At 62.1% G+C, this 56,820-nt stretch carries 51 protein-coding genes (2 of these 51 only partly in view); 38 read left to right on the forward strand and 13 right to left on the reverse strand.

The window, feature by feature from the left end:
• From ASE98_RS22170 to ASE98_RS22205, 8 genes are all read left to right on the forward strand, one after another.
• Positions 1-435 carry the final stretch of a DUF1302 domain-containing protein gene (locus ASE98_RS22170; protein ID WP_060543452.1) on the forward strand. The gene continues 1,233 nt to the left of window position 1, outside the view, so only the last 435 of its 1,668 coding nucleotides appear in the window; the start codon falls outside the window, past its left edge; it ends in the stop codon at positions 433-435.
• Positions 436-528: 93 nt separating this feature from the next.
• Positions 529-1,740, forward strand: a complete 1,212-nt coding sequence (locus ASE98_RS22175; protein ID WP_060543453.1) for a thiolase family protein — start codon at positions 529-531, stop codon at positions 1,738-1,740.
• Positions 1,741-1,744: 4 nt separating this feature from the next.
• A complete protein-coding gene (locus ASE98_RS22180) occupies positions 1,745-2,695 on the forward strand; it encodes a bifunctional OB-fold nucleic acid binding domain-containing protein/MaoC family dehydratase (RefSeq protein WP_060543454.1) in 951 nt (316 codons plus the stop codon).
• Between the two features lie 344 nt (positions 2,696-3,039).
• The gene (locus ASE98_RS22185; RefSeq protein WP_060543455.1) at positions 3,040-4,026 is read left to right on the forward strand and encodes a WD40/YVTN/BNR-like repeat-containing protein; all 987 of its coding nucleotides are present in this window, start codon (positions 3,040-3,042) and stop codon (positions 4,024-4,026) included.
• A 14-nt stretch (positions 4,027-4,040) separates the two neighbouring features.
• Positions 4,041-6,473, forward strand: a complete 2,433-nt coding sequence (locus tag ASE98_RS22190; RefSeq protein WP_060543456.1) for an efflux RND transporter permease subunit — start codon at positions 4,041-4,043, stop codon at positions 6,471-6,473.
• 148 nt (positions 6,474-6,621) lie between these two features.
• Complete coding sequence (locus ASE98_RS22195) at positions 6,622-7,857, forward strand: helix-turn-helix transcriptional regulator (protein ID WP_060543457.1); 1,236 nt, start codon at positions 6,622-6,624, stop codon at positions 7,855-7,857.
• A gap of 134 nt (positions 7,858-7,991) precedes the next feature.
• Positions 7,992-8,759 (forward strand): SDR family oxidoreductase, encoded by a 768-nt coding sequence (locus ASE98_RS22200; protein WP_060543458.1) that lies wholly within the window; start codon positions 7,992-7,994, stop codon positions 8,757-8,759.
• 12 nt (positions 8,760-8,771) lie between these two features.
• The gene (locus tag ASE98_RS22205; RefSeq protein ID WP_060543459.1) at positions 8,772-9,605 is read left to right on the forward strand and encodes an SDR family NAD(P)-dependent oxidoreductase; all 834 of its coding nucleotides are present in this window, start codon (positions 8,772-8,774) and stop codon (positions 9,603-9,605) included.
• 160 nt (positions 9,606-9,765) lie between these two features.
• Here ASE98_RS22205 and dmpG read toward each other — a convergent pair whose 3' ends face one another.
• The 4 genes from dmpG to ASE98_RS22225 form a co-directional block, all read right to left on the reverse strand.
• A complete protein-coding gene (gene dmpG, locus ASE98_RS22210; protein WP_060543460.1) occupies positions 9,766-10,794 on the reverse strand; it encodes a 4-hydroxy-2-oxovalerate aldolase in 1,029 nt (342 codons plus the stop codon).
• Positions 10,795-10,804: 10 nt separating this feature from the next.
• Positions 10,805-11,731, reverse strand: coding sequence for an acetaldehyde dehydrogenase (acetylating) (locus ASE98_RS22215; protein WP_060543461.1), 927 nt, complete (start codon positions 11,729-11,731; stop codon positions 10,805-10,807).
• 32 nt (positions 11,732-11,763) lie between these two features.
• The gene (locus ASE98_RS22220; protein WP_060543462.1) at positions 11,764-12,555 is read right to left on the reverse strand and encodes a fumarylacetoacetate hydrolase family protein; all 792 of its coding nucleotides are present in this window, start codon (positions 12,553-12,555) and stop codon (positions 11,764-11,766) included.
• A gap of 76 nt (positions 12,556-12,631) precedes the next feature.
• A complete protein-coding gene (locus tag ASE98_RS22225; RefSeq protein ID WP_060543463.1) occupies positions 12,632-13,405 on the reverse strand; it encodes a glucose 1-dehydrogenase in 774 nt (257 codons plus the stop codon).
• 438 nt (positions 13,406-13,843) lie between these two features.
• Here ASE98_RS22225 and ASE98_RS22230 point away from each other — a divergent pair, with 438 nt between their 5' ends.
• The 5 genes from ASE98_RS22230 to ASE98_RS22250 all read left to right on the forward strand — a co-directional run bounded on the left by ASE98_RS22230 (position 13,844) and on the right by ASE98_RS22250 (position 20,810).
• Positions 13,844-15,031 (forward strand): acyl-CoA dehydrogenase family protein, encoded by a 1,188-nt coding sequence (locus tag ASE98_RS22230; RefSeq protein ID WP_060543464.1) that lies wholly within the window; start codon positions 13,844-13,846, stop codon positions 15,029-15,031.
• Positions 15,032-15,109: 78 nt separating this feature from the next.
• The gene (locus ASE98_RS22235) at positions 15,110-16,132 is read left to right on the forward strand and encodes a ferredoxin--NADP reductase (RefSeq protein WP_060543465.1); all 1,023 of its coding nucleotides are present in this window, start codon (positions 15,110-15,112) and stop codon (positions 16,130-16,132) included.
• A 16-nt stretch (positions 16,133-16,148) separates the two neighbouring features.
• On the forward strand, positions 16,149-17,765 hold the full coding sequence (locus ASE98_RS22240; RefSeq protein ID WP_060543466.1) for a FadD3 family acyl-CoA ligase: 1,617 nt from the start codon (positions 16,149-16,151) through the stop codon (positions 17,763-17,765).
• A gap of 94 nt (positions 17,766-17,859) precedes the next feature.
• Positions 17,860-19,506: a DUF1302 domain-containing protein gene (locus tag ASE98_RS22245; protein ID WP_060543467.1), complete on the forward strand. Its 1,647-nt coding sequence runs from the start codon at positions 17,860-17,862 to the stop codon at positions 19,504-19,506.
• Between the two features lie 74 nt (positions 19,507-19,580).
• The gene (locus tag ASE98_RS22250) at positions 19,581-20,810 is read left to right on the forward strand and encodes an NADH:flavin oxidoreductase (protein WP_060543468.1); all 1,230 of its coding nucleotides are present in this window, start codon (positions 19,581-19,583) and stop codon (positions 20,808-20,810) included.
• A gap of 107 nt (positions 20,811-20,917) precedes the next feature.
• On the opposite strand, the gene ASE98_RS22255 is transcribed toward ASE98_RS22250, so the two are convergent.
• Positions 20,918-21,751 (reverse strand): alpha/beta fold hydrolase, encoded by an 834-nt coding sequence (locus ASE98_RS22255; RefSeq protein ID WP_060543469.1) that lies wholly within the window; start codon positions 21,749-21,751, stop codon positions 20,918-20,920.
• A 260-nt stretch (positions 21,752-22,011) separates the two neighbouring features.
• Between ASE98_RS22255 and ASE98_RS22260 the strand changes: the two genes are divergently transcribed.
• From ASE98_RS22260 to ASE98_RS22270, 3 genes are read left to right on the forward strand one after another with little or no spacing between them, the layout of a single operon-like run.
• Positions 22,012-22,746 (forward strand): SDR family NAD(P)-dependent oxidoreductase, encoded by a 735-nt coding sequence (locus ASE98_RS22260; RefSeq protein ID WP_060543470.1) that lies wholly within the window; start codon positions 22,012-22,014, stop codon positions 22,744-22,746.
• A gap of 14 nt (positions 22,747-22,760) precedes the next feature.
• The gene (locus ASE98_RS22265; RefSeq protein WP_060543471.1) at positions 22,761-23,534 is read left to right on the forward strand and encodes an SDR family NAD(P)-dependent oxidoreductase; all 774 of its coding nucleotides are present in this window, start codon (positions 22,761-22,763) and stop codon (positions 23,532-23,534) included.
• Between the two features lie 5 nt (positions 23,535-23,539).
• The gene (locus ASE98_RS22270; RefSeq protein WP_060543607.1) at positions 23,540-24,169 is read left to right on the forward strand and encodes a nuclear transport factor 2 family protein; all 630 of its coding nucleotides are present in this window, start codon (positions 23,540-23,542) and stop codon (positions 24,167-24,169) included.
• Positions 24,170-24,275: 106 nt separating this feature from the next.
• On the opposite strand, the gene ASE98_RS22275 is transcribed toward ASE98_RS22270, so the two are convergent.
• Together ASE98_RS22275 and ASE98_RS22280 are read right to left on the reverse strand one after the other, a co-directional pair.
• On the reverse strand, positions 24,276-25,469 hold the full coding sequence (locus tag ASE98_RS22275) for an acyl-CoA dehydrogenase family protein (RefSeq protein ID WP_060543472.1): 1,194 nt from the start codon (positions 25,467-25,469) through the stop codon (positions 24,276-24,278).
• A complete protein-coding gene (locus ASE98_RS22280) occupies positions 25,466-26,638 on the reverse strand; it encodes an acyl-CoA dehydrogenase family protein (RefSeq protein ID WP_060543473.1) in 1,173 nt (390 codons plus the stop codon). Before ASE98_RS22280 ends, ASE98_RS22275 begins: the two co-directional genes overlap by 4 nt.
• 194 nt (positions 26,639-26,832) lie before the next feature.
• Here ASE98_RS22280 and ASE98_RS22285 point away from each other — a divergent pair, with 194 nt between their 5' ends.
• From ASE98_RS22285 to ASE98_RS22360, 16 genes are all read left to right on the forward strand, one after another.
• Positions 26,833-27,723, forward strand: a complete 891-nt coding sequence (locus tag ASE98_RS22285) for a VOC family protein (protein ID WP_060543474.1) — start codon at positions 26,833-26,835, stop codon at positions 27,721-27,723.
• A 12-nt stretch (positions 27,724-27,735) separates the two neighbouring features.
• Entirely contained in the window at positions 27,736-28,611 is an 876-nt protein-coding gene (locus ASE98_RS22290; protein ID WP_060543475.1) for a CoA transferase subunit A, read from the forward strand.
• A 12-nt stretch (positions 28,612-28,623) separates the two neighbouring features.
• Complete coding sequence (locus ASE98_RS22295) at positions 28,624-29,421, forward strand: CoA-transferase subunit beta (RefSeq protein ID WP_060543476.1); 798 nt, start codon at positions 28,624-28,626, stop codon at positions 29,419-29,421.
• Between the two features lie 15 nt (positions 29,422-29,436).
• Positions 29,437-30,345, forward strand: coding sequence for an enoyl-CoA hydratase (locus ASE98_RS22300; protein WP_060543477.1), 909 nt, complete (start codon positions 29,437-29,439; stop codon positions 30,343-30,345).
• The gene (locus ASE98_RS22305; protein ID WP_060543478.1) at positions 30,342-31,454 is read left to right on the forward strand and encodes an NAD(P)H-dependent flavin oxidoreductase; all 1,113 of its coding nucleotides are present in this window, start codon (positions 30,342-30,344) and stop codon (positions 31,452-31,454) included. Before ASE98_RS22300 ends, ASE98_RS22305 begins: the two co-directional genes overlap by 4 nt.
• Positions 31,451-32,203 carry an enoyl-CoA hydratase family protein gene (locus ASE98_RS22310; RefSeq protein WP_060543479.1) on the forward strand — a complete coding sequence of 251 codons (753 nt, stop codon included), beginning with the start codon at positions 31,451-31,453 and terminating at the stop codon, positions 32,201-32,203. Before ASE98_RS22305 ends, ASE98_RS22310 begins: the two co-directional genes overlap by 4 nt.
• Before the next feature lie 9 nt (positions 32,204-32,212).
• Positions 32,213-33,376, forward strand: a complete 1,164-nt coding sequence (locus tag ASE98_RS22315) for an acyl-CoA dehydrogenase family protein (RefSeq protein ID WP_060543480.1) — start codon at positions 32,213-32,215, stop codon at positions 33,374-33,376.
• Between the two features lie 10 nt (positions 33,377-33,386).
• Positions 33,387-34,445 (forward strand): acyl-CoA dehydrogenase family protein, encoded by a 1,059-nt coding sequence (locus tag ASE98_RS22320; RefSeq protein ID WP_060543481.1) that lies wholly within the window; start codon positions 33,387-33,389, stop codon positions 34,443-34,445.
• Positions 34,446-34,448: 3 nt separating this feature from the next.
• Positions 34,449-35,600, forward strand: coding sequence for an acetyl-CoA C-acetyltransferase (locus tag ASE98_RS22325; protein ID WP_060543482.1), 1,152 nt, complete (start codon positions 34,449-34,451; stop codon positions 35,598-35,600).
• Between the two features lie 57 nt (positions 35,601-35,657).
• Complete coding sequence (locus ASE98_RS22330; RefSeq protein ID WP_060543483.1) at positions 35,658-36,536, forward strand: SDR family oxidoreductase; 879 nt, start codon at positions 35,658-35,660, stop codon at positions 36,534-36,536.
• Positions 36,537-36,756: 220 nt separating this feature from the next.
• Positions 36,757-37,542, forward strand: coding sequence for an SDR family oxidoreductase (locus tag ASE98_RS22335; RefSeq protein ID WP_060543484.1), 786 nt, complete (start codon positions 36,757-36,759; stop codon positions 37,540-37,542).
• 10 nt (positions 37,543-37,552) lie between these two features.
• Positions 37,553-38,023, forward strand: coding sequence for a MaoC family dehydratase (locus tag ASE98_RS22340; RefSeq protein WP_060543485.1), 471 nt, complete (start codon positions 37,553-37,555; stop codon positions 38,021-38,023).
• A 7-nt stretch (positions 38,024-38,030) separates the two neighbouring features.
• Positions 38,031-39,239, forward strand: coding sequence for an acetyl-CoA C-acyltransferase (locus tag ASE98_RS22345; RefSeq protein ID WP_060543486.1), 1,209 nt, complete (start codon positions 38,031-38,033; stop codon positions 39,237-39,239).
• 76 nt (positions 39,240-39,315) lie between these two features.
• A complete protein-coding gene (locus tag ASE98_RS22350; RefSeq protein WP_060543487.1) occupies positions 39,316-40,518 on the forward strand; it encodes a helix-turn-helix transcriptional regulator in 1,203 nt (400 codons plus the stop codon).
• Between the two features lie 101 nt (positions 40,519-40,619).
• Complete coding sequence (locus ASE98_RS22355) at positions 40,620-41,996, forward strand: DUF1329 domain-containing protein (protein ID WP_082457612.1); 1,377 nt, start codon at positions 40,620-40,622, stop codon at positions 41,994-41,996.
• 178 nt (positions 41,997-42,174) lie between these two features.
• Positions 42,175-43,215 carry a Rieske 2Fe-2S domain-containing protein gene (locus ASE98_RS22360; protein ID WP_060543488.1) on the forward strand — a complete coding sequence of 347 codons (1,041 nt, stop codon included), beginning with the start codon at positions 42,175-42,177 and terminating at the stop codon, positions 43,213-43,215.
• Positions 43,216-43,482: 267 nt separating this feature from the next.
• Here ASE98_RS22360 and ASE98_RS26210 read toward each other — a convergent pair whose 3' ends face one another.
• The gene (locus ASE98_RS26210) at positions 43,483-43,644 is read right to left on the reverse strand and encodes a DUF2986 domain-containing protein (RefSeq protein ID WP_082457613.1); all 162 of its coding nucleotides are present in this window, start codon (positions 43,642-43,644) and stop codon (positions 43,483-43,485) included.
• Positions 43,645-43,979: 335 nt separating this feature from the next.
• Between ASE98_RS26210 and ASE98_RS22365 the strand changes: the two genes are divergently transcribed.
• The 3 genes from ASE98_RS22365 to ASE98_RS22375 all read left to right on the forward strand — a co-directional run bounded on the left by ASE98_RS22365 (position 43,980) and on the right by ASE98_RS22375 (position 48,285).
• On the forward strand, positions 43,980-46,019 hold the full coding sequence (locus tag ASE98_RS22365) for an NADPH-dependent 2,4-dienoyl-CoA reductase (protein WP_060543489.1): 2,040 nt from the start codon (positions 43,980-43,982) through the stop codon (positions 46,017-46,019).
• A gap of 172 nt (positions 46,020-46,191) precedes the next feature.
• Positions 46,192-47,190, forward strand: a complete 999-nt coding sequence (locus tag ASE98_RS22370; RefSeq protein WP_060543490.1) for an acyltransferase family protein — start codon at positions 46,192-46,194, stop codon at positions 47,188-47,190.
• Between the two features lie 168 nt (positions 47,191-47,358).
• Positions 47,359-48,285: a 1-aminocyclopropane-1-carboxylate deaminase/D-cysteine desulfhydrase gene (locus tag ASE98_RS22375; RefSeq protein ID WP_060543491.1), complete on the forward strand. Its 927-nt coding sequence runs from the start codon at positions 47,359-47,361 to the stop codon at positions 48,283-48,285.
• Positions 48,286-48,412: 127 nt separating this feature from the next.
• On the opposite strand, the gene ASE98_RS22380 is transcribed toward ASE98_RS22375, so the two are convergent.
• From ASE98_RS22380 to ASE98_RS22390, 3 genes are all read right to left on the reverse strand, one after another.
• Positions 48,413-48,973: a cytochrome b gene (locus ASE98_RS22380; protein ID WP_060543492.1), complete on the reverse strand. Its 561-nt coding sequence runs from the start codon at positions 48,971-48,973 to the stop codon at positions 48,413-48,415.
• 262 nt (positions 48,974-49,235) lie between these two features.
• Positions 49,236-50,063: a phosphonoacetaldehyde hydrolase gene (gene phnX / locus ASE98_RS22385; protein WP_060543493.1), complete on the reverse strand. Its 828-nt coding sequence runs from the start codon at positions 50,061-50,063 to the stop codon at positions 49,236-49,238.
• A 151-nt stretch (positions 50,064-50,214) separates the two neighbouring features.
• Entirely contained in the window at positions 50,215-51,324 is a 1,110-nt protein-coding gene (locus ASE98_RS22390; RefSeq protein ID WP_060543494.1) for a 2-aminoethylphosphonate--pyruvate transaminase, read from the reverse strand.
• Positions 51,325-51,433: 109 nt separating this feature from the next.
• Here ASE98_RS22390 and ASE98_RS22395 point away from each other — a divergent pair, with 109 nt between their 5' ends.
• Positions 51,434-52,297, forward strand: a complete 864-nt coding sequence (locus tag ASE98_RS22395) for a LysR substrate-binding domain-containing protein (RefSeq protein ID WP_060543495.1) — start codon at positions 51,434-51,436, stop codon at positions 52,295-52,297.
• Between the two features lie 102 nt (positions 52,298-52,399).
• On the opposite strand, the gene ASE98_RS22400 is transcribed toward ASE98_RS22395, so the two are convergent.
• On the reverse strand, positions 52,400-53,272 hold the full coding sequence (locus ASE98_RS22400; protein ID WP_060543496.1) for a LysR family transcriptional regulator: 873 nt from the start codon (positions 53,270-53,272) through the stop codon (positions 52,400-52,402).
• Between the two features lie 266 nt (positions 53,273-53,538).
• Here ASE98_RS22400 and ASE98_RS22405 point away from each other — a divergent pair, with 266 nt between their 5' ends.
• Together ASE98_RS22405 and ASE98_RS22410 are read left to right on the forward strand one after the other, a co-directional pair.
• Positions 53,539-54,864 (forward strand): MFS transporter, encoded by a 1,326-nt coding sequence (locus ASE98_RS22405; protein ID WP_060543497.1) that lies wholly within the window; start codon positions 53,539-53,541, stop codon positions 54,862-54,864.
• Between the two features lie 70 nt (positions 54,865-54,934).
• The gene (locus ASE98_RS22410; protein WP_060543498.1) at positions 54,935-56,326 is read left to right on the forward strand and encodes an FAD-dependent oxidoreductase; all 1,392 of its coding nucleotides are present in this window, start codon (positions 54,935-54,937) and stop codon (positions 56,324-56,326) included.
• 3 nt (positions 56,327-56,329) lie between these two features.
• Here ASE98_RS22410 and ASE98_RS22415 read toward each other — a convergent pair whose 3' ends face one another.
• Positions 56,330-56,820: the 3' end of a type VI secretion system Vgr family protein gene (locus ASE98_RS22415; RefSeq protein WP_060543499.1), read on the reverse strand. It continues 931 nt past the right edge of the window; the window shows 491 of its 1,422 coding nt (coding positions 932-1,422); its start codon lies off the right edge, out of view; it ends in the stop codon at positions 56,330-56,332.

Genomic DNA, 56,820 nt, shown 5'->3' on the forward strand with positions numbered 1-56,820 from the left:
ATCCGCGTGCAGGTTGACAGCGTCGAGTCCACTTCGGCGGCGCCCAACCTGCAAGGCGTAAACCTGCTGCCTTCTCTGGCACCTCTAGTGGCCTCTTCCGATGACTACACCTACAGCACAGCCGCGGGTTACCGCACCAAGTCTTCCAGCGCCTACACCGTGGGCGCATCGTTCAGTTATCCGGGAGTTTTCCAAGGCTGGGATCTGGAAGTCCCCTTCAGCTTCTCCAACGTCTTCAGCGGCTCCACGCCCATGTCAGGAAGCATCTCCGGCGTCGCCGGTGACAGACGCCTGAGCATGGGCACGACCTTCAAGTACCTGGGCAACCTGGAACTCGGGTTGAAATACATCTCCTACCTGGGTGAAGCCGACCCGATCGATCGTCCGTTCGCCGACCGCGACTACGCCACGTTTTCGATGAAATACACCTTCTGATCGACCACTCAAGTTCCGGGTCGCTCTGCTGCGCCCGGACCTTCAACACAACCTTGAAAACGCCGCAGCGTAATGCTTCGGCATGGAGGCACTATGGGGCTCAAAGGGCATGCGGCCATTGTTGGCACCGCACAATACAAACCGGAGAAGTATTCGACCGCACCCAGGATGTTTCACCTTGAACAAGTTGCCGACCTCGCGGCCCAGGCGCTGCGCGATGCCGGGCTCAAGGCCTCGGACCTCGACGGGCTGGTGATCAACGGCCCGCATTTTCATGAAGCGTCGGTGTTCGTACCGGCGATGGCCGCCGAGTACCTGGGCCTGCGCCTGAACTTCGCCGAAGTCGTGGACTTGGGCGGCTGTACCTCGGTCGGCATGGTCTGGCGCGCCGCCGCCGCGATCGAACTGGGGCTGTGCCAGGCGGTCCTGTGCGTGATCCCTGCGCGAATGGCGCCGTTGGGACCTGACGAGGACGCCGGCTGGATGGCCCGCTCCATGCGATTCGGTGGACACAGCACGGCATTCGGCGCACCCGAGGCCGAGTTCGACCTGCCTTACGGGCACATGGGCCAGAACACCGGCTACGCAATGATCGCCCAGCGTTATGCCGCTCAGTACGACTACGACCAGCGGGCGATGGCCAAGATTGCCGTTGACCAGCGCACCAACGCCCTGGCCAACCCGCAAGCGATGTTCCATGGCCAACCGTTGACCATCGAACAGGTGCTGGCCAGCAGAATGGTTGCCGATCCGTTGCACGTCCTGGAAATCGTCATGCCGGTGGCCGGTGGCGCCGCGTTGATCATCGCCAACAAGGAGGTGGCGGCGCGGGCCCGCAAACGTCCGGCGTTCATTACCGGGTTTGGTGAACACCTGGCGTTCAAGTCGCCGTCCTATGCCGAGGACATGCTGCAAACACCCATTGGTCCGGCTTCCCAGCGAGCCTTTGCGATGGCCGGGCTCAAGCCCAAAGACGTCGATGCCGCGCAGATCTACGACTGCTACACCATCACCACCTTGTTGACCCTGGAGGATGCCGGTTTCTGCGGCAAGGGCGAGGGCATGGCCTTCGTTCGCGAACACGACCTGACCTGGCGTGGCGACTTCCCTATGAACACCCATGGCGGGCAATTGAGTTTCGGTCAGTCGGCCTCGGCCGGTGGCATGAGCCAGGTGATCGAGGCGGTGACGCAGATCGCCGGTACCGCCGGTGAACGCCAACTGGGCCGTTGCGACAGCGTCTACGTCTCCGGCACCGGCGGCGTGATGAGCGAGCAGGGCGCATTGATTCTTCAGGGAGCATAAGCACATGTCCAACAACAAACCGATGCCGGTCGCGACGCAAATTTCCGCACCCTTCTGGGAGGGCCTGAAGGCTCGCCGTCTGTTGATCCAGCAATGCAACGCCTGTGCACACTGGAATTTCTACCCACGCCGACATTGCACGGTGTGCCTGGAACATGACCTGGCCTGGCGCGAAGTCGACGGCGCCGCGAGGCTTTACAGCTACACCGTGACGCGTATTGCAACCTTGCCCGACTTCATTGATGAGATGCCGCAGAAACTGGCGGTGGTGGAGTTGGCCGAAGGGGTGCGCATCAATACCAACCTGGTAGGCCTTGAGGAAAACGAAATCCAGATCGGTATGTCCTTGCAGCCGGTGTTTGCCGAAGTCGACGCCAAGGGCAACCGCCTGCTGCGTTTCACCGGGATGGACAAGGATGCGCAGGGCCTTGAACCGCTGCCCGCGCAAGATAGCGAGCCGGCGCCGGCGGCATCGGAGCAACCGCCCGCGCACCAGATCGACCTTAACGATGGGCCGGCCTTGCAGGCACTGGTCAGTGAGCAGTTCAGCGACTGGAGCAACGTGGTGGTGGTCGACCAGGCCCTGATCGACGACTTCGCCCGGTTGTCGGGTGACGATTACTGGATCCATACCGATCCGGAGCGGGCACGCCTGCAGAGTCCGTTCGGCGGCACCATCGCACACGGTGCGCTGGTGCAGGTGCTGCAGTCGCGGATGAAACTGGCGCTGGGCTACGAGATCAGTGGTTTTACCACCCAAATCAACTACGGCTCCGATCGCCTGCGCTTCCCGGCTCCGGTGCCGGCCGGCTCGCGCATCCATTCGCGGGCGCGGGTGAAAAAAGTCGAAATCCTGGCCCGTGGCACCCAACTGACCCTGGAGCTCAACATTCATGTGGTGGGGCAGGATCGGCCGTCGGTGATCAACGACCTGGTGATCCTTTACATGGCCTGATCCCCGTTGAAGATCCCCCTGTAGGAGCCGGCTTGCTGGCGATGGCGTCCGTTCGGTCGACGCATCGGTGTCTGACCTGACGCCATCGCTGGCAAGCCAGTTCCTACAGGGAGGGCGAAGGCAGCCAGTTCGGTTTGCACATGAATACCCCCCACTCACGCCCCACGTCATTTGCGCCATTACATAAGCCATTTGGACGATGTGCCCCCCATCCCTTGCGCCGACTATTGCTCCAGAGGCAACGCCCATCTCGATTGCCTCGCATGCCTGGTGCGTGACAAAAACAAGAGGATTGGCCCTATGACTTGCCCTATCCACGTCAACCCCGAACAGGAGCGTTGCTCATGCGTTCGGTGATCGGCTACGCGGTTTGCCTGGTGGTCGCCTTGACCATTGGCTACACCTTTTCCCCCAAATCCCCACCGCAAGCGCAACTGTTGGCCACTCGCCCGGACCGGGTGCAGATCAACGGCCTGCTCAATCTTGGGGCGCGGGTGGTTGCGGTGGGCGAGCGTGGCAGTATCTTGCTCAGTGACGATCAGGGCGTCAGCTGGCAGCCGGCCAATGTCGCCGCGCAACGCAATGCGACCCTGACAGCCGTGGTGGCACTGGACGACAAGCGCTTGCTGGCCGTCGGGCATGACGGCTGGATCCTCCGTTCCCAGGACGCCGGCAGCAGTTGGCAGGAAATTCGTTACGACAGCGATCTGGGCGAACCGCTGCTGGGCATCTGGACCGGCGGTGGCGACAGCGTCATAGCGTTTGGCAGCTTCGGCAAGTTCTATCAATCCCTGGATGGCGGGCAGACCTGGACCCCGCAGTCCCTGGAGATCGACAACGCGCACCTCAACAGCATGGCCGGTGGCAATGATGGCCGCCGCATGCTGGTGGGCGAACAGGGGCTGGTGTTGCGTACCACCGACAGCGGCCGGCACTGGCAGACTTTGCCGGCGTTCTACAGCGGCTCGCTGTTCGGCATCGTGCGCCTGAGCGCAGATAACTGGGTGACCTACGGTATGCGCGGGCATGTGTTCGTCAGTCACGACTTCGGCGGCAGCTGGACTCAGATAAAAGTAGGCAACCAGTTACCGTTGTACGGCCATGTGGTGCTCCCCGATCACTCGGGCCTGGTGATCGTCGGTGCGGGTAGCTCGGTAGTACGCCTGGATGTGAAAGGTGAGTTGGTCGGTGTCGGACGTCTCGCCGGGCTTGGCACATTGACCTCGGCGACGATCGTTGGCTCACGCCTTCTGGTGGGTGGCGAGCGCGGGGTATTGCAGGGATCAGGTGGCAGCGTCGCTGCCCTAATGGCCACACAGGCCACCCAGTGAATGAGAGGCGGGCAATGAATCAAGGTAAACACTGGGTGACGCGTTGCGTCGAAACGTGCGCGGACCATCTGATGTCCTGGCGCAAGGGACTGCTGGCACTGTTTGTCCTGGTGACGCTGGGCCTGGGCTACAGCGCCACCCACACGCAACTGGATCCGGGTTTCAACAAACAGATCCCGGTGCGTCATGAATACATGATCAACTTTCTCAAGTTCAGTCGCTACTTCACCGGTGCCAACCGCTTCCTGGTCAGCGTGCGCTGGAAAGGCGAGGGTGACATCTATAACGCCGAGTACCTGGAGACCTTGCGCAAGGTCACCGACGACGTGTTTTTCATTTCCGGGGTAAGCCGCCCCAGCGTGACGTCGCTGTTCACCGCCAATGTGCGCTACATCGAAATTACCGAGGAAGGATTCTTTGGCGACGTGGTGGTGCCACCGCGCTTCAGCGGTACCACCGAAGACCTGGCGCAGGTGCGCAGCAACACGGCGGCCTCCGGTCAGGTCGGTCGCCTGGTGGCCAACGATCTGAAGTCGGCCATGGTCCGCGCCGACCTGCAGGATACTGACCCCAAGACCGGCCAGCCGGTGTCCTATGTCGAGATCGCCAAGCGCCTGGAAGAGATCCGCGGCAAGTACAACAGCCCCAATATCGAAATCAACATTGTCGGCTTCGCCAAGCTGGTCGGCGATGTGGTTGAAGGGTTGAATACTGTGATCGGTTTCTTTGTGGTGGCCTTCGTCATTACAGGGGTGCTGCTGTGGCTGTATTCGCGCTCCCTGCGCTTGACAGTGGTGGCGCTGGTGGTTGCGTTGCTGCCGGTGGTCTGGTTGCTCGGCCTGTTGCCGCTGCTGGGCCTGGGCATCGATCCGATGTCGATCCTGGTGCCGTTCCTGATTTTCTCTATCGGCGTGTCCCATGCGGTGCAGATGACCAACGCCTGGAAGCAAGACGTGCTGGCCGGTAGTACCTCGAAGGAAGCGGCACGCTCGGCGTTCTGCAAGATCTTCATCCCCGGTTCCCTGGCCTTGCTGATGAATGCCTTGGGGTTTGCGGTGATCATGCTGATCGACATTCCCATCGTTCACGAACTGGGGGTGACGGCCTGCATCGGCGTGATGTTGATGATCATCACCAACAAGCTGATGCTGCCGGTGATCATTTCCTATCTACGCCTGGAGCCTGCACTCTTGCTTGGGGCGCAATCGCGACCGACGGGCAAGCACCGCCTGTGGTGGCGTCTGTCGGCACTCGCCGAGCCGGGGCCTGCGCTCGGGGTGTTTGTTGTCAGCCTGTTGCTGCTGGCGGCCGGGGCCTACAAGGCTCGTGATCTGGCGGTGGGCGATATCGGCGCAGGCGCGCCGGAGCTGCGGGCCGATTCGCGCTATAACCAGGACAATGGCAAGATCATTGGCAGCTACTCCATCGGGCTCGATGTGATGTCGGTGTTCGTCCAGGTCAAGGGTGTCGAAGAGGGCTGCCTTTCGCCTGCGGTGATGCGTGCGGTGGAAGCCTTCGATTTCCGCATGCGCACGGTCACCGGTGTGCAGTCGATCCAGAGTGTTGCGGACATGGGCAAGCGGGTGATTGCCGGCAACAACGAAGGCAATCCGCGCTGGGCGGCGATACCGGGATCACCCCGTGGCTTGAGCCAGGGCGCGCGGGCCTATATGCCGGATGATGGCTTGGTCACCGACGGCTGCCAGCAGATGCAGATCCTGGTGTTCCTGACAGACCATGAAGGCAGCACTGTCAGCCATGCGATCGCCGAAGCCAGGCGGATCATCGCTGAAGTCAGCTCGCCGCAAGTCGAATTCCTTCTGGCCGGTGGCAACGTCGGCGTGATGGCGGCCTCCAACGAGGCGGTCAAGCGCGCCGAAGTGATCATGCTCGGGGCACTATTCGGATCGGTGGCATTGTTTTGCTGGCTGACTTTCTTGTCGATCCGCGCGGTGCTGTGCATTCTGGTACCGCTGGCAATTGTCGCGATCCTCTGTAACGCACTAATGACCATGCTCGGGATCGGCCTGAAGGTTGCGACCTTGCCGGTGATGGCGCTTGGGGTAGGGGTGGGCGTCGACTATGGCATTTACCTGTACGAACGTATTCAGCACGAGATGCTGCGCGGGTCCAATCTGCGCGAGGCGTTCTACCAGGCCATGTGCCAACGGGGGACGGCTGCGGTATTCACGGCCGTGACCATGTCCATTGGCGTCTGCACCTGGGCGTTCGCACCGCTTAAGTTTCAGGCCGACATGGGTGTGCTGCTGTCGTTCATGTTCCTGGTCAACGTGCTGGGGGCGATTTTCCTCCTGCCGGCGCTGGCCGCCTGGTTCAATCGCGGGCGACCGCTGGTTGGTGATCGGATACGAACGCCGGCACCAGCTCAAGGGCAGTTTCGCCTGAAAAACAGCCCGGCGGCACGTGATATCGGGAGCGAAAAATAAACCTGCCGGGCCTATTGTGGAGTCTGCGGGCGCTAGGGAAACTGGCAGGCAAGTAGCAGTCGAAAGGGGGGGAGCCCAGGGCTCCCCCAGCCGAAATTATAAAAATAACAAGGGAAGGACCCAGTCCTTACCCGAGCGAGATAAGACTATGCAAAATGGTGACTTGACCCATGAAGCCCTGGCCAGCCTTGGCCTCGACCTCACGCGCTACAACCAGTTGGTGGGCGAGATCTATGAAGGCGCCCTCGATCCGAAACTGATGGCTCACGCCCTCAGAAGCTTTCTAAAGCTCTACGATGCCAACTACGTCACCTTGATTTTGCGGGTGCCGGATCAACCTGATACCGGCGTCATGATCATCGTCGGCGACATCGAAGGTGCCGGTGATGTCTGCTACATGACCTACCCGCAAACCAATTCGCCTTTTTCCAACCAGCCGCTGGACCATGTGTTCACCGTGGACGACCTCATGAGCCCCACGCAATGGGAGCAGAACGGGTACTACAAGATGTTTTGCGAACCCTTTGACGTGTACCACCTGATGTGTGCCGATATTTCCACCCCGGACGGCGGAAAGCTGCGCTTTCGCATGACTCGCCCCAAACGGGGCTCCAACTTCTCTGCCCACGACCGGGCGGTGTGCGCCAGTTTCCTGCCTCACCTGCGACGTGCTTCGCAACTGCATAACCTGCGAGACCGCAGCGAATCGCTTAGCGAGTTGTACTCCCAGGCCATCAGCCGGTTATCGGTCGCGACCCTGGTGCTCGACGAAAGCGGCAGCGTGTTGCAAATCAATCCGGTGGCCCAGGAAATCCTCGCCCGTTCCGATGGCCTGAAACTGGTGGGTGGGCGCCTGGAGGCTACGTATCCCAGCGACAACCGTGAACTGCAACGCCTGATTCGTGGCGCGTTCTGCCCGGATGCGCCGAAAAGCGCCGAGGCCATGTCGGTGACGCGCCCCTCGGGACTGGTCAACCTTGGCGTGGTGGTCGAGTCGATTCCGTCTCTGGACTGGGCCGAGGAGAAGGGCCAGCCAGCGGCGCTGGTGTACATCCGCGATGCGTCGAGCAAGTCCCTGGCCAGCGAAGTGGTGACCAAGCAACTGTTCAACCTGACCAAGGCCGAAACCGCCCTGGCCATGGAACTGGCCAACGGCTTGTCCCTTGAGGAAGCTGCCGAGGTTTTGAGTATCCGGCGCAATACTGCGCGGGCGCACTTGCGCTCGATCTTCTCCAAGACCGGCGTGCGGCGCCAGACCGAACTGGTGCGCATCATGCTCAACAGCGTGGTGGCCCTGGGCAAGCCCCAACTGGCGTTGAAAATGACCGAGAAAATCAAGGTGCCGCCACTTCAACTGGCCGTGCCGATCTATCGTCAGGCCTGATCCTGCAAACCCGCCACCGGGCCATCCTGCCCTGTGGCGCGGTCATTGATGCAGCGCATTTTTTAGTCCGCACGGACGATGCCGTCCCGTGATCGCCCTGTCGATACTGGGCGGACCAATCACGGAGAACCACCATGCCAATTACAGCCATCACCGGCAGTGCCTCGGGAATCGGGGCCGCCGTATCCGCCGCCATGCGCGCTGCCGGGCATCAGGTTATCGGTATCGATCGCAGCAACGCCGAAGTGATCGCCGATCTGTCCACCCCCCAGGGGCGTGACGCGGCCATCTCGCAAGTGCTTGAACTCAGTGGCGGTGTCCTTGACGGGTTGATCTGCTGCGCTGGGGTCGGTGTCACCGCGCCAAGCAGCGGCCTGATCCTTGCGGTCAATTACTTTGGCGTCAGCCAGTTGCTCGACGGCCTGCAGGGGGCTTTGGTCAAGGGCCAGCAACCGGCGGCGCTTGTGATCGGTTCGGTGGCGGCCACTCATTCGGGGCCAGAGGGCCAAGCGCAGATCGAAGCGATGATCGCCGGCGATGAGGCCCGGGCGCTGCAATTGGCCAACAGCCTCGGCCAGCCGCACGTCGCCTATGCCGCTTCCAAATACGCCATCAGCCAACATACCCGCAGCCTGGCCGTGAGCTGGGGCAAGCAGGGCATGCGGGTGAACGTGGTTGCGCCGGGCGCGGTCGAAACTCCGTTGCACCAGGCTTCGCTGGACGATGCACGTTTTGGCAAGTCGACACGTGAGTTCGTTGCGCCACTGGGTCGCGCCGGGCAACCTGCGGAAATTGCAGCTGTGGTCGCTTTCCTGCAATCGCCGCAGGCTTCGTTTATCCACGGCAGCGTGTTGTTCGTCGATGGCGGCATGGATGCGATGGTCCGTGCCTCGCGCTTCTAAAAAGGAACTTCCATGAACAAAGTGGCATTCATCACCGGCGCCAGCCGGGGTATCGGCCGCGAGGCGGCGCTGGCGTTTGCCCGCGCCGGTTTCGACCTGGCGATCAGCGCCCGAACCCTCAACGAAGGTGAACAACATGAGCACGCCCTGCGCGACGCCGCCGGGGCGCCGCTGGCCGGCAGCCTCAACGGTACTGCTCAGTCTTTGCGCGAGCTTGGTTGCCGGGTACTCGTGGTGCCGATGGACCTGCTCGACAGCGCTTCGGCCCTGGCCGCCTGTCAGGCGGTACTGACCGAGTACGGACGCATCGACGTGCTGATCAACAACGCGATCTACCAAGGCAGCGACCTCAACTCCGGGTTCATGGACCTGCAAGCGCAGACCCTTGAGCGGATGTTCCAGGGTTACATCCTTACCCCGTTCCTGTTGACCCGTGCAGTGGCCGAACACATGGTGACGCGCGGCGGCGGGGTGGTGATCAACGTCACCTCCGGCGCCGGTGAGAGCGACCCGCCGGTGGCGGCGGGCAAGGGTGGCTGGGGATATGCCTATGGCGCGGGCAAGGCGGCAGTGTCGAGGTTGTCCGGGGTGCTGAGTACAGAGCTTGGCGAAGCTGGCGTGCGCGCTTACACCCTCAATCCAGGTGTAGTCACCACCGAAGCGCTCAAGGCTACCATCGGTGACAAAGGGCTGATTGCCCTGCGCGCCGGCAGTGCGCCACCCCATGTACCGGCGGCTGTAATGCTGTGGCTGGCCACCGCCGAACAAGCACCGGCGTTTCAACGCCGCACCATCGCTGCACAACCGTTTGCGCTGGAACACGGCATCGTCGCCGATTGGCGTTGACGAAAGCAGTGTGTCAGTCGCCATAGATGATGACTGGCATGGCCTCTTCGCGGGCAAGCCCGCTCCCACAGGTCCCGTGTTGTACACAGATTTTGTGTACGACGCGAAAACTGTGGGAGCGGGCAAGCCCGCGAAGGCGTCAGAACTGGCGACGAGATCTTTACGCCTGCCGCCGCTGCCGGGCCAGGGTCATGGCGGTGTCTTCGATCATGTCTTCCTGGCCGCCGACCATGCCGCGGCGCCCCATTTCAACGAGGATTTCCCGGGCCGACACGCCGTATTTCTTCTCGGCGCGCTTGGCGAACAGCAGGAACGAACCGTAGACCCCGGCGTAACCCATGGTCAGGGCATCGCGGTCGCTGCGGATCGGGAAGTCCATGATCGGCACCACCAGGTCTTCGGCCACGTCCTGGATACCGAACACGCTCACACCGGTGTCGATGCCCATGCGGTCACACACCGCCACCAGCACCTCCATCGGTGTGTTGCCCGCGCCGGCACCGAGGCCTGCGCAGGCGGCGTCTATGCGGTTGGCCCCGGCGGCAATCGCGGCGATGGAGTTGGAGACGCCCATCGACAGATTGTGGTGGCCATGGAAGCCGATCTCGGTCTCAGGCTTGAGGGCCGCGCGCATCGCCGCCACCCGGGCACTGACGTCATGGGGCAACAGGTAACCCGCCGAGTCGGTCAGGTAGATGCAGTTGGCGCCGTAGCTTTCCATCAGCAAACCTTGCTTGACCAGGCCTTCCGGGCTGTTCATATGGGCCATCATCAGGAAACCGACGGTGTCCATGCCCAAGCCGCGGGCGTGGGAAATGTGCTGTTCGCTGACGTCAGCCTCGGTGCAATGGGTAGCCACGCGAATGGTGTTGACCCCCAGCTCATAGGCCATTTTCAGATGATCGACGGTGCCGATACCCGGCAGCAACAGGGCCGAGACTTTGGCCTTTTTCATCAGCGGGATCACCGCCGACAGATACTCCTCGTCGGTGTGGGCCGGGAAACCGTAATTCACCGAACTGCCGCCCAGGCCGTCGCCGTGGGTCACTTCGATCAGCGGCACGCCCGCCGCGTCGAGGCCGCAGGCGATGTCTTTCATCTGTTGCAGGCTGATCTGGTGGCGCTTGGGGTGCATGCCGTCACGCAGGCACATGTCGTGAACGGTGATGCTTTTGCCGCGAAGATCCATGGTCGGCTCCTTATGCGTGGGCGGTTTGGGCGGTGGCTTGCAGCACCAGTTCGCCCTTGAGGATTTCCTCGGCGAACATCTCGGCGGTGCGCGCGGCGGCGGCAGTCATGATGTCGAGGTTGCCGGCGTACTTGGGCAGGTAGTCGCCCAGGCCTTCGACTTCCATGAAGATCGACACCCGATTGCCGTCGAACACCGGGCCGTTGACCAGCTTGTAGCCGGGCACGTAACGCTGCACTTGTTTGATCATTGCTTCGATGGCCGCGGTGATTGCCGGCTGGTCGGGCTCGCTTTCGGTCAGGCAATGCACGGTGTCGCGCATGATCAGCGGTGGTTCGGCCGGGTTGATGATAATGATCGCCTTGCCTTTCTTCGCGCCGCCGACTTTTTCCACCGCGCTGGAAGTGGTGCGGGTGAACTCGTCGATGTTTTTCCGCGTGCCGGGGCCAACCGATTTCGATGCGGCGGTGGCGATGATTTCGGCGTATTCCACCGGCTGCACGCTGGACACAGCGGCCACCAAAGGAATGGTGGCCTGGCCGCCGCAGGTGACCATGTTGACGTTCATCACGCCCAGGCCCAATTGTGCCTTAAGGTTGACCGGTGGCACGCAGTACGGGCCGATGGCCGCCGGGGTCAGGTCGATCATCAACACGCCCAGGGCATTGAGCTTGCGCGAGTTCTGCGCGTGCACATAGGCAGAGGTGGCGTCGAAGGCGATCTGGATCTGGTCTTCGACGACATGGGGCAGCAGGCCGTCGACGCCGTCGGCAGTGGTCTTCAGGCCCAGCTCGCGGGCCCGTGACAGGCCTTCGGAAGTGGCATCGATGCCGACCATCCACACCGGTTCCAACACCTCGCTGCGCATCAGTTTGTACAGCAGATCGGTGCCGATGTTGCCCGGCCCGATCAGCGCGCATTTGATCTTTTTGCTCATTGTTTTTTGGCTCCTGGGGAGGGAAGGGCGATTCACGGGACAAAGCGCAGGCTGGTTTCGCCCAGCCCGCTCATGGACAGGCTGATGCGGTCGCCGGCGACCACTGGCACCAGCGGTGCCAGGGCACCGGAAAGGATGATTTCGCCACGGCGGAACGGGATGCCCAGCTCGCCCAGGGTATTGGCCAGCCAGGCCACTGCCGCGCAGGGATGACCTTGCACCGCCGAGCCCAGGCCCGAGCCTGCCGGCTGGCCGTTTTTGAGCATTTGCATGTGCACGGCGGCCAGGTCCAGCGAGCGCGGGTCGATCCGCTTGCTGCCGAGGGCGAACACGCCGCAGGAGGCGTTGTCTGCCACGGTGTCCTGGATGCGGATCTGCCAGTCGTGGATCCGCGAATCGACAATCTCGAAGCACGGCACCACCCATTGGCTGGCGGCTAGCACGTCCTCGGCGCTGACGCCCGAGCCGTGCAAGTCTTCGCCGAGGATAAAGGCGATTTCGCCTTCGGCCCGTGGCTGGATCAGGTTGTAGCGGGCCAGGCTGACATCGCTGCCATCCTCGACCTGCATCGCGTCGGTGAGGAAACCGAAGTCCGGTTGGTGGACATCGAGCATTTCCTGCACGGCGCGGCTGGTGACTCCGATTTTCTTGCCGACCACCTGCTCGCCGAGGGCTTCGCGGCGTTGCAGAAAATGCAGGGAAATCCGGTAGGCCTGCTCCAGGGTGATCTGCGGATAGCGCCGGGTCAGGGGCGCCAGGGTCTGGCGGTTGCGCAGGGCGTTGAACAGTTCGTCACCGAGGGCGTTGATCAAATGGGCGTCCATGGCGAGGGCTCCAGATGGATGGGAGAAAAAAAGAGCCCGCCCCAACGTCATCAGGGGGCAGGCCCAAAGGAGTCTGTCAGCCGGGCCAGACCGACGAATCGGCACCGCCATCGACATCGATGATCTTGCCGGTCACCCAGGCCGAAGCGGGGCTTGCCAGGTACAGCGCAGCGGCAGCAATGTCTTGGGGGCTACCCAGGCATTTGAGCGGAGTGGTGTTTTCCATGATCTCGCGCATGGCAGCAGGCATCACGCCGCTCAGCGCTTCAGTAAGAGTGGGGCCTGGGGCGACGGCGTTAACCCGGATCTGCGGCGCAAAGTCCTGGGCCAGCAGGCGGGTCAGGTGGCTGAGGGCGGCCTTGGCCGAGCCGTAAGCGCTGAAATGGCGTTGGGCATAGCGTGCAGCCACCGAGCTGATGTTGATGATGTTGCCGCCACCGGCCTCGCGCATCAGCGGCACGCACAACTGGCAGAAGGCGTAGCTGGTGGCGACGTTGAAGGTCAGCACCTGGGCAAATTGCTCGGGTGTCATCGTCAGCGGATCGTTGGGCCCGCCGCCACCGACATTGTTGACCAGATGAGTGATCCGGCCCATTTGCTCAACGCTTTGACGCACCAGTGCGTGGCGTTGTTCGGCATCGTTGACGTCACAGGCGATGGCCAAGGCGCGCCGGCCCAAGCCACGCACCTCTTCGGCCACTGCCTCTACCTCGTCCAGCGAACGCGCCGAACACACCACATCGGCGCCTGCTTCTGCATACGCCAGGGCAATTGCCCGACCGATACCCCGACCGCTGCCGGTGACGATGGCGACGCTGCCATGCATCTGGAAACGCTGCAAAATACTCATGGCCCTTGCTCCGTGGGGTCGACTTTGGATGCGTTTACTATGGCTGCGGTGATCGAGTGGGGCATCGTCTCAACGGACTAGCGGGGTTGTGTGTACATATCCGTTTCTTCGGTAACGGCCACTTATGGTTCGCCCTTACGACGAGTCACTTGGAAGAGCCCGTAGGAGCGAGCCTGCTCGCGATGGACTTCCAGACAACGCGGTCATTCAGACAGGGCGCGTTATCGTTGGCGACCATCGCGAGCAAGCATCGCTCCTACAGGAGAACGTGTTCACCAGGAACAGGTCGGCTGTCAGGCCCCCTCGCTTTTTCCCAGATAAACACTAGCAGGATCGATAACCCCCCCTAGTCCGCTTTGACGATGAATGATTGTTCGCTCGATCCGATGATCCGTCCCAACTCGCGCAGTGGCGCAGTGAGATCGGGAGAATTGAGTGATGCACAGCATGCGAGAAAAGACCCAGGACGAACGTGATCTGCTGGAACGTGCACGTAGCCTGGTGCCGGCACTCAAGGCACGCACGGCACAGGCCGACAAGGACTTGAAAGTTCCGGTGGAGAGCGTCGTCCAATTACAGTCCGCCGGGCTGCTGCGGGCCCTGCAGCCTCGGGCGTTCGGTGGCTACGAAGTGGACCCGCGAACCTTTTTCGAAATCCAGACCATCCTCGCCGAGGGTTGCATGTCCACGGCCTGGATCTACGGAGTGATGGGGGTCCACCCCTGGCAGCTGGCGCGTTATCCGATCGAAGCGCAGCGCGAAGTCTGGGCTGACGATCATGACGCGCTGATCTGCTCGACCTACATGCCGGCAGCCAGGGTCATGGTAGTCGAAGGCGGTTACCGCATCAGCGGTCGCTGGGGTTTCTCCAGCGGCAGCGAGCACTGCCAGTGGGTGTTTCTGGGCGGCATCCTGCCAGCCGATGGCGAACTGGCCGCCGAGCACGGCACCTTCCTCTTGCCGCGCAGCGACTATCAGATCGAACGCAACTGGGACGTGCTGGGCCTGCGCGGCACCGGCAGCCACGACATCGTGGTCGAGGATATTTTCGTCCCGGCTCATCGCGTGCAACGCACCAATAACTGGACCCTCGAAGCGACCCCCGGGCGCCTGATCAACACCAACCCAATCTACGCGATCCCCTTTGCCCAGGTGTTCTCTCGCGCCGTGTCGACCTCGGCCATCGGCGCCCTGCAGGGTGCGATCAATGAGTTTCGCGATAACGCCGCCAAGCACATCGGCAAGCACGGCGCACGTACCGCTGACGATCCTGTGGCGCAAACCGCGGTTGCCGAAGCGATGGTCACCGTCGACAGCCTGCGTCTGGTACTGGAACGCAACTACGAGCATCTGATGAGTCTGGCCCGTGCCGGCGAATATCCGGATACCGAGACCCGTCTGTTGTATCGCTATCAGTCCGCCTACGTGACCAACATCTGTGCCGAACGGGCCAACGACCTGTTGCGCAGCATGGCCGCCTCGGGGTTGTACAACACCAACCCGGTGGCGCGATTGTTTCGCGACCTGCACCAGGCGCGCGGGCACATCGCCAACAACTACCTGGCCTACGGCCGCAGCTACGGCGCGGTGATGCTCGGCCTGCCCAACCCGGACCCTTACGTCTGAAGCCATGGCGCCTGTATCAAAACCCCTGGGTTACACCTGTCCGTGATGCACGGTCAGGTGGTCATGAGTACCTGACCTATGAATAATTATCTGGCCCTGCGCGTGGCGCGAGTGATCGAGGAAACCGCCGATGCGCGGTCCCTGGTCTTCGACGTGCCGGAGCATTTGGGCGAACGCTTCCACTATCAACCCGGCCAGTTCCTGACCTTGCGCGTGCCCTTCGAGGATGGGTGGCTGCCCCGTTGTTATTCACTGTCCAGCACGCCGTTACTGGACGAGCCGTTGCGGGTCACGGTCAAGCGTGTGCATGAAGGGCGCGCCTCGAACTGGCTGTGCGACGAGTTGCAGGCCGGCCAGAGCCTAGAGGTGTTGCCACCGGCCGGGGTGTTTGTGCCGCGCAGCCTCGAGGGTGACTTGCTGCTGTTCGGCGGTGGCAGTGGCGTGACCCCGGTGCTGTCGATACTGCGTTCGGCATTGCTTGCCGGAACTGGCCGGGTCCTTCTGATCTATGCCAACCGGGATGAGTCCTCGGTGATTTTCAAGGATGAACTCAAGACCTTGGCCAGCGCTCATCCGCAACGCCTGCAAATCGTGCATTGGCTCGACTCGGTGCAGGGCATCCCCAGCGTCGGGCAACTGGCGGAGCTTGCGCGGCCTTTTATCGATGCCCAGGCGTTCATATGTGGTCCGGGCCCGTTCATGGACGCGGCCGTCAGTGCGCTCAAGGGGCTGGGCATGCCGGATCGCCGGGTCCACGTCGAGCGCTTCGTCTCCTTGCCCGGTGAAGGCGAACTGCCTCCTGCGACCAGCAGCGAGGCGGCCGTGGCCGCGCAGTTGGCGGTGCGGCTGGATGGCGAGGACCACCAACTGGCCTGCGACAGCGGCGAGACCGTACTGGCTGCCATGGAGCGTGCTGGCCTGACCCCACCCAGCGCCTGCCGTGTCGGTGGCTGCGCCTCGTGCATGTGCACCCTGGAAAGCGGTGAGGTCGAGTTGCTGCACAACGATGCACTGGATGCGGGGGACTTGGCTGAAGGCTGGATCCTGGCCTGTCAGGCCGTGCCCACGAGCGCGCAACTGCGTATCCGCTTTCCCGATTGATGAGCCCGAGCCCACAATGAATCAGAGCCTGAACCTTGCCGCGCCCCTGAGCGCGACCCCCGCCACCCTGGCCCAGTTGGTCTTCAGCAGTGCCGAACGTTTTGCCGGGCGCACGGCCATCGAGGACAACGGCCAGCGCATCGACTACGCGCAGTTGCCCGAGCGCGTCATGGGCTTTGCCCGAGGCCTGATGGCCTTGGGAATCCAGGCCGGTGACCGGGTAGGCATCTGGGCGCCGAACAGTGCCGAATGGATTCTCGCCGCGCTGGGCATTCAGTGTGCCGGCGCGGTGCTGGTGCCGATCAACACGCGCATGAAGGGCCTTGAGGCCGCCGATGTGCTGGAACGCAGCGGCTGTCGGCTGTTGTTTGTCCAGCAGCGTTTTCTCGAAGTCGACTACCCGGCGCTGCTCGCGCCCCATCGGCCGGCTAGCCTTGAACACCTGGTGATACTTGATGGCAAAACGCCCGGAATGTCGTCGGACCTGCCCCTTGCCCAATTTCTGCTCGGCGCTGCGACCATCGATGCCGACAGTGCCAGGCGGCGGGCAATGGCGATCGGCCCCGAAGCCATGTGCGACCTTTTGTTCACCTCCGGTACTACCGGCAAACCAAAGGGCGTCATGAGCGGGCATGGCCAGAACCTGCGGGCCTTCAGCGAATACGTCAAGGTCATTGGCCTGATGCCGCAAGACCGTTACTTGATCGTCAACCCGTTCTTCCATGCCTTTGGCTACAAAGCCGGCTGGCTGACTTGCCTGATCGGCGGGGCGACTATCCTGCCCCATGCGGTGTTCGATGCCGAACAGGTATTCCAGCGCATCGCCCGCGAGCGCATCAGCGTCCTGCCCGGTGCGCCGACCCTTTACCTCTCTCTGCTGGCCCATCCGCTGCTCAAGCAAACTGACCTGTCGAGTCTGCGCATCGCGGTAACCGGTTCGGCGAGCATTCCGCCGAGCCTGATCGAGCGCATGCGTAGTGAGTTGGGATTTGCCGTGGTGACCACTGCCTACGGCCTGACCGAGTGCGGTGGGCTGGCGACGATCTGCGATCCACAAGACTCGGCGCAAGTGATTGCCGGTACCAGCGGGCGGCCGATCGCCGGCACCGAAGTGAGCATACGCGACCCGCACAACCAGGCGCTGGGCGCAGGGCAGACCGGCGAGATCTGCCTGCGCGGTTTCCACATCATGCAGGGCTATTTCCAGAACCCCGAAGCGACCCGCGAAGCCATCGACGCTGACGGCTGGCTGCACACAGGTGATGTCGGGCGGCTGGATCAGGAAGGCAACCTGATCATTACCGACCGCCTGAAGGACATGTTCATTGTCGGTGGTTTCAACTGCTACCCGGCGGAAATTGAAGCGGCGCTGATCAGACACCCGGCGATTGCTCAGGTGGCGGTGATCGGCATCGCTGATGAACGCATGGGCGAGGTCGGCTGTGCCTGCGTGGTACTGCGTGAAGGTAACGAGCTTGACCAGGCGCAACTGATCGCCTGGAGCCGAGAGCAGATGGCCAATTACAAGGTGCCGCGCCAGGTTCGTTTTTTTCGTGCTTTGCCACTCAACCCGTCGAGCAAGGTAGCGAAGAACGAACTGCGCGCGATGGTCACCAGCGGCGCTCCGACATGAGCTGCGCTCATCTCACCAAACGGACGATGTGCGCCACGGCGGTTTTTTTCATGCTGAGGCGGCACAAGTAAAAACAACAAAAAAGGAGAGGAGCATGTTTACCCGAAATCTGATTGCGCACCGCCCGGGGAGTCTGTTTGAGGGTCGCTGCCTGTTGGCAACGGTCATCACCTTCATCAGTGCCGCGGCCAGTGCTGCGCCGAGCATCGAACTGGGGGAAGACACCACCCTGGATTCGTCGCTGACGGTCAATTACACCGCGTCCATGCGTACCGCCAAACAGGCCAGTCAATACCTCAACGACCCGAACAACGACGACGGCACCCGCAACTTCAAGCGCGGCTCGTTGATCAACAACCGCCTGAGCCTGTTTGGCGAGTTGCAACTCAGGCACGACAACCTCGGTGCGGTGTTGCGCGGCAGTCAGTTCTACGACGACGTTTACAACCAGAAAAACGCCAATGACTCGCCGCAGACGGTGAACAAGACCGGCCACAACGACGGCTTCAGCGACGAAACCCGACGCCTTAGCGGCAGCATGGCGCGACTGCTCGATGCGTATGTGTATGGCAATTTCGATGTCGGCGAGACCCAGTACCTGTCGCTCAAGGCCGGCCGGCATCTGGTGGCCTGGGGCGAGAGCCTGTTCTGGGCCAACATCAGCCAGGGGCAGGCCCCGGTGGATGCCACCAAATTCAACGTGCCGGGTACGGAGGCCAAGGACTCGTATCTGCCGGTGGGGCAGGTGTCCGGGTCGTGGTCGCTCAATGAGGATCTTGCGCTGGTCGGCTACTACCAGTACGAGTGGGAAAAGACCGATCTCAACCCCGTGGGTGACTACTTCGGAAGCGACACCTTCGGTCCCGGTGCCGAGTTCTTTCGTCTGGGCGTCGGGCAGATCGGCAGTCTGCCCAACGGCCTGGCGGTCGGTTATGCCGGTGAAAAAGACGCCAGCGACAGTGGGCAATGGGGGCTGGGTGTGCGCTACCGGGTCACCGAGAACACGGAAGTGGGGCTGTTCCATTATCGCTATAACGAACGCGTCGGTTCGTTGTTCTTCGACTTCACCGGTACCACCCAATACTCGTCGCTCAAGGGCATCGGTCATGACGGCACCGCGCCGTCCTATCGCCTGGGCTACTTCGAAGACGTCGAGCTGACCGGGATCAGCTTCAGCTCCAAGGTTGGCGACTCGGTGCAGTACGCCGGTGACCTGAGCTATCGCGACGGTGCCTCGGTGTACCTGAACAATGGAGCGCCGACCACCGGGCAGATCTGGCAAGGCAACCTCAACGCCATGTACATCCTGGGGCCAAGCCTGCTCGCCCAGCAGACCACTTTCATGGGCGAAGTGGTGCATCAACACATCGACGGAGTCGACAGCCTGACCATCACCGGCGGCGGAGTCGGCGTGGACGGCACGTTCGACAAGTTCGAGTCGAAAACCCAGACCCGAGGCTCAAGCCTGCTTGGTGTTGGCGTCTACATGGACTACCCATCCATCGCCAACGGCCTGGACCTGAGCACCAAGCTGGTCTGGACGCAGAACATCGACGGCAGCGCCTACCAGGGCCTGGGTCGTGACGAGAAACGCCTGACCGTGGGTGGCGACTTCAAATACCTGGGCAACTTCCAGGTCGGCATGACCTATATCGCCTACCTGAGCTCGCCAGACGTTGCCCAGGGTCGCTTGCTGGCCGACCGCGATTACCTGTCACTCAACGCCAAGTACACCTTTTGATGATCAAGGCTGCGTCGCGATGTGGCGACGCAGCCCTTAATTTTCAGCCTGATAAGAATAAAGAGAGGCCTGTCATGAATCCTCGTCCAACCCCGTCAGCGTTCAGCGCTATTGCGATTGGCCCACTGACCCTGAAAAACCGCTTTATAAAGGCCGCGACCAACGAAGGCATGAGTGCAGGGGGGGTACCTTCCAAGCAACTGGTCAAGCTGCATTCGGCCCTGGTCGCGGGTGGCACTGCTCTGACCACCGTGGCTTATTGCGCTGTGAGTAGCGATGGTCGCACCCTGCCCAATCAATTAATCCTCGCCCCATCCAGCGTGCCGCACTTCAAGGCGCTGACCGACGCCGTGCACCAGTGCGGTGGACTGGCCAGCGCGCAGATCACCCACGGCGGTTGCTTTACCTTTATTCGCGAGCGCTCGACCAAGCGTCCGCTTTCGGCCAGCGGTGGCTTTAACAAGATTGGCCTGATGAGCGGGATGTTCCTCAAGCAGGCGATGAACGAAGCCGACATGCAACAAGTGGTGCGCGATTTCGCCCAAGGCGCGCGTTTGGCACGTCAGGCTGGCTTCGATGCGGTGGAAATCCACATGGGCCACGGCTACTTGCTGAGCCAGTTCATTTCGCCGATGTACAACAAGCGCCGCGACCAGTACGGCGGCAGCCTGGAAAATCGCCTGCGGTTTCCGCGCCGGGTACTGCGCGCCGTGCTGGAAGCGGTCGGCACGGAAATGGCGGTGATCTGCAAGTACAGCATTACCGAAGGCGTGCGCGCCGGTAACAGCGCCGAAGACGGAGCGCAGATCGCCCGCATGCTGGAAGAAGAGGGCGCGCATCTGCTGGTACTCAGCGCCGGGATGAACGCCGAATCGATCACCACTATGTTTGGTTCTTCGTTCCCAAAGGAAAACCGCGTGCAGCAGAAGAACAAGATCATCGCCCTGGCGATGGCTATCCAGCGTCGCAAAGAGCCGACCGTGGAGTTCCGTGAACTGTATCTGCTCGAACATGCGCGCAAGGTGCGGGAGGCGGTAAAAATGCCGCTGGCTTACCTGGGCGGTGCCAAGAGCCTGGCGAGTATCGAAAAGATCATGGCCGAGGGCTTTGACCTGGTTGCCATGGGGCGGGTGTTGCTGGCTGAAAATGACTACGTCAACAAACTCGCCAGCGGCGCCAGTCGAGACTCTATCTGCACCGCCTGCAACCGCTGTGTGGCCATGATGTACACCCCCGGCGGCACCTCCTGCGTACTGGGCCAGCCCGGTGATGCCGTGTTGAACAGCCAGAAGGCGGCGGAGTGACAGATACACCTGCACTTGGTTCGCCTGTAGGAGCCGGCTTGCTGGCGATGCGGTGGTGAAGCTGACGCCGTCATCGCTGGCAAGCCTCGCTCACCGCTTCGCCCGGATCAACCGTGCTGCAGGAACTCGATGCAACTGCGGTTGAACAGTTCTCGGTGTTCCACCTGGACCCAATGGCCGCAGCGGTTGAGGACGATAAAGCGGGCATTCGGCGCTCCGTCGATGATGCGCTGGGCGCCGCTGATCGGGTTGAAGTGATCGTTGTTGCCCCAGAAACCGAGGATCGGGCACTCGATCTCACCCAGGCGTGATTCCATGTTCTGCACCATCATCGTGCTGAACAGATTCTTCGGTTGGGTCACTGCCACCGCCACGCGCTCTTGCAGCAGGCTTTCAGGCAGGATCGAAGCATCGAACAACTGCAGGCTCATCATGCTGCGCATCTGCTCCATGCCAATGGGGCCTGCGCTGAACAGAGAGATCATGCGCACGATGCCTTCCATCTTGAAGTAGGTTTCCCGCTCCTCGACACCGCCCGGTGCCAGCAGGATCAGGCTCTGCGGCAGTTGCGGCAAGCGCAAGGCCAGACCCAGGGCAATCGCGCCGCCCAGTGAGTTACCCAGCAGCGTGCATCGCCGCACACCGATAGCCTCGAGGAACGCTGCCACGCAGTCGACGAAGAAATCCAGGTTGTACTGCACATCCTCGGGTTTGTCCGAGCGACCGAAACCCGGAAGGTCGAGCACGATGTTGCGATAGCCCGCGGCGACCAGTTGCGGATAGTTGCCCTTGAAGTTGCTGAAACCACTGGCGCCGGGCCCACTGCCGTGCAGCCACAGCACCACGGGGCCTGCGCCCTCATCCAGATAGTGCAGGTGCAGGCCGTTGGGCAGGCTGGCGTATTGGCCTACGGGCAGGGGCAGATCTACGGGTTGGTTCATGGAGTTCTCCATTGATGGTCGATTCATGAAGCACAGCCGCGCCAGCCGCTGCAACGCAATGAAGGGGAATACAGCGCCTGGCGTGGTGCGCGCCTTGCGAATGCTGGGCGCTGATCGGGTTATCCACATCGTCCGTTCAGACCACGCGGCGATAGTCCCATCGGACGATGTGGCCCCGGGTGCTTGCCGCTAATCATGCAGGGGACGGCGCCACTGCAAGGGCAGCGGGCCGCAGCGTATTTGCACACTAGGAGATTGCTATGAAGTTACTCAACAAAGTGGCTTTTGTGACAGGCGCCGGGCAGGGCATGGGTCAGGCCATCGTGCGTGGCTTTGTCGCCGAAGGCGCCAGCGTGGTGGCTGTCGACCTGAATCAGACGTCCCTGGCCGAAAGCCTGGCAGACCTCGGTGACAAGGTCCTGGCCCTGTCCTGCAACGTCGGTGACAGCGCCTCCGTGGCCGATGCCATGGGCCAGGCCGAGCAACACTTCGGCGGCCTCGACATCCTGGTCAACAACGCTGGCGTGGGCGGGCTGGACAGCTTCCTCGAAACCCCGGACGAGAGCTGGGCGCGAGTGATCGGCGTCAACCTGGGCGGCACGTTCCTGTGCTGCCGTGAGGGCGCAAAACTGATGGTCAAGGGTGGTCGCAAGGGCGCGATCATCAACCTCTCCAGCACCGCCGCACTGACCGGTGACGGTCCAAGCCACTACTGCGCCTCGAAAGCCGGAGTGATGGGCCTGACCCGTTCGATCGCCCGTGAACTGGCGGCCAGCGGCATCCGCGTCAACACCTTGGTGCCAGGGCCGACCAACACGCCGATGATGGCCGGCATCCCTGATGAATACATGCAGGCTCTGCTGAAAAACGTGCCCCTGGGGCGCATGTGCGAGACCGACGAGATCGCCAAAGTCGCGGTGTTCCTGGCCAGCGAAGACGCCAGTTTCATGACCGGGCAGAACATCGCCGTCAACGGCGGCATGGCCTTTATCTGATCAGGGAGTCACCCATGAGCAAGCGTTTACAAGGAAAAATCGCCTTCGTTACCGGCGCCGGTTCCGGCATCGGCGAAGCCACTGCACTGCGATTCGCCGAAGAGGGTGCGACGGTGGTGCTGTGCGGGCGCCGCATCGAGCCGCTGCAAGGCGTGCTGGAAAAAATCCGTGCCCAAGGTGGCCAGGCCGAGATCGCCGTGGCCGATGTCAGCGATGAGCATGCCTACGTCGGCGCGTTGCAAGCCACGGCTCAGCGCCACGGTCGCCTGGATATTCTGGTCAACAACGCGATGGCCTACACTTGGGGTGGCATCGACACCATGACCACCGCCGACTGGCACGCCAACTTCACCACCACCGTCGACGGCACCTTCTGGGGCACCCGCACGGCGATGCAGTTGATGAAGGAGCAGGGGGGCGGTTCGATCGTCAACATCGCTTCGATCTGTGGCCTGTTCGGCACCGCGTGGATGGCTGGTTACTCGGCGGCCAAGGCCGCTGTGATCAATTTCAGCCGGGCGGCGGCCAGTGAAGGTGCGCCCAATAATATTCGTTGCAACGTGATCATCCCGGGCGTGGTCGACACCCCGGCCACAGCCGGCATGCTGGGCGACGCCAAGACTCGCGGCAACACCGAAAAAGTAATTCCGATGAAACGGGTCGGCCTGCCGGTGGAGTTGGCCAACGCCATCCTGTTCCTGGCCAGCGACGAGGCTTCGTATGTCACCGGTGCCAGCCTGGCCGTGGACGGCGGACGCGGTTCGGACCTGTACACGGTGCTCGACTGATGGGCCTGGAATCCGCCGCGCTGCTTGAGCGCATAGACCGCCTGGAGTCGTTGGACGCTATCCGCCAACTGGCAGGCAAGTACGCCCTGGCTCTGGACATGCGTGACATGGATGCAATGGCCAACTGCTTCGCCCCGGACGTGCGCGTGGGCCGCGACAAGAGCGGTCGCGCGCACCTCAAGGTGTGGCTGGACGAAACCATGCGCAAGCAGTTCCACGGCACTTCCCATCACCTGGGGCAGCACATCATCGAGTTCAGCGATGCCGATCACGCCACAGGTGTGGTCTATTCCAAGAACGAGCATGAAACCGGTCCCGAATGGGTGATCATGCAGATGCTGTACTGGGACGACTACGAGCGGATCGACGGGCGCTGGTGCTTCCGTCGCCGCTTGCCGTGCTACTGGTACGCGACCGACCTGAACAAGCCACCAATTGGCGGCCTGAAAATGCGTTGGCCAGGGCGTGAGCCGTACGCCGGCACCTTCCATGAGTTGTTTCCGTCGTGGGATGCGTTCTGGGCGCAACGTCCGGACAAGGACGCTTTGCCGCAGATCGCCGAGCCGGCACCACTGGAAGGCTTCCTCAGCACCCTGCGCCGTGGGGCGCACGACCCGAAAATACGGGTGCGCTGAACAATCAGGGCGGCCCGTGCAGGTGCCGCCCTTTTTTTCTTGCGTGACGGCATACCCCCTTGAGAGCGAGCCGGCTCGCTCCCTCAGGTTTGTAGAACTGTTCAGATCATGCGTTTACCCGTGCTTCGCGCGGCATGCCCAGCGCCCGTTCGGCAATCACGTTGCGCTGGATTTCATTGCTGCCGCCGTAAATGGTATCGGAGCGGGTGAACAGAAACAGCGACTGCAGGCGGCTGAGCTGGTAGGGCGCGGCGTCGAGGATTTCCCCGGCATCGCCCAGCACATCCATGGCCAGTTTGCCCAGATCGCTGTGCCAGGTGGACCAGGCCAGTTTGTAGATCATCGCTTCACGACTCAGGCTGCCGTCTTGCGGACCTGAAAGCATGCGCAGTGAGTTGTAGCGCAACACCTTGAGACCGGCCCAGGCCTGGGCGATGCGCTGGCGCAATAGCGGGTCGCGGGCAGTGCCGTTGGCGCGGGCGATGCGGATGATTTCGTCGAGTTCGTTGTGGAACTGCATCTGCTGGCCCAGCGTCGATACGCCGCGCTCGAACCCCAACAGTGCCATGGCAATCTTCCAGCCATCGCCCGGTTGACCGATCAGGTTGTCGGCATGGGTAACAGTTTGGTCGAAGAACACCTCGTTGAATTCACTGGTACCGGTCAATTGCTGGATCGGTTGCACGCGGATGCTGTCCTGGGCCATCGGCACCAGCAGGAACGACAAACCATGATGGCCCTGGCTGCCAGGTTCGGTGCGCGCCAGCACGAAACACCAGTCGGCCTCGTGGGCCAGGGAGGTCCAGACCTTTTGCCCGCTGATCAACCAGTGCTCGCCCGTGGTATCCAGCTTCGCCCGGGTCTGCACGTTGGCCAGGTCCGAGCCTGCACCCGGCTCCGAGTAGCCCTGGCACCAGAACTGGCTGCCGTCGAGGATGCCGGGCAACATGCGTTGCTGTTGGGCCGCAGTGCCGAAGGCAGCGAGTGTCGGGCCGACCAGGCCTTCGCCGATATGGCCCATGCGCCCGGGGCCACCGGCGCGGGCATATTCCTCGTGGAAGATTACCTGCTGGCTGATCGACAGTCCGCGTCCGCCGTGTTCCTTCGGCCAGCCAACGCCGATCCAGCCACCGCCGGCAAGCCGGCGTTCCCAGGCTTTACGCTCTTCAGGGAAACTGTGCTCATCCCCCGGGCCGCCGCGAAAGCGCAACGGCGCAAACTCGCCGCTCAGGTGTTCGGCCAGCCACTGGGCGACCTCCTCGCGAAACACTTCATCTGCACCACTGAAACCGATTTTCATGCTTTCTCTCCCAAAAGGTGCGCGGCCAGACGCTCGCGGTGCAGCGCCGGGCTACCCAACAGATGCTCACCAGCGCGGGCTCGTTTGAAGTACAGGTGTGGGTCGTATTCCCAGGTAAAACCGACGCCGCCATGCAGCTGGATCGACTCGGCCGCGCAATGGAAAAACGCTTCGCTGGCATGGATTTTCGCGGTCGCGGCGGCTTGCTCAAGTTCGCGGGTCACAGCGGCATCGCCATTCGGGTCGAGGCGTTCCTGAGCCACGCAGGCGGCGTAGTAGGCCGCCGAACGGGCGCACTCGACTTGCAGCATCATGTCGGCACAACGGTGTTTGATCGCCTGAAAACTGGCAATCGTGCGTTTGAATTGTCGGCGTTCGGCAATGTACGCCAGGGTCAGGTCCAAGGCCTGTTGCGCGCCGCCCGTTTGCTCGGCAGCAAGCCCGATGGCGGCGATCAGCAGGGTGTCGCGCAGCACCGCCCAGCCTTGCTCGGGGCCGCAAAGCAACTGTGCCTCGCCGACCGACACCCGATGCAGTTCAATGCGTGCCAGGCGACGGGTCTGGTCAAGAGTAGCCAGGGGCGTGCGGATCACACCCGGCGAATCGCCAGGCAAGACGAACAGGCTGATGCCATGTTCGCCCTGTGAACCAGGGGCACGGGCGGCGACGATCAGCAGGTCGGCCGAGGCGCCATCGATGACTTGTGTGTACTGACCCTCAAGGGTCCAACCTCCCGGGCACGGCTCGGCCACGGCTTGAACACTGCATGCCTCGAGTCCTGGAACGCTGGCAAAGGCCAGGGTGGCGCGGGTTTCGCCGGCGGCAATCGCCCCCAGCCAATGCTCTTGCACGCTCTCGTTGTGCCCCAGCAAGAGGGCCGGCGTGGCGAGGCACGCCGTGGCGAATAGTGGCGAGCCCAGCAGGTAGCGACCGCTTTGCTCCAGCAGGATCGCCAGTTCGACAAAACCCAGGCCCATGCCGCCAAAGCGCTCGGGCACCATCAACGCGGGCCAATACAGCTCCTGGCCGATCCGCCGCCAAACCTCGGGGTCATGCGCATCCGGGCGGTTCATAGCGGCGCGCACGGCATGCGAGTCGCTGGCCTGAGCGAGAAAACGCTCGGCGCTGTCGCGAATCATCAGGTGCTCTTCGGTAAAAGCGAACTCCATGGGGGCGGTCTCTGCAAGGCGGAAGGATGCGCGAGTCTGGGGCGGTGGTGGTGGTGTTCGAATCACTAAAACGGACTAGGAACGACGCATCATCGTTCTCCTGAAGGGGCTTAGTCTCAACGGACGATGAAGCGCAAGATGGCGCTTAGCACAATGCCTGCCACGTAAGCCATCCAGCCAACGAGGACCAAGGCATGATCGACATTCGCGGTTTGAGCTATTTCGTCTCGCAGATCGAAAACCTCAGCCATTGGCAGCGTTATGCCGAAGACGTGCTGGGCATGCAGGTACAGCAAGCGCCGAGCGGTGGCTTGTACGTGAAAATGGACGAGCGTCCCTTTCGCATGCTGATCGTCGAAGGCCGCGAGGCGCGTTTTCTGGCTTGCGGTTGGGAGCTGGCCAACGAGCCGGCGTTCCAGGCCGCACTTGAGCACCTGAGCGCTGCCGGCATCGAATGGCAGCCGGGCTCTGCCGACGAGATCGAGCAGCGTGGCGTACAGGCGCTGGTCAAGGTCACCGATCCATCGGGCAACTGCCATGAACTGAGCTGGGGCCATCGCTCTGACTGCCTGCCGTTCATCTCGCCTCAAGGCGTACCGCGCTTCATTACCGGCGACATGGGCCTGGGCCACGCGGTGCTGCCGGCACCGAATTTCGACGCCACCCTGGCGTTCGCCAAGGATGTGCTGGGCTTCAAGCTGTCGGACATTTTCAACTTCCGTCCCGACCCGTCGGCCCCGCCGATCCGCATTCACTTCCTGCATTGCCAGAATGCGCGCCACCACAGCCTGGCCCTGGCCGAGTACCCGGTGCCCTCAGGTTGTGTGCACGTGATGGTCGAGGTCGACTCGATGACCGAAGTCGGCCGTGCCCATGACCGTCTGCGCGCCCATGACGTGCGCCTGTCGGCCACCCTCGGCCAGCACCTCAATGACCGCATGACCAGTTTCTACATGAAGACGCCGTCCGGTTTCGATCTCGAGTACGGCTTTGGTGGGTTGCAAGTCGACTGGGCTGAACATTCAGCGTTCGAATTCACCCGCGTGAGCATTTGGGGGCACGACTTTTCGGTCGGCCAACAGTAAGGAGTGATCAAAATGAACAAACAACTGACAGCGGCCGATGCGGTCGCTCAATTGCGCGATGGCATGACCATCGGTTTCGGTGGTTGGGGCCCGCGGCGCAAGCCGATGGCCATCGTGCGCGAGATCCTGCGTTCACCGGTCAAGGACTTGACCGTGGTCGCGTACGGCGGTCCGGAAGTGGGCATGTTGTGCGCCGCCGGTAAGGTCAAAAAGCTGGTGTTCGGCTTCGCCACTCTCGATGCCATTCCGCTGGAACCTTACTACCGCAAGGCTCGCGAAGCCGGCGAGCTGGAGCTGATGGAGCTGGACGAAGGCATGTTCCAATGGGGCCTGCGCGCGGCCGGCATGCGCTTGCCGTTCCTGCCGACCCGTTGTGGCCTGGCCACTGATGTGACGCGCCTGAATCCAGAGCTCAAGACAATCCAGTCGCCCTACGCCGATGGCGAGGTGTTGCTGGCCATGCCGGCGCTGAATCTCGACGTGGCGTTCGTGCATGCCAACGTCGCCGACCGCCTGGGCAACTGCCTGTTGACCGGGCCGGACCCGTATTTCGACCACCTGTTCGCCCGTGCCGCCAAGCAGTGCTTTGTCTCCTGCGAGCGCCTCGAAGAGCGCCTGGAATTGAACGCAGATCAAGCCCGCTTCAATACCTTCGAGCGTTACCTGGTGAGCGGAGTGGTGCATGCGCCGTTCGGTGCGCATCCGACACTTTGCGCCCCCGATTATGGCTGGGACCTCAAGCACCTGAAAAGCTATGTCGCCAGCAGCCAGGCGGAAAACGGCTGGCAAGACTATGTGCAGACCTTCGTCACCGGTGGCGAACAGACCTATCAGGCACAGAACGGCGGTGCCGAATCCATGGGCGCCTTGCCCCTTCCCCTGTTCTGAGGAGTAGCGACTATGTCTGCAACCTGTGATTTCACTCTCGCTGAACTGATGATTGTTGCCGCCTCCGAAGCCTGGCGTGGCAATGGTGAACTGATTGCCTCGGGCCTGGGCGTGATCCCGCGCCTGGGTGCCAGCCTGGCCAAACTGACCCACAGCCCGGAACTGCTGATGACCGACAGCGAGGCATTCCTGGTCGAAGAGCCGATCCCGCTGGGCCCGCGTGGCGACTACGTGCCGCGCTACTCGGGCTACATGTCGTTCGAGCGCGTCTTCGAATGCGTATGGGGTGGGCGCCGTCACGCGATGATCGGCCCGACCCAGATCGACCGTTGGGGCCAGACCAACCTATCCTGCGTCGGCGATTATCAAAAGCCCAAGACTGCGATCCTTGGCGTGCGTGGCTTGCCCGGCAACAGCATCAATCACCTCAACTCATTCTTCGTGCCCAGCCATAACACCCGGGTTTTCGTCAGCGGTGAAGTGGACATGGTCAGCGGTGTCGGCTTCAAGGCCGAGCGTTGGCCCGAAGGTGCGCGCCGCGACTTGATGGACATCCATTGCGTGGTCAGCGACCTGTGCGTCATGGATTTCAATGGCCCGGAACGTGCGGTGCAGGTGCGCTCTTTGCACCCAGGGGTGAGTTTCGAGCAGGTCCAGGAAAACACCGGCTTCCCGTTGCTCAAGTTCGCGCATTTGCAAGAAACCGTGCATCCCACCCCTGAGCAGTTGGCCCTGATCCGTCGACTCGACCCCCACGATTACCGCGCCACGGCGATCAAGGGCAACCCCCCCGGTATCCGTACGGTTTGAGACAAGGAGGCGAGCATGCACAGCAGCGACAGTGAATTCATCGTCCGCCAGGACAACGCCGTCTATGAGACGGACACCCCGGTGCTGTACAGCGTGGCCGAGGGTATCGCCACGCTGACGCTGAACCGGCCGACTTTCAACAATGCGCAAAACTCGCAGATGACCTACGCCCTGGATGCCTGCTTTCGCCAGGCGGTGAACGACGACAGCGTCAAGGTCATCGTCCTGCGGGGCAACGGCAAGCACTTCTCGGCGGGACATGATATCGGTACCCCCGGGCGCGACATCGACAAGCCGTTCGAGCGCGCGCACCTGTGGTGGGATCACACCAACAAACCCGGTGGCGAGCAGTTGTATGCCCGCGAGCAGGAGGTGTACCTGGGAATGTGCCGGCGCTGGCGTGAACTGCCCAAGCCGACCATCGCCATGGTCCATGGCGCGTGTATCGCAGGTGGTCTGATGTTGGCCTGGGTCTGCGATCTGATCGTCGCCAGCGACGACGCGTTCTTTCAGGATCCGGTGGTGCGCATGGGTATTCCAGGGGTGGAGTACTTTGCCCACCCCTATGAAATGAATCCGCGCATCGCCAAGGAATTCCTCTTCACCGGTGATCGAATGAGCGCCAACCGGGCCTGGCAAGTGGGTATGGTCAACCGCCTGGTGACCCGTGAAGAACTGGAGTCGGCCACCTATGCCCTGGCTGCCGGCATTGCCCGCCAGCCGCGCATGGGCCTGGCCCTGACCAAGCAGGCGATCAATCACGTCGAGGACCTGCAAGGCAAGCGCACCGCAATGGATGCAGTGTTCGCCTGGCACCACTTTGCCCATGCCCATAACGAGCTGTTGTCCGGCGACAAACTGGGCGGCTTCGATGCCAAGGGCATGGCCCGGGCCAACAAGCAGGCCGAGGACAACAGCCAATGAACCGCTGGCTGGATACTCCGCTGACCGAGGCCCTTGGTTGCCGTTATCCGATAGTGCAAACCGCCATGGGCTGGGTCGCCGACGCCAACCTGGTGATCGCCACGACCCAGGCCGGGGGCTTCGGTTTCCTGGCCGGGGCGACCATTGCGGCTGATGAACTGGAAGGCGAAATCCGCAAGGTGATCGACGCCACCGGCACCAGCAACTTCGGGCTCAATTTCCATATGTTCCAGGACAACGCCGCGCAGTGCGTCGACCTGGCGATCAAGTATCGCCTGCGCGCCGTGAGTTACGGGCGCGGCCCGGACAAGCAGACCATCGCGCGCTTCAAGGCGGCCAAGGTGCTGTGCATTCCCACCGTCGGCGCCTTGAAGCATGCACTCAAAGCGGTGGAACTGGGTGCCGACCTGATCACTATCCAGGGCGGCGAGGGCGGCGGCCATACCGGCGGCGTGCCAAGTTCCATCCTGCTGCCCCAGGTACTGTCGGCGGTCAAGGTGCCGGTGATCGCCGCTGGTGGTTTCGCCACAGGCCGTGGCCTGGCCTCGGTGCTGGCCGCCGGTGGCGCCGGCATCGCCATGGGCACGCGGTTTCTCATGACCCGCGAATCGCCGACCCCGGCCGCGACCCTGGAACGCTACCTGAAGGTCAACGATCCGCAGCGGGTGCGCGTGACCACGGCAGTGGATGGCATGCGCCACCGCATGATCGAAAACCGCTTCATCAATCACCTGGAGCAGGCAGGCCCCTTCGGTCGCTTGCGTATTGCCCTGGGTAGCGCGTGGCAGTGGAAACAGCAGACCGGCATGAGCCTGGGGCACATGGCTGCAGTCTTCCTCAGCGCGTTGCGTGAAGACCCGTCGCAGTTGTCGCAAGTGGTGATGGCAGCTAACCAGCCGGTGCTGTTGCAGCGCTCGATGGTCGATGGCGCCCCGGACGAGGGCATCCTGCCCAGTGGCCAGGTCGCGGCCGCTATCGGCGAGTTGCTCAGTTGCCGCGAAGTCATCGAAGGCATCGCCAGCGAGGCCCAGCAGTGCCTGGACGCGCTCCTTGCGCGCAGCCAGACACACACCTCGAACCACCCCGCCAGTATTGGAGAGCCCCTGTGAACCAGGCATTTACCACACAACTCAATCAGGGGATCGCCGAGCTGGTGATCGCCAAGCCCCCGGTCAATGCCCTCGACAGTCAGCAATGGCACGCCCTGGCGCGGGAAATCGAAGCCCTCGGGGCCAACCCCGAGGTACGGGTGATCGTCATCCGCGCCGAAGGCCGCGGCTTTTGCGCCGGGGTCGACATCAAGGAGCTGGACCAATATCCAGAGCGGATAGTCGAGGTCAATGCCGGTAACTACGCCACTTTCAAGGCCGTGCACCGCAACCCGGTGCCTGTGATTGTCGCGGTCCATGGCTTCGTCCTGGGCGGTGGCATCGGCATCACCGGGGCGGCGGACATCGTCCTCGCCTCCGACTGCGCGACCTTCGCCTTGCCGGAAGTCGACCGCGGCGCCATGGGCGGAGGTGCGCATCTGCAGCGCCTGTTCCCGGTGCAAAAAGTCCGATACCTGTTTTTTACCGGCGACAGCATCGGCGCTCCAGAAGCGCTGCAATACGGCTTTATCGAGCGCGTCGTCAGCAAGGACCAGTTGCGCGAAACCGCCCTGGGCATCGCGGCGAAAATCGCCGAGAAGAGCCCGGCGATGATCCGCATCGCCAAGGAAGCCTTGAACGGTATCGAAGACGGCAACCTGGAAGATAAATACCGATGGGAACAGGGCTTCACCATGCAGGCCTACAGCAGCCCGGACTCTGCGGAAACGCGCCGGGCCTTCGTCGAAAAACGCGACGCCAAGTTCTGAGATAACGCCATGGACCTGACTTATACCCCCAAGCAAAACGCCTTCCGCGCCGAAGTCCGTGCCTGGCTGGCGGCCAACCTGCCACGCGAGCCCCTGGCGAGCTATGACACTCGCGAAGGCTTTGAACAGCACCGCGCCTGGGAGGCCAAGCTGTTCGAGAGCCGCTGGTCGATGGTGATGTGGCCGGCCGAACTTGGCGGTCGCGGTAGCGACCTGATCGAGTGGCTGATCTTCGAGGAAGAGTATTACGGTGCTGGCGCACCGATGCGCGTCAACCAGAACGGCCAGTTGCTGCTGGGGCCAACGCTGATGGAATTTGGCACCCCGGAGCAGAAAAAGCGTTTCCTGCCACGCATGGCCGCCAGCCTGGACATGTGGGCGCAAGGTTGGTCGGAGCCCAACGCCGGTTCCGACATGGCGGCGATCACCAGCAAGGCGCTGCTCGACGGCGATCATTACGTGATCAATGGGCAGAAAACCTGGTCGACCCGGGCGATCTACGCCGACTGGCTGTTCGGCCTGTTCCGCAGCGAGCCAGGATCGGCTCGTCACCACGGCCTGTCGTTCATCATGGTGCCGCTGGACACGCCGGGGGTGAGCATTCGCCCGATCAAGGCGCTCAATGGCAAAGATGCTTTTGCCGAAGTGTTTTTCGACGATGTGCGAGTGCCGGTGGCCAACCGCATCGGTGACCAAGGACAAGGCTGGCACGTGGCAATGGCCACCGCCGGTTTCGAGCGCGGGCTGCTGTTGCGTTCCCCAGCGCGTTTCCAGGCCACGGCACGCAAGCTGGTCGAACTGTATAAGGCGAACCGCGCCAGTGCCGACCGCGACCCGGGTCTGCGCGAGGCGGTACTGGAGACCTGGATGGGCGCCGAGGCCTACGCGCTGTCGGCCTATTACACCGTCGGGCGTTTGAGCCGAGGCGAGCAGGTCGGCGCCGAGTCGAGCATCAACAAAATCATCTGGTCGGAGCTGGACCTGAAGATGCACGAGACCGCCATGCGCATTCTCGGCACGCGTGGAGAACTGCTGGACAAGGGCGCGCAGGCGGGTGATGCGGCGGGTTGGCTGGAGGGCTTTCTGTTCGCCCAATCCGGCCCGATCTACGCCGGCACCAACGAAATCCAGCGCAACATCATTGCCGAGCGGATGCTCGGCTTGCCGAAATAAGGAGCCGCCCATGGACTTCACTTTTAACGATGACCAGTTGGCGTTCCGCGAAGCCATCAGTCGTTTCCTGATGACCGAAGCCGCACCGGAAATGCTCAGGGAAATCTGGGAGACCGATGCCGGGCGCTCTCGGGACTTGCGCAACAAGATCGCTGATCAGGGCCTGACCGCTTTGTCGGTGCCCGAGGCTGAAGGTGGCCTTGGCATGGACGATGTAACCTGGGCGCTGATGACCCAGGATCTGGGTTACTACGCCATTCCTGATTCCTTGGCCGACACCGCCTATGTCGCCAGTGGCTTGCTCGCCGCTCTGCCCGCGGGGCATCCCGCCCGCGCCGATCTGTTGCCACGGATCGCCGATGGCAGTTTGCGCATGGCAATCAGTCATCCTGTCAATGCCTTGGTCAGCGACGCGCAACTGGCCGAAGTGTTGATACTCACCGACGGCGACGACATCCACGTGGTGCCGCGAACCGAAGTGGACGTGGAAAACCACCCGAGCATCGATGCTTCGCGACGTCTGGGCCGGGTGAGCTGGACTCCGTCCGCGGCGACCTGCGTGGCCAGTGGCGAGCAGGGTCGGGCTTTGCAGGAACGCCTGTTGGACCGTGGCGCGCTGTCGGTGGCCGGGCAACTGTTAGGGCTGGCGCAGCGCATGCTGGACCTGTCGGTGGACTACGTGGCCCAACGCAAACAGTTCGGCAAACCGATCGGCAGTTTCCAGGCGGTCAAACATCACCTGGCCGACGTGGCCCGTTACATCGAACAGGCCAAGCCGGTGCTGTACCGCGCCGCCCATGCCTTGGCTCGGGGGGACGTCAACGCTGGCGTCTGGGTTTCCCAAGCGCGTCTGGCGGCGAATGAGGCGAGCTGGATTGCCGCGCGCAAAGGTATCCAGGTGCACGGTGCGATGGGGTACACCTGGGAAGTGGATCTGCAAATGTTCATGAAGCGAGCCTGGGCCCTCGATGCGTCCTGGGGGGACCGCGGCTTCCACAAAACCCGTGTCAGCGACTACCTGTTCGCCGACGCCACCGGCCTGGGGCCGGGGCATACTTTCGAGGAATGAGTCATGGCACAGGCCTACATTGTTGATGCACTGCGCAGCCCTACCGGCAAACGCAAGGGAGGGCTGAGCGAGATCCACGCGATTGACCTGGGCGCCCATGTGCTCAAGGCGCTGGTGGAGCGCAATGCGATCCCTGCGGAAGATTATGACGACGTGATATTCGGTTGCGTCGACACCATCGGTTCCCAGGCCGGCGATATCGCGCGCACCAGTTGGCTAGCCGCCGGTTTACCCCTGACGGTGCCCGGCACCACAGTCGATCGCCAGTGCGGGTCGTCGCAACAGGCGCTGCACTTCGCCGCGCAGGCGGTGATGAGCGGCACCCAGGATGTGGTTGCGGTGGGCGGGGTACAGACCATGACCCAGATCCCGATTTCCTCGGCAATGCTCGCCGGCCAGCCGCTGGGTTTTGCTGACCCGTTCTCGGGCAGCGTCGGCTGGCGCGCGCGGTTTGGCCAGCAGCCAGTGAACCAGTTCTACGCGGCACAACGGATTGCCGATCACTGGCAGATCAGCCGCGAGCAAATGGAAGCGTTTGCTTTGCAAAGCCACGAACGCGCTTTGGCGGCCATCGCCAGTGGCCGCTTTGCCCGGGAAATCGTCAGCTGCCAGGGCCTGGCGGTGGACGAAACCCCGCGCCACAGCAGCTTGGCGAAGATGGCCGAATTGCAACCGGTGGACCCGCAATTTCCCTCGATCACCGCGGCCGTTTCCAGCCAGACCTGCGACGCCTCGGCGGCGTTGCTGGTGGTGTCCGAGGCGGCGCTCAAGCGCTACGACCTGACGCCACGGGCACGGATTCATCAGTTGACGGTGCTCGGTGACGATCCGATCTGGCACCTCACCGCCCCGATTGCGGCTACCCGCCGGGCCTTGGCCAAAAGCGGCCTGAGCATGGCCGACATCGACCGCGTGGAGATCAACGAAGCCTTTGCCTCGGTGGTCATGGCCTGGGCCAAGGAGCTGGATTACGACCCTGCGCGCACTAACGTCAATGGCGGTGCGATTGCCCTCGGCCATCCGTTGGGCGCGACCGGCGCACGACTGATGACCACGCTGCTCAATGAACTGGAATGCAGCGGTGGCCGCTATGGCTTGCAAACCATGTGTGAAGGCGGCGGCCAGGCCAACGTGACCATCATCGAACGCTTGTAATTTTTTTTGCGGCCGCCGCTTCCGGCGCGCGGCCAGCTATTTATCAAGGAGTCAAACATGGCTATCTGTGCAGACCGCACCGTGATCATCACCGGGGCCGGCGGTGGCCTCGGTCGCGCCTACGCCCTGGCGTTCGCCGCCCAAGGGGCCAATGTCGTGGTCAACGATATTCGCGCCGAGGCTGCAGAAGACGTGGCGGGGGAGATCCGCGTCAACGGTGGGCAGGCGATTGCCAACAGTGACGACATCACCACCCTGGCCACTGCGCAGGGTATTGTCGATGCGGCATTGGCAGCGTTCGGTGAAGTGCATGTGCTGATCAACAACGCCGGAGTGTTGCGCGACCGCATGTTTATCAGCCTCAGTGAAGAAGACTGGGACATGGTCATGCGCGTCCACCTCAAGGGTCACTACTGCCTGGCCAATATCCTTGGTCGTCGCTGGCGCGATCTGGCCAAGGCCGGTACGCCGGTCGACGCGCGGATCATCAACACCAGCTCCGGCGCCGGCCTGCAGGGCTCGGTGGGGCAGTCCAATTATTCGGCGGCAAAGGGCGGTATCGCCTCCCTGACCCTGGTGCAAGCAGCGGAATTGGCCCGCTACGGCGTTACTGCCAACGCGCTGGCACCGGCCGCACGCACTTCGATGACCGAGAGCGCCATGCCCGACGTGGTGAAAAAACCCGATGACGGCAGCTTCGACGCCTGGGCAGCGGAGAACGTCGCGCCGCTGGTCGTGTGGCTGGGTAGCCCTGCATCGGCGCACATCAGCGGCCAGATCTTCGAAAGCCAGGGCGGGCGAATCTCCCTCGGTGACGGCTGGCGCACCGGGGTCACTCGCGACAAAGGCGCGTTGTGGCAGGTCGATGAAATCGGCGCGGCAGTGGACGCCATTCTCGCCGAAGCGCCAAAGGCGCAGAAAGTCTGGGGGAGTTGAGCCCCCCCTGTTGGTGCGAACCTGCTCGACATGGACGTTAGCGATAACGCGTGTTTGTGGATAAACGCGTCGTCTTCAGGTCTATCGCGAGAAGGCTCGCTCCTGCAACAGTCAATTTTTTTTGCAGCATCCTGCCGCCGCCATACCCCATTTTGACGATGCGCCCGCAACGCCCTCTCCGTACAAATGCAGCGTATTGATTTCTTCGGAGGTAGACGCTGTGAAACAAGCCCCCCCTTATGTTCCCGGTCATCAATTGCTGGCTGGAAAATCAGTGTTGATTACCGCTGCTGCCGGTGCCGGTATCGGTTATTCGGCGGCCCGCCGCAGTGCCGAGGAAGGCTGTCGGGCACTGATGATTTCTGATGTGCATGCGCGGCGGCTGGAGGAGGCAGTGGAGCGTCTCAAGGCCGAGACTGGCTTGCAGGCGATTTATGGCCAGGTGTGCAATGTGACTATCGAAGACGAAGTCCAGGCCTTGGTGGCTGCTGCCGAAGAGGCCCTGGGCGGGGTCGATGTGTTGATCAACAACGCCGGCCTGGGTGGCCAGAAGCGCGTTATGGATATGAGCGACGAAGAGTGGTTGCGGGTGCTGGATGTGACCTTGACCGGCACCTTCCGCATGACCCGGGCGATGTTGCCGCACATGCAGCGTCGTGGCGCCGGGGCCATCGTCAACAACGCCTCGGTGCTCGGTTGGCGGGCACAGAAAGAGCAAGCTCACTATGCCGCCGCCAAGGCAGGGGTGATGGCGTTCACCCGTTGCAGTGCCCTGGAAGCCGCCGAGTTCGGCGTGCGCATCAATGCCGTGTCGCCATCGATTGCCCTGCACGATTTCCTCAAGAAAGCCTCCAGCGAAGAGCTGCTAGCGAGCCTGGCCGGGCGCGAGGCGTTCGGTCGCGCCGCCGAGGTCTGGGAAGTGGCCAACGTAATGATGTTCCTGGCCAGCGACTACGCCTCCTACATGGTTGGCGAAGTGCTGTCCGTCAGTTCCCAGCAAGCTTGAGGATTGCCACATGAGTCACGTTTTCAGTAGTGCCCAGGCGTTGCTTGCGGCCGAGGGCCTGGACCTGGGCCACACCGAATGGCTGACCATTGACCAGCACCGCATCGATCTGTTTGCCCAAGCCACCAGTGATCACCAGTGGATTCATGTCGACCCGGTACGCGCCGCCAGCGGTCCTTTTGGTGCCTGCATTGCCCACGGTTACCTGACGCAGTCCCTGGCCAATCTGTTCATGCCGCAGTTGATGAACATCGAAAACATGGCCATGGGCGTCAACTATGGCAGCGACCGGGTGCGCTTCCCGGCACCGGTCAAGGTCGATTCGCGGGTGCGCGGCAGTGGCCGGATCATCCGCGCCGAAACTCTGGGCGACGCCGTGCAACTGGTCGTGCGCATGACCATGGAAGTCGAGGGCCAGGCGCGCCCGGGCTGCGTGATCGACACCATCAGCCGCTACACCTTCAACCCTATTTCCGAGTGAGTTGCCCATGGACCAGAATGAAGTTGTCATTGTCGCCACCGCCCGTACCGCGCTGGCCAAGTCGTTTCGCGGATCGTTCAACGATACCGAAGCCCCGGTGCTGGGCGGCCATGTTGTGCGCGCAGTGGTCGAGCGCGCTGGTATCGAGCCTGCTGACGTCGAGGATGTGATCATGGGCGCAGCGGTCCAGCAGGGCACCCAGGCCTATAACATCGGACGGCTCTGTGCCTACACCGGCGGTTTGCCGGACAGCGTGCCGGGCATGGCCCTGGACAGGATGTGTGCCTCGGGACTGATGAGTATCGGCGTCGCGGCCAAGGGCATCATGACCGGCGAGATGAGCATCGCCATCGGCGGCGGTGTGGAGTCGCTATCGCTGACCCAGACCAAACACAAAAACAGCTTTCGCGCGCAATCCGAAGCCGTTCTGCAGGTGATGCCCAGCGCCTACATCCCCATGATCGAAACCGCCGAGATCGTCTCGCGCCGCTACGGCATCAGCCGCGCCGCCCAGGATGAATACTCGCTGCAAAGCCAGCTGCGCACCGCTGCCGCCCAGCGCGACGGTCTGTTCGACGAGGAAATCGTCGGCCTGAGCGTGGACAAATTGTTGTTCGCCGCCGATGGTCAGCCCAATGGCCATGAACGCGTGCAGGTCTTGCGTGACGAGTGCAACCGGCCCAATACGCGCCTGGAAGACCTCGCGGGATTGAAGCCGGTGTGGAAGGACGGCAAATGGATCGAGCAGGGCGAGTTCGTCACCGCCGGCAACGCCTCGCAGTTCTCCGACGGTGCCGCGGCCAGTCTGCTGATGAGTCGAGCCGAGGCCAAGCGTCGCGGGTTGACGCCACTGGGCATCTACCGCGGCATTGCCGTGGGCGGTTGCGCGCCTGAGGAAATGGGCATCGGCCCGGTAATCGCCATTCCCAAACTGCTCAAGCGCTTTGGCCTGGGGGTGGCGGATATCGGTCTGTGGGAGATCAACGAGGCCTTTGCCAGCCAGGTCTTGCATTGCCGCGACGCGCTGCAGATCCCGGCCGAACGCCTGAACGTCAATGGCGGGGCGATTGCCATCGGGCACCCCTTCGGTATGTCCGGCGCGCGGATGGTTGGTCACGCCTTGCTCGAAGGTCGTCGGCGCGGCGTGCGTTATGTAGTGATCGCCATGTGCATCGGTGGCGGCATGGGCGCCGCCGGCCTTTTCGAGCTGCCGTGAGACGAGCGGGGCGCCGCCTCTGTTTCGATTCAATCCATGGGGGCCCGCCGGTCGGGCCCGCTGCTGGGGAATGGTTATGCAAAGTTGTATGCCCAATGCACAGGTCCTGGCGCAAATGGGCCTGGAGCTGGCCGAATACGAACGGATCATCGGCAACATCTACGAAGCGGCGATGAACACCCGCTGCCTGAGCGACTCGCTGCGCGAGATCCGCGGCTTGTTCAAGGCCAATTTCGTGACTCTGATCCTGCGGGTCCAGGATGAGCCGCTGCTGTCACCGATGGTCGTCGCCGGTGATATCGAACTGGGGCAGGGCGGGATCAACCATTACGCCTACTACGCCAAATCCACCCTGTTCGATGGCTTGCCCACCGACACCGTGTTCACCATCGATGAGCTGGTCAGCGATGCCGAATGGGCCAGTTCGGCGTTTTACCTGCTGTACTGCCAACCCTACGATTGTTACCACATGCTCGGTGCCGATATCCGCATGCCGGATGGCGGCACGGTGCGTTTCCGGATCAATCGGCCCCGGGGTCAACCAGCTTTCGGTGACACCGAGCGGGCCATGTGTGCCATGTTGCTGCCGCACCTGCGCCGGACCTTGCACATGTATTCGTTGCTCGACCGCAGCGAGTCCCTCGGCAGTCTGTATTCGCAGACGATCAGCCGCCTCGCGGTGGCGACTATCGTGCTCGATGAAAACGGCAGCGTGGTGCAACTCAACCCCGTGGCACGGGACATTCTCGCCAGTCAGGACGGCCTCAAGGTGGTGGGCGGGCGGCTGGAAGCGACCTACCCAAGTGACAATCGCGAGTTGACGCGCCTGGTACGCAACGCCTTCCAGCGTGCCAGGCAGGGCACCGCCAAGGGCGTGCAGTTGGCCGAGGCGACGTCGATTTCCCGTCCTTCAGGGCAGGTCAGCCTGGGGGTTGTGGTGGAGTTGATTCCCTCCCGGGATCTGCTCGAAGGCACCGGCAAGCCGACGGTGGTGGTGTATGTGCGCGATGCGGTGAGCAAGTCGCTGGTGAGCACGGTGCTGACGTCGCAACTGTATAACCTGACCCCGGCGGAAACCGCGCTGGCCCTGGAATTGGCCAACGGCTTGTCGCTGGAGGAAGCCTCGGAACTGCTTAACATCCGGCGTAATACCGCGCGTGCGCACCTGCGTTCGATTTTTTCCAAGACCGGCGTGCGGCGTCAGACCGAGCTGGTGCGGATCATGCTCAACAGCGTGGTGGCGCTGGGTGCGCCGCAGCAGGACGGGGCCCGGCTGTGAGGCGTGGCTGCGGTAAAATGCGTTAGTCCGTGCGGACGATGCTGCCGGCTTCCTGGCCTGTCGATACTGGGCAACCGTTGTCGAATCCAAGGAGAATAAAAATGACCGGCAGTAATCAGGCCTCTGGCTGGGCCATGACCTTGTTGTTGGGATGCTGTGCCGTGGGCACGGTGAATGCCGCACCAGAGGACATCCCGCGCCTGGGCAACGACTTGACGTGCCTGGGTGCGGAAAAGGCCGGCAATGCCGACGGCAGCATTCCGGCCTTCAGCGGCAAGTGGCTGGGTGCACCACCCCACGTTGATTTCAAGGGCACAGGCAACCATCCGGTGGATCCGTACCCGGACGAAAAACCGCTGTTTGTGATCACCGCGCAGAACATCGCGAAACACGACGCCTACCTGTCCGATGGCCAGAAAGCCCTGTTCAAGCTGTACCCAGGCACCTACAAAATGCCGGTCTATCCCTCGCATCGGGATTTCCGTTACAACGACGCGGTTTGCCAGGCCACTCGCGAGAACGCCAGCGTGGCACGTCTGGTGGATGATGGCGAAGGGGTGGTCGGCAAAACCGGCGGTACACCGTTCCCGGTACCGCGCAGCGGCCTGGAGCTGTTGAAGAACGCCTCGACTTTTACCTTGCGCGCCTGGACCGAGGAATATGTCTCCGATAACGCCTATGTGCTCAAGGACGGCAACATCAACTGGGGCCGCGTGCATTCGCGCAACCTGGCACCGTCGCTAGAGCCTGGCAAGATTGGCGAAACCATCGGCAACTCGTCGTTCTATCTAAATGAAACCCTGCTGCCACAACGGGACAAGGGTGAGATCAATACAGGCACTGAGTTCTGGAACGACAAGACCGAACCGCGCCAGGCCTGGCGTTACGATCCGGGCACCCGTCGCGTGCGCCAGTCGCCAGGCTATGGTTTCGACATGTCGTTCCCCGGCAGCGGAGGCTCGATCACCGTGGACGAAGTGCGCCTGTTCAACGGTTCCGGCCAGCGCTACGACTGGAAGATCGTCGGCAAGCGCGAGATGTACATACCCTACAACACCTATCGCTTGCATGCAGGCAATCTCAAGTACGCCGACCTGCTGACCCCCGGCCACATCAACCCCGAGGCCATGCGTTATGAGCGCCATCGGGTCTGGGAACTGGAAGGCACACTCAAGCCGGGCTATCGCCACTTGTATGGCAAACGCAAGTTGTATGTCGACGAAGACACCTGGTTCCCGATGCTCGCCGATAACTACGACAACCGGGGCGAGCTGTGGCGCACCTCGATGGTCAACTACTTCTACGCCTACGAAAGTCAGCGTCAGCAGGCGGGTGTGGGCCTGTACTACGACCTCAATGCCGGCAGCTACCTGGCGTTCAACCTGATCAATGAGCAGCGCAACGGTTACCTGTTGAACAAACCCGGCTTCAGCCCCCGCGACTTTGGCCCCGAGGCCGCGCGGCGTTTCGGCCAGTAACCGGCAAGTACGGCGCCCGTTGTGCCATGGGCGCCGATTGAGAGTAGGTCGCATTTGATCTAGTCCAATTGAACGATGATCTGCTTGCGCGACTGCTTAATGATGTTCGCCATGGGATCACCCTGTATTTCTTGGGGGCATTGCCTGCCCCCAAGGCTGCATTCGAGGAACAATAACAATGACCAAACTCGCTGAAATCAACATCGAGAACGCCCAGCGTACCCACCGTTACGCGCGCGGCTGGCACTGCCTGGGCAATGCGAGCGATTACCGTGATGGCAAGCCGCATACCCTGGAAGTCTTCGGCACCCGCCTGGTGGCTTTTGCCGACAGCCAGGGCAACATCAGCATTCTGGATGCCTATTGCCCGCACATGGGCGCCGACCTGTCTCAGGGCACCATCGAGAACGACAGGCTGGTGTGCCCGTTCCACCACTGGAAGTACGACACCGGTGGCAAATGCGTGGAGATCCCTTACTGCAAGCGCATTCCACCCAAGGCCAAGACCCGCAGTTGGTTGACCTGCGAGGAAAACAATCTGCTGTTCGTCTGGAACAACCCGGAGGGCCGTGCGCCAAAAGAGGGTGTGGTCATTCCACACCTGCCGGAGATGGACGATCCGGACTGGATTCATGACTGGAACATCGACACCATGCACATCGAAACCAACCCACGGGAGTTGGTCGATAACCTGGTGGATGCCCAGCACTTCGGGCCGGTGCACGGTACGCCGACCAAGTACTTCGCCAACGTCTTCGAAGGCCATATCGGCCATCAGATTTTCCATGGCGACTCCGAGCGCCTGGGCGGCGACCTGATTGCGCCATCGGCTTACTACGGGCCAGCCACTCACTTCACGCATATCAGTTCGATGTTCGGCGACGCGCGGATCCACGCCATTCTGCTCAACAGCCACGTGCCGGTGACGCCAAACAGTTTCGACCTGCGCTTCGGTTGCATGGTCAAGCGAGTGCCGGGATGGACCGAAGAGCAGAACCAGGAAGTTGCCAGGGCCTATGTCGAAGGTAACCGTGACTCGTTCTACCAGGACGTGGTGATCTGGAAGCACAAAATTCGTATCGACAAGCCGGTATTGGCAGAAACCGATGGCCCGGTGTATCAGCTGCGTGAGTGGTACGAGCAGTTCTTCACCAATGAGGACGACGTGCCTGCGTTCATGGCGCAGCGCCGCGAGTTCATTACGGTGGACGAGCGCTGACAGGGCAACAGGGCGCCTTCGAGAGATCTGCATCGCTCACGCGAAGGCGCCGTTATAAAGGGGACTGCCCACGCAGTTTCGATTCACAGGCCATGAGAGCACTGACAATGAAAATAAAAAGTCATCTCGCCTATTGTGTTCCGTTTTTGATCCTGTTTTTCCTGGTATTTACCGTGTTGGTTTCCGTGCCGCCGGAACCCGCCAGCGTCAAGGCCTGCAAACGTTACGCGAGTTGTGTGGCGATGAGTTCGAGCGTTCCGAACTGGATCAATTTTCGCTAGGGGAACTGACCGAGGCGTCAGGAGATTCAACGGCCAGTTTCAATCGGTCAGCCTTGCTGATGTATTTAGGCTTTTTCGGTGCCAGTTTGGCGCTGGCCTTTTTGGCCTTGGCCTTGAACAACTGTTGCAGCTTTTTTTGACGGTTCATGTTTTTCCATCTCGCTTGTAAGTGTTTGAATGATATCAGCGTAGCCCTTGCCTGGCCTTACCGTCCGGTGAGGCGGGGCTTGTAGGCAATTGTGGCTATTGCAAATTGCCCCGCGCACCTGCCGACCAGCTAAACCAGCGTATGGAAGGCCGCTGCTATAAGCCGACACTGGCATCGGGCCCGCCGGAGTGGCGCGTACTGCTGCGCATTTCGATCATTAACTTGTCACTTCCGGTCATTGAGTGGCAGCCTCCCGACTCTTAGTCTGTCGAACATGACTGACGGGCGCCGTAGAGCTCCCGCATTTTCCGTGATCGTTCGATGTGGAGTTACCGATGACCGCCGCTCATTACCCGCACCTGCTGGCTCCGCTGGACCTGGGATTCACCACGCTGCGTAACCGCACCCTGATGGGGTCGATGCACACCGGTCTTGAAGAGAAGCCGGGTGGCTTCGAGCGCATGGCGGCGTACTTTGCCGAGCGCGCCCTGGGTGGTGTCGGCCTGATGGTAACCGGTGGTATTGGCCCGAATGACGAGGGTGGCGTGTATTCCGGTGCGGCCAAGCTGACCACCGAGGAAGAGGCGCTCAAGCACCGCATCGTCACCCGTGCGGTGCACGAGGCAGGCGGCAAGATCTGCATGCAGATCCTTCACGCCGGGCGTTATGCCTACAGCCCGAAACAGGTAGCGCCAAGTGCGATCCAGGCGCCGATCAACCCGTTCAAGCCAAAAGAGCTGGACGAGGAAGGCATCGAGAAACAGATCAGCGATTTCGTCACCTGTTCGACCCTGGCCCAACAGGCCGAGTACGACGGTGTGGAAATCATGGGTTCCGAAGGTTATTTCATTAACCAGTTCCTTGCGGCGCACACCAACCACCGTACCGACCGTTGGGGCGGCAGCTACGAAAACCGTATGCGCCTGCCGGTGGAAATCGTCCGTCGCGTACGTGAAGCGGTCGGCCCGAATTTCATCATCATTTTCCGCCTGTCGATGCTCGATCTGGTGGAAGGCGGCAGCACCTGGGAAGAAATCGTGCAGTTGGCCAAGGCCATCGAGCAGGCCGGTGCGACCATCATCAACACCGGTATCGGCTGGCACGAAGCGCGGATCCCGACCATCGCCACCAAGGTGCCGCGCGCGGCGTTCAGCAAGGTCACGGCCAAGCTGCGGGGTTCGGTGAGCATTCCGTTGATCACCACCAACCGCATCAACACCCCGGAAGTGGCCGAGCAGATTCTGGCCGAGGGCGATGCCGACATGGTTTCCATGGCGCGGCCGTTCCTTGCCGACCCGGATTTCGTCAACAAGGCCGCTGAAGGCCGCGCTGATGAAATCAACACCTGCATCGGCTGCAACCAGGCGTGCCTGGACCACACCTTTGGCGGCAAGCTGACCAGTTGCCTGGTCAACCCGCGTGCCTGCCATGAAACCGAACTCAATTATCTGCCGGTACAGCAGTTGAAGAAAATCGCCGTGGTCGGCGCAGGCCCTGCCGGTCTGTCTGCGGCGACCGTGGCCGCCGAGCGCGGTCACCAGGTCACGCTGTTCGATTCGGCCAGCGAAATCGGTGGTCAGTTCAACATCGCCAAGCGCGTGCCGGGCAAGGAAGAGTTCTTTGAGACCATTCGCTACTTCAACCGCAAATTGCAGACCACTAACGTCGAGGTGTGCCTGAACACCCGCGTGGATGTGGCGCAACTGGTCGAAGGCGGTTACGACGAGATCATTCTGGCCACCGGCATTGCGCCGCGAGTGCCGGCGATTCCAGGCGTGGAGAGTGCCAAGGTGCTGAGCTACCTGGATGTGATCCTGCAGCGCAAGCCGGTGGGCAAGCGTGTTGCGGTGATTGGTGCCGGTGGGATCGGTTTTGACGTGTCGGAGTTCCTGGTTCACCAGGGTGAGGCCACCAGCCAGAACCGCGAGGCTTTCTGGAAAGAGTGGGGCATCGATACGCACCTCGAGGCGCGCGGTGGTGTCGCCGGTATCAAGGCGCAGCCCCATGCACCGGCCCGCGAGGTGTTCCTGCTGCAACGCAAGAAATCCAAGGTCGGCGACGGCCTGGGCAAGACCACCGGCTGGATTCACCGTACCGGTCTGAAGAACAAGCAGGTGCAGATGCTCAACAGCGTCGAATACCTGAAGATCGACGAAGACGGCCTGCACATCCGCATCGGCGAAACCGGCGAGCCGCAAGTGCTTGCGGTGGACAATATCGTGATCTGCGCGGGGCAGGATCCGCTGCGTGAATTGCACGAAGGTCTGGTCGCGGCGGGGCAGAAGGTGCACCTGATCGGCGGCGCGGATGTCGCGGCAGAGCTGGATGCCAAGCGGGCGATCAATCAGGGTTCGCGGTTGGCGGCAGAGCTTTAATAAAGCGCCTGGTACCCGAGGCTTTCGTTGGAGCGCCGACCTGCCTAGGGCGGTGTTTCGCGAAGGCGGTCTTTGAGCGAGCGGGAGGCTGGTTCTGTAGCGAAAGCCTGTTCTTGCGGCGCAAAATATCGTAGTTTGCGTGCCATGACTACAAGGACGTTTTGGGGTAAAAGTGGGAGCTTATCGTCTGTTATTGGCCGTTCTGGTGGCCGTTTCTCATATGGGCAAGACGTTCGCAGGTCTGAACCCCGGCGTGGTCGCCGTGATTTCATTCCTGATCATCAGCGGTTTCGTGATGACTTCGCTGATCGAGCGCCACTATAAGGCGCCGGGGAACGTCGGTCTGTTCTACATGGACAGGGCTTTGCGGCTGTATCCGCAGTTCCTGTTCTACTTCGTCATCTCCTGCGTGGTGATCTATTTCCTGCTGCCAGGTACGCCCCAGGCTGCTGACCTGACGCTCGGGAATATCGCTGCAAGCCTTCCTATTGTGCCCCTTGGCTTCTACATGTTCGGGGCGGCCGGGGTAGAGATCCTGCCACCGGCCTGGTCGCTGGGGCTTGAGATGTGCTTCTACCTGGCGATCCCCTTCCTGATTATCTACAAGCTGCGGGGAGTCGCGTTTGCCCTGTCGGTTGTGGTCTTCATGGCCGCGTATCTTGGCTTGATCAACACCGATCTGTACGGCTACCGACTATTGCCGGGCGTCCTGTTCATGTTTCTGTGCGGCAGCTACCTGTACAAACCACAGGCGAAGGGATTGGCGATAGCGGGCGGTACCGCGGTGGCGGCGGCGCTGATGTTCCTGGCGATCATGGCCGGTGTGGTCGAGCGCCGGCCGTTCAATGCCGAAGTGACTGCCGGCCTGGCGTTGGGTGTGCCCGTCGTGTATTTGCTGACGAAACTCAGGTTTCACCGGGTTGACGAGTTCCTCGGGAATATCAGCTACGGGGTGTTCCTGAATCACTTTGTGGTGATGTACTTTCTGCGCGCCTTCTGGCCGGTTGCCTATGATGGGTACATCGTTGCCATCGTGCTGGGCCTGTCGTTTGTACTGAGCGGCGTTTCGTACTACTACGTTGAACGGCCCGCCTTGACGCTTCGTCATGCGCTTCGGGCCAGGGTGAGGTATGGTGTGGCACAATCGCGGGACCGTGAAATAGCGGCATGATGTGAGTGGGGCCTGGAGTTGCGGCTAACTTGCCCGATATCATCACGCCGTTTTATGTAAGGGGCTGCCACCGGATTTTCCCAGACCATCCTCACCTGTGCCCGCCTGTTCCCTTCATTGCCCGCAATCCTGGGTCCGCGCTGGTATTCAACTCAGTCCAACACGCCGATGCTTTCTCCTCCCGCACACTGGCTCCCCCAAGCCTCCCTCGATCCCCTTCATCTAGACTGGCTGAAAAATGCCGGCATCGAAGTCGCGATCTTGCGCCTTGACCAGATCGACCCGCTGATCAGCGGCAACAAATGGTTCAAGCTCATCGAACACCTCAAGGCCGCTGACCGCGTCGGTGCCGCGGGCATCATCAGCCTCGGGGGAGCGCACTCCAACCACCTGCATGCGCTGGCTGCGGCGGGCAAACGCTTCGGCTTTCGCACCGTTGGCCTACTGCGCGGGCATCCTCAGGAAACGGCCACGATCAAGGATTTGCAGGCGTTCGGCATGCAACTGCACTGGCTTGGCTACGCAGGTTACAGAGCGAGACATACCGCGGGTTTCTGGGCGCCATGGCAGGCGCAGTATCCCGACCTGCTTGCCGTTGCCGAAGGTGGCGGTGGGCTGCAGGGCGCCAAGGGCTGCAAGCAGCTCAAGACCATGGTAGACGACCAACTGCAGGACCTGGGCTGGAGCGACCATGACGGCTGGTGGCTGGCCTGCGGCACCGGCACGACCCTGGCCGGGCTGGTATTGGCCGAGGCGGGGAAACACCCGGTCTACGGTGCGCTGGCGGTGCCCGAAGATCATGGTGTGGCCCAGCAGGTGGAGGCGATCATCGAGGAGGCGGGGTTGAGCGATCCGGCTTATGAATTACTCGACGCCAGCCGTGGTGGTTTTGCCAGGGTGGATCCGGAATTGATCGGGTTCATCGAACAGTGCGAGCAGGCCAGTGGCATTCCCCTCGAACCACTGTACACCGGCAAAGCGCTGCTGGCGCTCAGGCAACAGGTTGAAGGGGGTAAATTCGCCCCGGGGACTCGGCTGATCTTCATCCATACCGGCGGCTTGCAAGGGCGGCGTGGCTTCGAAACACAAAGCTGAAAGACTGTGGAGATCCAAGTGTGGGAGCGGGCTTGCTCGCGAATGCGGTGTGTCAGGCAAAAGTTAATGCGACTGACACACCGCATTCGCGAGCAAGCCCGCTCCCACATTTGGGTTATCGCTTGTTTCAGGAATCGCGGTTCACCCGCTTGGGCATCATCCGCAGCAGGGTGTTATCGCCCACCACATAATGGTGATACAGCCCGGCCAAGGCATGCAGGCCGATCAGCCAGTAGCCGATGGTACCGCCCAGTTCATGCCATTCCTTGATCTGTCGGGCCAGTTCCTTGTCTTCGGCCACCAGCAGCGGTAGGTCGAAGCCATAGAACATCACCTGGTTGCCCTTGGCACTGGTCACCAGCCAGCCAAGTAGCGGCATGGCGATCATGAAGATGTACAGCGCCCAGTGCATCAATCTGGCCAGCAGGGTCTGCCATTGGGGCGAAGCCGGAAAGATCTGCGGCGCCGGGCCCAGGCTGCGGGCGATTAACCGCAACCAGACCAATACAAATACGGTGAGGCCGAGCATGAAGTGCGACTCGACGATCAGCGTGCGGCTGCCACTTCCTTTGGGGAAGAATCCGCGCAGTTCGATACAGGCGTAAACCACCGCCAGCAGGACCAGCATCAACCAGTGCAGCGTGATCGATACGGTGCTGTAGCGCGAGGCTGAGTTTTTCCAGGGCATAGGTTAGTCCTCACAGGTCCGGTTCATAGCTGCCGTTCTTGATTGACGGTTATGCCTTAACTGTAATCCTGTCTGGCGGATTTGCCTTGGGCAAATTGTCCTCGCAATGCTCTGGATCAAGCGATGGGCAAAAAAACGCACCGCGCTCTTTGTAGACGTGGGCCTGCTCCCGATGGCGTGTCAATCACATCGGTGTCGACTGATACTCCATCGGGAGCAGGCTCGCGCCTACAAGAGCGCGGTGCGTTTCTGAAGAATTGGATCAGCTCGCCTGTGGCATCTCGCCGTTGGCCAGTCGTTTGTTGATGTCGGCGATCACTTGCGGCAGGTCGGTGATGGTGTCGATCATGTAGTGCGGGCGCGAGCCTTCGAACAGGGCGTGGATGCGCTTGCGTTCACTGTCCAGGGTGTCGCTGGCCAGGGCGCGATAACCTTCGTAATCCAGGCCCAGGGCGTTGCCCGAGCAAATCAGCGCCACGGTCCACATGCCCGCACGGCGACCTTCGAGAATGCCCGGCACGGTGTCGTCAATTTTCACGCAGGCGGCGACGTCATCAATGCCCAGGGCGATGACGTTGGCCAGCGCCTGGGCCGGCCATGGGCGGCCGTTCGGCACTTCGTCGGTGGCAACCACGTGATCGGCCACGTAACCGTTGGTGGCAGCCAGCTCGACCACTTTGTCCATGACCTGTTTCGGATAGCCGGAGCACGAACCGATCTTGATCCCTTGCTGGCGCAGGTTGGCGATGGTCTCCAAAGCACCGGGAATCAGTGCCGAATGCTCGGCGATCTTTTCGATCTGCAGCGGCATGAAGCGCTGGTAGATGGCGGTGACGTCATCGTCGGTCGGCGTGCGACCGAACACCTTGCGGTAACGCTCGGCGACCTGTGGCTGGTCGCATAGGGTACGGATGTGATCCCACTTGCCCATGCCCATCGGGCCACGGGCTTCTTCAATAGACACCTGGACGTCGAACTCGGCGAAGGCTTCGACGAAAATCTGGGTCGGGGCGAAGGAGCCGAAGTCGACGACGGTGCCGGCCCAGTCGAGGATGGCGGCCTGGAGTTTGGTTGGGTTGGTGTAGTTCATAGTGATAGATCCTGTGGCAACTGGCGGATAGGGAGCTGCTTTGGGTGGGAGCGGGCTTGCTCGCGAAAGCGGACTGACATTCAAAATTGATGTCGACTGATACACCGCCTTCGCGAGCAAGCCCGCTCCCACAGGGGGATTGCGGTGTTGATCAGATTTCGAGGACTTCCATCTCGCTCAGCACTTGCGCCACCGCCGCCACCGCTTCGCGCATTTGCGCCGGAGTGACATGGCCGATGCAGCCGACGCGGAAGGTTTCGACCTGGGTCAGCTTGCCGGGGTAGAGGATGTAACCCTTGGCCTTGACCCGTTCGTAGAATTCCTTGAACTGATAGCGCGGATCTTTCGGTGCATGGAAGGTGGCAATGATCGGCGCCTGAATGGCGGCCGGCAGGAAGCTGCGCAAGCCGAGCTTGCTCATTTCTTCCATCAGCGCCTGACAGTTGGCGGCGTAACGCCGATGCCGGGCCGGCAAGCCACCTTCTTCGTTGTATTGCAGCAGGGCTTCGTGCAGCGCAGCGACCACATGGGTCGGCGGGGTGAAGCGCCACTGACCGGTCCTGGCCATGTAGCTGTGCTGGTCATGCAGGTCCATCGCCAGGGAATGCGAGTTGCCGGCGGCGCTGGCCAGGGACTCCTTGCGAGCGAAGACAAAACCCATCCCCGGCACGCCCTCCAGGCATTTGCCCGAGGCCGCGATCAGCGCGTCGAACGGCACCTGTTGCGCATCCACCGGCAGTGCGCCGAATGAGCTCATGGCATCGATGATCAGGCGCTTGCCATGGCGCGCAATCACCTGGGCAATTTCCGGCAGCGGGTTGAGGATGCCGGTGCTGGTTTCGCAATGAATCAGCGCGACATGAGTAATGCCTGGGTCGGCTCGCAGCAGGCGATCGACGTCGTTGGCGGTGGTGGGTTCGTCCTCGGCGGTTTCGAAGGTACTGAACGAGCGGCCGAGCACGTCACAGATTTTCGCCAGGCGCTTGCCGTAGGCGCCGTTGATCAATACGAGGATTTTGCCGTCGCGCGGCACCAGGGTGCCGATCGCCGCTTCGACGGCGAAGGTGCCGCTGCCTTGCAGGGGCACGCAGTGGTGGCTGGCGGCGCCGTTGATGATCGCCAGCAGCTGTTCACAGAGGCTGGCGGTCAGTTGATTGAAGCGGTCATCCCATGAACCCCAGTCCACCATCATAGCCTGGCGGGTGCGGGCCGATGTGGTCAACGGGCCGGGGGTGAGCAGGATAGGTTCGGCAGTACTCATTCTCGTGTCCTCGCAATCGATGGGATGAAGCTACGGGGCTTAAATTGCAATTTGCCGTGCTATCAATCAAATTGTTTATTGTTATGCCAACCATCAGTGAGGCTTATTCATGAACCTGTTTCAGCTGCGCGCCTTCGATGCCGTGGCCCGCGAGGGCAGCTTTACCAGGGCGGCCGCACGCCTGTTCATCAGCCAGCCAGCCGTCACCGGGCACATCAAGGCCCTGGAGGAGCACTACCAGATCACCCTGTTGCGCCGCACCGCGCGACGGGTGGAGTTGACGGAGGAGGGCACCAAACTGGCGGCAATCACCCGGGCGATGTTCGGCCTGGCCGAGGAGGCACAGGTGATGCTGGAGGCCAACCGGCAATTGTTGACCGGGCGCCTGGAAGTGGCCGCGGACGGCCCGCACATGGTCATGCCGATGCTCGCCAGCCTGCGTGCGCGTTATCCGGGGATCACGGTGAACCTGCGCCTGGGCAATGCCCAGGAAACCCTGGCCGCGCTACTGTCCGAACATGCCGACGTGGCGGTGCTGACCGAGGTCGAGCCGCGCAAGGGTTTGCATCTGCAACCCCTGAGCGAGTCACGCATTTGTGCGCTGGTGCCCGAGGGTCATCCGTGGGTTCGGCGGAGCAAAGGCGTACCGCTCAAGGAGCTGGACCAGGTGATCATGGTGTTGCGCGAACCGGGTTCGATCACCCGGCGTACGTTCGATGAAGCCTGCACCGAGGCGAACGTGCATCCTCGGGTGTTGCTGGAGCTGGACAGTCGTGAAGCGGTGACCGAGGCGGTGGCAGCGGAGTTGGGTGTGGGAGTGGTGTCGTCGGTGGAGGTCAGCCACGACCCACGGGTGGCGGCGGTGCCGATCATTGGCGAGGGGTTGCTCAATCGACACATGATGGGGTGCATGGAGCGGCGCAGGGATTTGCGTTTGATTCAGGCGTTTTTCGGGTTGGCGCCTGGCAGGTAGACCGCGGCGCCTGCATTCGCGAGCAAGCCCGCTCCCACTGGGTTTCGTGAACACCACAGACCCCTGTGGGAGCGGGCTTGCTCGCGAAGGGGACTGGCCTGCCTACACCAGACTCTCGCGCACCATCTGCAAAAACGTCGCCACCACCCGCCGTGAGCTTTGCTCGCGCAAGCACACCAGCGTCTCCGTCAGGCGCCGTTCGCAATCGATGATCGGCAACGCGCAGACCCTGGAGTCGGCACCGAACTCGGCCGCAGACACCACGCCAACGCCAATCCCTACCACCACCGCCTCACGCGCTGCTTCCCGGCCTTCGACTTCAATGGCCGGGCGAATGCGAAAACCGGCGCGGGCCATTTCCTCCTCAAGGGTCTGGCGGGTCACCGAGCCGGTTTCGCGCAGCACCAGCGGGGTGTCGTCGAGGTCGGCCAGGCAAATGGATTCGCGGTTGGCCCATGGGTGATTGCGCGAAACGAACGCCACCATCGGGTCGTTGCGCAGGGGTAGCGAGATCAGGCGTTCATCGCTGACCTCACGGCCCAGCAGCGCCAGATCGGCCTGATAGTTGAACAGGCGAAACAGCGATTCATCGGTATTGCCGGTTTCGATTTTCACGCTGATCCCGGGGTAGCGATCGCAGAAGCGGGCGATCTGCGGCAGCACATGGACCGGCGCATCCACCGCCAGAATCAGGGTGCCGGTCTGCAAGGCCTGGGAGTCCTGCAGCAGTTCCTGAGCCTCGGCCTCGATCACAAACAGTCGCTGGGTGACGCTCAGCAGGCGCTCGCCGAGATCGGTCAGGCGCACCGAGCGTTTATTGCGATGGAACAACAGAACCCCGTAGCGCTCTTCAAGTTTGCGAACCTGATCGGAAATCGCCGGTTGCGTCAGAAACAGCCGTTCGGCGGCTTTGGTAAAGCTTCCATGCACCGCTACGGCATGGAAGGCTTTGAGCTGGGCGTGGGAAACCGACATGGGGATCTCCAGTAACAAGCTGAGCTTATATTGGAAATACGATAAATCGATTTCACTTATTAATCAGTAATTGTTTTTATCCGCCTCAGCCCCGCTGACTGCTCAGTCGAACAGCGACGGGGCCATGGGTCCGGGCGTGCATCAAGGGACTCATCTGACCGGTATCCGCCACAGGGACAAGGCGATATCGCAGTGCTCAACAATAAAAACACAGGCGTTTTCTACCAATTCTGCCGGCACACTCACACCCTGAGGTCAGAACCACAATGAACAAGCACATCGGCACCATCAAGCGTTGGCGCGTGCAGATCTTCGCGATTACCTGGCTCGCCTACGCCGCTTTCTACTTCACCCGCAAAGCCTTCTCCGTCGCCAAACTCGGCATTGCCGAAGACCCGACGTTCATGCTCGACAAAATGACCATGGCCAACCTCGATGCCATCTACCTTGCCGCTTACGCCATCGGCCAATTCACCTGGGGCATCCTGGCCGACCGTTTCGGTCCGCGGGTGGTGGTGCTCGGCGGATTGCTGATTTCCGCAGTGGCGGCGCTGGTCATGGGCAGCTTCGCAACGGTGCCGATCTTCGCCACCTGCATGCTGATTCAAGGCCTGGCGCAATCGACTGGCTGGTCGGGATTGTGCAAGAACCTTGGGAGTTTTTTTCCCTCCGAGCAGCGTGGGCGAGTCCTGGGCTTGTGGAGCTCCTGCTACGCCTTTGGCGGCCTGGTGGCATCGCCGTTCGCCGGCTGGTGGGCGTACACCTTGATGGGCACCTGGCACGCGGCGTTCATTTCCAGCGCGGCGGTGGTTGGTGTGGTGGCCGTGCTGTTTTTCTTTTTGCAACGCAACAAACCGCAGGACGTAGGCTTGCCCGCGGTGGAGCCGGAGTCTGAGCTGAGCGCCGAAGAGGCCTATGCCCAAAGCAGGATCAGCGTCCTGGAGCCCTTGAAGGAAATCCTGCGCAACCGCACAGTGCTGGTGCTGGGCCTGGCGTACTTCATGCTCAAGCCGGCGCGTTACGCGATTCTGCTGTGGGGCCCGGTGATCGTCTTCGAACAGATGCCCTCGGTCGGCAAGGTCGGTGCGGCGATCATTCCGACTTCGTTCGAACTGGCCGGACTGCTCGGGCCGATCCTGATCGGCCTGGCTTCGGACAAACTGTTCGGCGCCCGACGCATGCCGGCGTGCGTGATCAGCCTGTTGGCGCTGACCCTGACGCTGGCGCTGTTCATGGCCGCCCTGCATACCGGCAGCGTGCTGTTGGTGGTGGTGCTGCTGTTCGTCATGGGCCTGACTCTTTACGGCCCGGATTCGATGATCAGCGGCTCGGCCGCCATCGATTTCGGCAAGGCCAAGGCCGGTGCTACCGCAGCGGGATTCGTCAACGGCTGTGGCTCGGTCGGGGCGGTACTCGGTGGGTTGCTTCCGGGCTACTTCGACTCGGTCACGGTATTCATCGTCTTCGCCGGCTGCGCCATGTTCTCGGCGCTGGTGCTGATTCCGCACTGGAACAGCCGCCCGGGCGGCCTGCGGACCAACTATCCGTTCGTGCCCAACCGGGCAATGACGATCAAACCCCTGCGTACCTGAATCCTGCCTCCTCGCGGCCTGTTGCGCCTGCGGCGGGCTGGCGTGTGGGCCACTGACTGGAGATTGACCCATGAGACCCTTTTGGCTGGAGCAGGCCCTGAAGGCTGAATCAACCGAAACCTGCGCGCCACTGCAAGGCGACAGCCGCGCCGACGTGTGCATCGTCGGTGGCGGTTACACCGGGTTGTGGACCGCGATCATGCTCAAGCAACAGAACCCCGAACTGGACGTTTTGCTGATCGAAGCGGACATCTGCGGCTCCGGGGCCAGTGGCCGCAATGGCGGTTGTGCGCTGTCGTGGTCGGCCAAGTATTTCACCCTTGAGCGCTTGTTCGGCGTTGAGGAGGCAGTGCGCCTGGTCAAGGAGTCCGAACGCAGCATCCATGCCATCGGCGCCTTCTGCGAACAGTATCAAGTGGACGCCGACTACCGGCTCGACGGGACGCTCTACACCGCGACCAACCGCGCGCAATGCGGCTCGACCGATGCGGTGATCGCGGCCCTGGAACGCCATGGCATCAACTCGTTCACCCAGCGGCCGGTGGCCGATGTGCAGCGCATGGCCGGTTCCAGCAAACATCTTGAGGGCTGGTTTTCCCCGGCGGCCGCCAGTGTTCAGCCGGGCAAACTGGTGCGCGGGTTACGCCGGGTCGCCCTGCAACTGGGGGTGCGGATTCATGAAAATACAGCAATGACCGGGCTGGAAGAAGGCCGCCCGGCAGGGATACAAACTCCGCACGGCACTGTTCGCGCCGACCGGGTGGTGCTGGCGATGAACGCCTGGATGGCCCGGGCGTTCCCGCAGTTCGAGCGCAGCGTGGCGATCGTTTCCAGTGACATGCTGATCACCGAGCCACGGCCTGAGTTGCTCGACGAAATCGGCTTGACCAGCGGAGTCACGGTGCTCGATTCGCGAATTTTCGTGCACTACTACCACAACACTCCGGACGGCCGGATCATGCTCGGCAAGGGCGGCAATACCTTCGCCTACGGCGGGCGCATGCTGCCGGTGTTCGATCAGCCATCGCCCTACGCCGGCCTGTTGCAGCACAGCCTGGCGGATTTCTTCCCGGCCTTTGCCGAGGTCAAGGTTGAGTCGACCTGGAACGGCCCGTCGGATCGCTCGGTGACCGGGTTGCCGTTTTTCGGGCAGATGAGCGCCAGTGGCAACGTGTTCTATGGTTTCGGCTATTCCGGCAGCGGTGTCGGGCCGTGCCACATGGGCGGGCAGATTCTCGCGTCGATGGTCCAGGGGCTGGACAACCCCTGGACTCGCTCGCCATTGATCAACGGGCCGCTGGGCTTCTTTCCGCCGGAGCCGATTCGTTACCTCGGCTCGTTGATGGTGCGCAACGCCATCCGCCGCAAGGAGCGCGCCGAGGATCGCGGGCACCGGCCACGGCACCTTGATGTGCGTCTGGCGAAGTTCGCGGCGGCGGCGGGCAAGGCCGACAAAGGCTGAGGCTCAAGGCGTGAGATCCGAGCGATTGACCAGCCAGTCGAGCAGCAGGCCGGTATCGCCGGCTGGCTCCCGAGGGCGGGAGGGTCGAGGTTGCTCGGGGTGGCCCATGACTGCACAGAGCACCGGGCGATCCGGGTCGCAGTCGAGAAAACTGACCAGCACATCGCTGCCGGCCACAGGCAATCGGGCCGGATCGATCCGGGTGTCTGCGCAAGCCAGTGCTACCTGTAGCCACAGACCGCAAGGCTCGTCTGCCGCCGTTTGCGACGGCCATAGGTTCACCTCGATTCGGCCGCGATCATCCAGCACTGGGGGAAGCCCGGAAAGGCCGCATATCCGGGCGGGCTGAAAACCGGGAACGCTTGGGCGTCGCTGGTTGAGCGGTGGCCGGAAGGCGGTCGACCAGGGGATGGCGCTGAACTGGTTAAAGTATTGCGGGGTCATGCTCGCGCAGTCTTCGGCGAGTATCGACGGCTGCCTGCCCTCATGGCGGT

The organism is Pseudomonas sp. Leaf48 (assembly GCF_001421885.1).
Lineage (GTDB): Bacteria > Pseudomonadota > Gammaproteobacteria > Pseudomonadales > Pseudomonadaceae > Aquipseudomonas.

Excerpts from the sequence above, each read along its gene's own strand:
- ASE98_RS22175 (WP_060543453.1), top strand. The coding sequence starts at position 529 with ATGGGGCTCAAAGGGCATGCGGCCATTGTTGGCACCGCACAATACAAA.
- ASE98_RS22180 (WP_060543454.1), top strand. The coding sequence starts at position 1,745 with ATGTCCAACAACAAACCGATGCCGGTCGCGACGCAAATTTCCGCACCC.
- ASE98_RS22185 (WP_060543455.1), top strand. The coding sequence starts at position 3,040 with ATGCGTTCGGTGATCGGCTACGCGGTTTGCCTGGTGGTCGCCTTGACC.
- ASE98_RS22190 (WP_060543456.1), top strand. The coding sequence starts at position 4,041 with ATGAATCAAGGTAAACACTGGGTGACGCGTTGCGTCGAAACGTGCGCG.
- ASE98_RS22195 (WP_060543457.1), top strand. The coding sequence starts at position 6,622 with ATGCAAAATGGTGACTTGACCCATGAAGCCCTGGCCAGCCTTGGCCTC.
- ASE98_RS22200 (WP_060543458.1), top strand. The coding sequence starts at position 7,992 with ATGCCAATTACAGCCATCACCGGCAGTGCCTCGGGAATCGGGGCCGCC.
- ASE98_RS22205 (WP_060543459.1), top strand. The coding sequence starts at position 8,772 with ATGAACAAAGTGGCATTCATCACCGGCGCCAGCCGGGGTATCGGCCGC.
- dmpG (WP_060543460.1), bottom strand. The coding sequence starts at position 10,794 with ATGGATCTTCGCGGCAAAAGCATCACCGTTCACGACATGTGCCTGCGT.
- ASE98_RS22215 (WP_060543461.1), bottom strand. The coding sequence starts at position 11,731 with ATGAGCAAAAAGATCAAATGCGCGCTGATCGGGCCGGGCAACATCGGC.
- ASE98_RS22220 (WP_060543462.1), bottom strand. The coding sequence starts at position 12,555 with ATGGACGCCCATTTGATCAACGCCCTCGGTGACGAACTGTTCAACGCC.
- ASE98_RS22225 (WP_060543463.1), bottom strand. The coding sequence starts at position 13,405 with ATGAGTATTTTGCAGCGTTTCCAGATGCATGGCAGCGTCGCCATCGTC.
- ASE98_RS22230 (WP_060543464.1), top strand. The coding sequence starts at position 13,844 with ATGCACAGCATGCGAGAAAAGACCCAGGACGAACGTGATCTGCTGGAA.
- ASE98_RS22235 (WP_060543465.1), top strand. The coding sequence starts at position 15,110 with ATGAATAATTATCTGGCCCTGCGCGTGGCGCGAGTGATCGAGGAAACC.
- ASE98_RS22240 (WP_060543466.1), top strand. The coding sequence starts at position 16,149 with ATGAATCAGAGCCTGAACCTTGCCGCGCCCCTGAGCGCGACCCCCGCC.
- ASE98_RS22245 (WP_060543467.1), top strand. The coding sequence starts at position 17,860 with ATGTTTACCCGAAATCTGATTGCGCACCGCCCGGGGAGTCTGTTTGAG.
- ASE98_RS22250 (WP_060543468.1), top strand. The coding sequence starts at position 19,581 with ATGAATCCTCGTCCAACCCCGTCAGCGTTCAGCGCTATTGCGATTGGC.
- ASE98_RS22255 (WP_060543469.1), bottom strand. The coding sequence starts at position 21,751 with ATGAACCAACCCGTAGATCTGCCCCTGCCCGTAGGCCAATACGCCAGC.
- ASE98_RS22260 (WP_060543470.1), top strand. The coding sequence starts at position 22,012 with ATGAAGTTACTCAACAAAGTGGCTTTTGTGACAGGCGCCGGGCAGGGC.
- ASE98_RS22265 (WP_060543471.1), top strand. The coding sequence starts at position 22,761 with ATGAGCAAGCGTTTACAAGGAAAAATCGCCTTCGTTACCGGCGCCGGT.
- ASE98_RS22275 (WP_060543472.1), bottom strand. The coding sequence starts at position 25,469 with ATGAAAATCGGTTTCAGTGGTGCAGATGAAGTGTTTCGCGAGGAGGTC.
- ASE98_RS22280 (WP_060543473.1), bottom strand. The coding sequence starts at position 26,638 with ATGGAGTTCGCTTTTACCGAAGAGCACCTGATGATTCGCGACAGCGCC.
- ASE98_RS22285 (WP_060543474.1), top strand. The coding sequence starts at position 26,833 with ATGATCGACATTCGCGGTTTGAGCTATTTCGTCTCGCAGATCGAAAAC.
- ASE98_RS22290 (WP_060543475.1), top strand. The coding sequence starts at position 27,736 with ATGAACAAACAACTGACAGCGGCCGATGCGGTCGCTCAATTGCGCGAT.
- ASE98_RS22295 (WP_060543476.1), top strand. The coding sequence starts at position 28,624 with ATGTCTGCAACCTGTGATTTCACTCTCGCTGAACTGATGATTGTTGCC.
- ASE98_RS22300 (WP_060543477.1), top strand. The coding sequence starts at position 29,437 with ATGCACAGCAGCGACAGTGAATTCATCGTCCGCCAGGACAACGCCGTC.
- ASE98_RS22305 (WP_060543478.1), top strand. The coding sequence starts at position 30,342 with ATGAACCGCTGGCTGGATACTCCGCTGACCGAGGCCCTTGGTTGCCGT.
- ASE98_RS22315 (WP_060543480.1), top strand. The coding sequence starts at position 32,213 with ATGGACCTGACTTATACCCCCAAGCAAAACGCCTTCCGCGCCGAAGTC.
- ASE98_RS22320 (WP_060543481.1), top strand. The coding sequence starts at position 33,387 with ATGGACTTCACTTTTAACGATGACCAGTTGGCGTTCCGCGAAGCCATC.
- ASE98_RS22325 (WP_060543482.1), top strand. The coding sequence starts at position 34,449 with ATGGCACAGGCCTACATTGTTGATGCACTGCGCAGCCCTACCGGCAAA.
- ASE98_RS22330 (WP_060543483.1), top strand. The coding sequence starts at position 35,658 with ATGGCTATCTGTGCAGACCGCACCGTGATCATCACCGGGGCCGGCGGT.
- ASE98_RS22340 (WP_060543485.1), top strand. The coding sequence starts at position 37,553 with ATGAGTCACGTTTTCAGTAGTGCCCAGGCGTTGCTTGCGGCCGAGGGC.
- ASE98_RS22345 (WP_060543486.1), top strand. The coding sequence starts at position 38,031 with ATGGACCAGAATGAAGTTGTCATTGTCGCCACCGCCCGTACCGCGCTG.
- ASE98_RS22350 (WP_060543487.1), top strand. The coding sequence starts at position 39,316 with ATGCAAAGTTGTATGCCCAATGCACAGGTCCTGGCGCAAATGGGCCTG.
- ASE98_RS22355 (WP_082457612.1), top strand. The coding sequence starts at position 40,620 with ATGACCGGCAGTAATCAGGCCTCTGGCTGGGCCATGACCTTGTTGTTG.
- ASE98_RS22360 (WP_060543488.1), top strand. The coding sequence starts at position 42,175 with ATGACCAAACTCGCTGAAATCAACATCGAGAACGCCCAGCGTACCCAC.
- ASE98_RS26210 (WP_082457613.1), bottom strand. The coding sequence starts at position 43,644 with ATGAACCGTCAAAAAAAGCTGCAACAGTTGTTCAAGGCCAAGGCCAAA.
- ASE98_RS22365 (WP_060543489.1), top strand. The coding sequence starts at position 43,980 with ATGACCGCCGCTCATTACCCGCACCTGCTGGCTCCGCTGGACCTGGGA.
- ASE98_RS22375 (WP_060543491.1), top strand. The coding sequence starts at position 47,359 with ATGCTTTCTCCTCCCGCACACTGGCTCCCCCAAGCCTCCCTCGATCCC.
- ASE98_RS22380 (WP_060543492.1), bottom strand. The coding sequence starts at position 48,973 with ATGCCCTGGAAAAACTCAGCCTCGCGCTACAGCACCGTATCGATCACG.
- phnX (WP_060543493.1), bottom strand. The coding sequence starts at position 50,063 with ATGAACTACACCAACCCAACCAAACTCCAGGCCGCCATCCTCGACTGG.
- ASE98_RS22390 (WP_060543494.1), bottom strand. The coding sequence starts at position 51,324 with ATGAGTACTGCCGAACCTATCCTGCTCACCCCCGGCCCGTTGACCACA.
- ASE98_RS22395 (WP_060543495.1), top strand. The coding sequence starts at position 51,434 with ATGAACCTGTTTCAGCTGCGCGCCTTCGATGCCGTGGCCCGCGAGGGC.
- ASE98_RS22400 (WP_060543496.1), bottom strand. The coding sequence starts at position 53,272 with ATGTCGGTTTCCCACGCCCAGCTCAAAGCCTTCCATGCCGTAGCGGTG.
- ASE98_RS22405 (WP_060543497.1), top strand. The coding sequence starts at position 53,539 with ATGAACAAGCACATCGGCACCATCAAGCGTTGGCGCGTGCAGATCTTC.
- ASE98_RS22410 (WP_060543498.1), top strand. The coding sequence starts at position 54,935 with ATGAGACCCTTTTGGCTGGAGCAGGCCCTGAAGGCTGAATCAACCGAA.